48 protein-coding genes, 9 tRNA genes, 1 other RNA gene and 3 pseudogenes (1 of these 61 running past the window's edge) are annotated in these 56,656 nt (G+C 69.4%); 34 read left to right on the top strand and 27 right to left on the bottom strand.

Features of this window, described 5'->3' with window-relative positions:
* The 4 genes from ACIA8E_RS15075 to ACIA8E_RS15060 form a co-directional block, all read left to right on the top strand.
* On the top strand, positions 1-358 hold the 3' portion of the coding sequence (locus ACIA8E_RS15075; RefSeq protein ID WP_399298074.1) for a metallophosphoesterase. Its footprint begins 1,223 nt before the window's first position; the window shows 358 of its 1,581 coding nt (coding positions 1,224-1,581); its start codon lies off the left edge, out of view; it ends in the stop codon at positions 356-358.
* Positions 359-528: 170 nt separating this feature from the next.
* A tRNA-Glu gene (locus tag ACIA8E_RS15070) sits at positions 529-601 on the top strand.
* A gap of 38 nt (positions 602-639) precedes the next feature.
* Positions 640-714 (top strand) — tRNA-Asp (locus tag ACIA8E_RS15065).
* 22 nt (positions 715-736) lie between these two features.
* Positions 737-810 (top strand) — tRNA-Phe (locus ACIA8E_RS15060).
* A gap of 41 nt (positions 811-851) precedes the next feature.
* Here the strand turns inward: ACIA8E_RS15060 and ACIA8E_RS15055 are convergent.
* From ACIA8E_RS15055 to ACIA8E_RS15045, 3 genes are read right to left on the bottom strand one after another with little or no spacing between them, the layout of a single operon-like run.
* Positions 852-1,700 carry a cytochrome c biogenesis CcdA family protein gene (locus ACIA8E_RS15055; RefSeq protein ID WP_399298072.1) on the bottom strand — a complete coding sequence of 283 codons (849 nt, stop codon included), beginning with the start codon at positions 1,698-1,700 and terminating at the stop codon, positions 852-854.
* The gene (locus tag ACIA8E_RS15050; RefSeq protein ID WP_399298070.1) at positions 1,697-2,467 is read right to left on the bottom strand and encodes a DsbA family protein; all 771 of its coding nucleotides are present in this window, start codon (positions 2,465-2,467) and stop codon (positions 1,697-1,699) included. The genes ACIA8E_RS15055 and ACIA8E_RS15050 overlap by 4 nt, the downstream gene beginning before the upstream one ends.
* 60 nt (positions 2,468-2,527) lie before the next feature.
* Positions 2,528-2,878 (bottom strand): hypothetical protein, encoded by a 351-nt coding sequence (locus tag ACIA8E_RS15045; RefSeq protein WP_399298068.1) that lies wholly within the window; start codon positions 2,876-2,878, stop codon positions 2,528-2,530.
* Positions 2,879-3,030: 152 nt separating this feature from the next.
* On the opposite strand from ACIA8E_RS15045, the gene hrpA reads away from it, so the two are divergent.
* The 3 genes from hrpA (at position 3,031) to ACIA8E_RS15030 (ending at position 7,598) form a co-directional block, all read left to right on the top strand.
* Entirely contained in the window at positions 3,031-6,966 is a 3,936-nt protein-coding gene (hrpA, locus tag ACIA8E_RS15040; protein ID WP_399298066.1) for an ATP-dependent RNA helicase HrpA, read from the top strand.
* 115 nt (positions 6,967-7,081) lie between these two features.
* Positions 7,082-7,156 (top strand) — tRNA-Asp (locus ACIA8E_RS15035).
* Between the two features lie 139 nt (positions 7,157-7,295).
* The gene (locus ACIA8E_RS15030; protein ID WP_399298064.1) at positions 7,296-7,598 is read left to right on the top strand and encodes a DUF6274 family protein; all 303 of its coding nucleotides are present in this window, start codon (positions 7,296-7,298) and stop codon (positions 7,596-7,598) included.
* Positions 7,599-8,096: 498 nt separating this feature from the next.
* Here the strand turns inward: ACIA8E_RS15030 and bldC are convergent, their stop codons facing one another.
* The gene (bldC, locus tag ACIA8E_RS15025) at positions 8,097-8,303 is read right to left on the bottom strand and encodes a developmental transcriptional regulator BldC (RefSeq protein ID WP_003949541.1); all 207 of its coding nucleotides are present in this window, start codon (positions 8,301-8,303) and stop codon (positions 8,097-8,099) included.
* A 537-nt stretch (positions 8,304-8,840) separates the two neighbouring features.
* The gene (locus ACIA8E_RS15020; protein WP_399298062.1) at positions 8,841-9,686 is read right to left on the bottom strand and encodes a hypothetical protein; all 846 of its coding nucleotides are present in this window, start codon (positions 9,684-9,686) and stop codon (positions 8,841-8,843) included.
* Positions 9,687-9,861: 175 nt separating this feature from the next.
* Here ACIA8E_RS15020 and ACIA8E_RS15015 point away from each other — a divergent pair, with 175 nt between their 5' ends.
* A complete protein-coding gene (locus ACIA8E_RS15015) occupies positions 9,862-10,944 on the top strand; it encodes a Leu/Phe/Val dehydrogenase (RefSeq protein WP_399298060.1) in 1,083 nt (360 codons plus the stop codon).
* A gap of 336 nt (positions 10,945-11,280) precedes the next feature.
* Positions 11,281-11,538 (top strand): DUF3073 domain-containing protein, encoded by a 258-nt coding sequence (locus ACIA8E_RS15010; RefSeq protein WP_030929682.1) that lies wholly within the window; start codon positions 11,281-11,283, stop codon positions 11,536-11,538.
* A gap of 155 nt (positions 11,539-11,693) precedes the next feature.
* On the opposite strand, the gene purM is transcribed toward ACIA8E_RS15010, so the two are convergent.
* Positions 11,694-12,767 (bottom strand): phosphoribosylformylglycinamidine cyclo-ligase, encoded by a 1,074-nt coding sequence (gene purM / locus ACIA8E_RS15005; RefSeq protein ID WP_030979950.1) that lies wholly within the window; start codon positions 12,765-12,767, stop codon positions 11,694-11,696.
* Between the two features lie 60 nt (positions 12,768-12,827).
* Entirely contained in the window at positions 12,828-14,354 is a 1,527-nt protein-coding gene (purF, locus tag ACIA8E_RS15000) for an amidophosphoribosyltransferase (RefSeq protein WP_399298058.1), read from the bottom strand.
* Between the two features lie 484 nt (positions 14,355-14,838).
* On the opposite strand from purF, the gene ACIA8E_RS14995 reads away from it, so the two are divergent.
* Both ACIA8E_RS14995 and ACIA8E_RS14990 read left to right on the top strand, forming a co-directional pair.
* Positions 14,839-14,931 (top strand): putative leader peptide, encoded by a 93-nt coding sequence (locus tag ACIA8E_RS14995; protein WP_352303411.1) that lies wholly within the window; start codon positions 14,839-14,841, stop codon positions 14,929-14,931.
* Between the two features lie 170 nt (positions 14,932-15,101).
* A complete protein-coding gene (locus ACIA8E_RS14990; protein WP_399298056.1) occupies positions 15,102-16,586 on the top strand; it encodes a sulfatase in 1,485 nt (494 codons plus the stop codon).
* A gap of 1 nt (position 16,587) precedes the next feature.
* On the opposite strand, the gene ACIA8E_RS14985 is transcribed toward ACIA8E_RS14990, so the two are convergent.
* The 5 genes from ACIA8E_RS14985 to purS form a co-directional block, all read right to left on the bottom strand.
* Entirely contained in the window at positions 16,588-17,400 is an 813-nt protein-coding gene (locus ACIA8E_RS14985) for an META domain-containing protein (RefSeq protein ID WP_399298054.1), read from the bottom strand.
* A gap of 61 nt (positions 17,401-17,461) precedes the next feature.
* The gene (locus tag ACIA8E_RS14980) at positions 17,462-18,262 is read right to left on the bottom strand and encodes a sterol carrier family protein (protein ID WP_399298052.1); all 801 of its coding nucleotides are present in this window, start codon (positions 18,260-18,262) and stop codon (positions 17,462-17,464) included.
* Positions 18,263-18,612: 350 nt separating this feature from the next.
* Entirely contained in the window at positions 18,613-20,862 is a 2,250-nt protein-coding gene (gene purL / locus ACIA8E_RS14975) for a phosphoribosylformylglycinamidine synthase subunit PurL (protein WP_399298050.1), read from the bottom strand.
* A complete protein-coding gene (gene purQ / locus ACIA8E_RS14970) occupies positions 20,859-21,539 on the bottom strand; it encodes a phosphoribosylformylglycinamidine synthase subunit PurQ (protein WP_399298048.1) in 681 nt (226 codons plus the stop codon). Before purQ ends, purL begins: the two co-directional genes overlap by 4 nt.
* Positions 21,536-21,796, bottom strand: a complete 261-nt coding sequence (gene purS / locus ACIA8E_RS14965; protein ID WP_030929711.1) for a phosphoribosylformylglycinamidine synthase subunit PurS — start codon at positions 21,794-21,796, stop codon at positions 21,536-21,538. The genes purQ and purS overlap by 4 nt, the downstream gene beginning before the upstream one ends.
* 382 nt (positions 21,797-22,178) lie before the next feature.
* Between purS and ACIA8E_RS14960 the strand changes: the two genes are divergently transcribed.
* From ACIA8E_RS14960 to ACIA8E_RS14925, 8 genes are all read left to right on the top strand, one after another.
* A complete protein-coding gene (locus ACIA8E_RS14960) occupies positions 22,179-22,514 on the top strand; it encodes an Lsr2 family protein (protein ID WP_355767329.1) in 336 nt (111 codons plus the stop codon).
* Between the two features lie 126 nt (positions 22,515-22,640).
* Positions 22,641-22,712: transfer RNA gene (locus ACIA8E_RS14955), tRNA-Gly, on the top strand.
* An 81-nt stretch (positions 22,713-22,793) separates the two neighbouring features.
* Positions 22,794-22,866: transfer RNA gene (locus ACIA8E_RS14950), tRNA-Gly, on the top strand.
* Between the two features lie 152 nt (positions 22,867-23,018).
* The gene (locus ACIA8E_RS14945; RefSeq protein ID WP_399298045.1) at positions 23,019-23,975 is read left to right on the top strand and encodes an ABC transporter ATP-binding protein; all 957 of its coding nucleotides are present in this window, start codon (positions 23,019-23,021) and stop codon (positions 23,973-23,975) included.
* Positions 23,972-24,742: an ABC transporter permease gene (locus tag ACIA8E_RS14940; protein WP_399298043.1), complete on the top strand. Its 771-nt coding sequence runs from the start codon at positions 23,972-23,974 to the stop codon at positions 24,740-24,742. The genes ACIA8E_RS14945 and ACIA8E_RS14940 overlap by 4 nt, the downstream gene beginning before the upstream one ends.
* A gap of 24 nt (positions 24,743-24,766) precedes the next feature.
* Positions 24,767-26,014 carry a sensor histidine kinase gene (locus tag ACIA8E_RS14935; RefSeq protein WP_399298157.1) on the top strand — a complete coding sequence of 416 codons (1,248 nt, stop codon included), beginning with the start codon at positions 24,767-24,769 and terminating at the stop codon, positions 26,012-26,014.
* Positions 26,011-26,622 (top strand): response regulator, encoded by a 612-nt coding sequence (locus tag ACIA8E_RS14930; RefSeq protein ID WP_399298042.1) that lies wholly within the window; start codon positions 26,011-26,013, stop codon positions 26,620-26,622. The genes ACIA8E_RS14935 and ACIA8E_RS14930 overlap by 4 nt, the downstream gene beginning before the upstream one ends.
* A 22-nt stretch (positions 26,623-26,644) precedes the next feature.
* Positions 26,645-26,720, top strand: a tRNA-Gly gene (locus tag ACIA8E_RS14925).
* Positions 26,721-26,764: 44 nt separating this feature from the next.
* Here ACIA8E_RS14925 and ACIA8E_RS14920 read toward each other — a convergent pair.
* The 6 genes from ACIA8E_RS14920 to ffs all read right to left on the bottom strand — a co-directional run bounded on the left by ACIA8E_RS14920 (position 26,765) and on the right by ffs (position 35,251).
* Positions 26,765-27,664 carry a phosphoribosylaminoimidazolesuccinocarboxamide synthase gene (locus ACIA8E_RS14920; RefSeq protein ID WP_399298040.1) on the bottom strand — a complete coding sequence of 300 codons (900 nt, stop codon included), beginning with the start codon at positions 27,662-27,664 and terminating at the stop codon, positions 26,765-26,767.
* Between the two features lie 110 nt (positions 27,665-27,774).
* Entirely contained in the window at positions 27,775-29,235 is a 1,461-nt protein-coding gene (locus tag ACIA8E_RS14915) for a N,N-dimethylformamidase beta subunit family domain-containing protein (protein ID WP_399298038.1), read from the bottom strand.
* A gap of 213 nt (positions 29,236-29,448) precedes the next feature.
* On the bottom strand, positions 29,449-31,212 hold the full coding sequence (locus tag ACIA8E_RS14910; RefSeq protein WP_399298036.1) for a hypothetical protein: 1,764 nt from the start codon (positions 31,210-31,212) through the stop codon (positions 29,449-29,451).
* A 317-nt stretch (positions 31,213-31,529) separates the two neighbouring features.
* On the bottom strand, positions 31,530-32,780 hold the full coding sequence (gene purD / locus ACIA8E_RS14905; protein WP_399298034.1) for a phosphoribosylamine--glycine ligase: 1,251 nt from the start codon (positions 32,778-32,780) through the stop codon (positions 31,530-31,532).
* Between the two features lie 93 nt (positions 32,781-32,873).
* Positions 32,874-35,042 carry a DNA polymerase III subunit gamma and tau gene (locus ACIA8E_RS14900; RefSeq protein WP_399298032.1) on the bottom strand — a complete coding sequence of 723 codons (2,169 nt, stop codon included), beginning with the start codon at positions 35,040-35,042 and terminating at the stop codon, positions 32,874-32,876.
* Between the two features lie 112 nt (positions 35,043-35,154).
* An RNA gene (gene ffs, locus ACIA8E_RS14895) (signal recognition particle sRNA small type) lies at positions 35,155-35,251 on the bottom strand.
* A 109-nt stretch (positions 35,252-35,360) separates the two neighbouring features.
* Here ffs and ACIA8E_RS14890 point away from each other — a divergent pair.
* Positions 35,361-35,448: transfer RNA gene (locus tag ACIA8E_RS14890), tRNA-Ser, on the top strand.
* Between the two features lie 64 nt (positions 35,449-35,512).
* Here the strand turns inward: ACIA8E_RS14890 and ACIA8E_RS14885 are convergent.
* Together ACIA8E_RS14885 and ACIA8E_RS14880 are read right to left on the bottom strand one after the other, a co-directional pair.
* A pseudogene (locus tag ACIA8E_RS14885) lies at positions 35,513-35,650 on the bottom strand (site-specific integrase); the annotation flags it as partial.
* 519 nt (positions 35,651-36,169) lie between these two features.
* A complete protein-coding gene (locus ACIA8E_RS14880) occupies positions 36,170-36,400 on the bottom strand; it encodes a hypothetical protein (RefSeq protein ID WP_399298030.1) in 231 nt (76 codons plus the stop codon).
* Positions 36,401-36,776: 376 nt separating this feature from the next.
* Here ACIA8E_RS14880 and ACIA8E_RS14875 point away from each other — a divergent pair, with 376 nt between their 5' ends.
* From ACIA8E_RS14875 to ACIA8E_RS14865, 3 genes and pseudogenes are all read left to right on the top strand, one after another.
* Complete coding sequence (locus ACIA8E_RS14875) at positions 36,777-36,974, top strand: hypothetical protein (protein WP_399298028.1); 198 nt, start codon at positions 36,777-36,779, stop codon at positions 36,972-36,974.
* Positions 36,975-36,986: 12 nt separating this feature from the next.
* Positions 36,987-37,109: pseudogene (locus ACIA8E_RS14870) on the top strand (DUF6233 domain-containing protein); the annotation flags it as partial.
* Positions 37,110-37,457: 348 nt separating this feature from the next.
* Complete coding sequence (locus tag ACIA8E_RS14865; RefSeq protein WP_399298026.1) at positions 37,458-38,915, top strand: beta-propeller fold lactonase family protein; 1,458 nt, start codon at positions 37,458-37,460, stop codon at positions 38,913-38,915.
* Between the two features lie 391 nt (positions 38,916-39,306).
* On the opposite strand, the gene ACIA8E_RS14860 is transcribed toward ACIA8E_RS14865, so the two are convergent.
* From ACIA8E_RS14860 to ACIA8E_RS14850, 3 genes are all read right to left on the bottom strand, one after another.
* Entirely contained in the window at positions 39,307-39,690 is a 384-nt protein-coding gene (locus tag ACIA8E_RS14860; RefSeq protein ID WP_399298024.1) for a hypothetical protein, read from the bottom strand.
* Positions 39,691-39,755: 65 nt separating this feature from the next.
* On the bottom strand, positions 39,756-40,478 hold the full coding sequence (locus ACIA8E_RS14855) for a TNT domain-containing protein (RefSeq protein WP_399298022.1): 723 nt from the start codon (positions 40,476-40,478) through the stop codon (positions 39,756-39,758).
* A gap of 628 nt (positions 40,479-41,106) precedes the next feature.
* Positions 41,107-41,790 (bottom strand): hypothetical protein, encoded by a 684-nt coding sequence (locus ACIA8E_RS14850; RefSeq protein WP_399298020.1) that lies wholly within the window; start codon positions 41,788-41,790, stop codon positions 41,107-41,109.
* Between the two features lie 172 nt (positions 41,791-41,962).
* Here ACIA8E_RS14850 and ACIA8E_RS14845 point away from each other — a divergent pair, with 172 nt between their 5' ends.
* From ACIA8E_RS14845 to ACIA8E_RS14825, 5 genes are all read left to right on the top strand, one after another.
* Positions 41,963-43,171 (top strand): HupE/UreJ family protein, encoded by a 1,209-nt coding sequence (locus ACIA8E_RS14845; protein WP_399298018.1) that lies wholly within the window; start codon positions 41,963-41,965, stop codon positions 43,169-43,171.
* Positions 43,172-43,297: 126 nt separating this feature from the next.
* Positions 43,298-45,274: a fibronectin type III domain-containing protein gene (locus ACIA8E_RS14840; RefSeq protein WP_399298016.1), complete on the top strand. Its 1,977-nt coding sequence runs from the start codon at positions 43,298-43,300 to the stop codon at positions 45,272-45,274.
* 76 nt (positions 45,275-45,350) lie between these two features.
* Entirely contained in the window at positions 45,351-46,415 is a 1,065-nt protein-coding gene (locus tag ACIA8E_RS14835; protein WP_399298014.1) for a WxL protein peptidoglycan domain-containing protein, read from the top strand.
* A 219-nt stretch (positions 46,416-46,634) separates the two neighbouring features.
* The gene (locus ACIA8E_RS14830; protein WP_399298012.1) at positions 46,635-47,651 is read left to right on the top strand and encodes an LLM class flavin-dependent oxidoreductase; all 1,017 of its coding nucleotides are present in this window, start codon (positions 46,635-46,637) and stop codon (positions 47,649-47,651) included.
* A 205-nt stretch (positions 47,652-47,856) separates the two neighbouring features.
* The gene (locus ACIA8E_RS14825) at positions 47,857-48,474 is read left to right on the top strand and encodes an HhH-GPD-type base excision DNA repair protein (protein WP_399298010.1); all 618 of its coding nucleotides are present in this window, start codon (positions 47,857-47,859) and stop codon (positions 48,472-48,474) included.
* 78 nt (positions 48,475-48,552) lie between these two features.
* Here ACIA8E_RS14825 and ACIA8E_RS14820 read toward each other — a convergent pair whose 3' ends face one another.
* Entirely contained in the window at positions 48,553-50,184 is a 1,632-nt protein-coding gene (locus ACIA8E_RS14820) for a helicase HerA-like domain-containing protein (RefSeq protein ID WP_399298008.1), read from the bottom strand.
* Between the two features lie 103 nt (positions 50,185-50,287).
* On the opposite strand from ACIA8E_RS14820, the gene ACIA8E_RS14815 reads away from it, so the two are divergent.
* Positions 50,288-50,584, top strand: coding sequence for a type II toxin-antitoxin system VapB family antitoxin (locus ACIA8E_RS14815; RefSeq protein ID WP_003955420.1), 297 nt, complete (start codon positions 50,288-50,290; stop codon positions 50,582-50,584).
* Between the two features lie 104 nt (positions 50,585-50,688).
* Positions 50,689-51,306: a LytR C-terminal domain-containing protein gene (locus ACIA8E_RS14810; protein ID WP_399298006.1), complete on the top strand. Its 618-nt coding sequence runs from the start codon at positions 50,689-50,691 to the stop codon at positions 51,304-51,306.
* A 61-nt stretch (positions 51,307-51,367) separates the two neighbouring features.
* Here ACIA8E_RS14810 and upp read toward each other — a convergent pair whose 3' ends face one another.
* Entirely contained in the window at positions 51,368-52,003 is a 636-nt protein-coding gene (gene upp, locus ACIA8E_RS14805; RefSeq protein ID WP_399298005.1) for a uracil phosphoribosyltransferase, read from the bottom strand.
* Positions 52,004-52,106: 103 nt separating this feature from the next.
* On the opposite strand from upp, the gene ACIA8E_RS14800 reads away from it, so the two are divergent.
* The 4 genes from ACIA8E_RS14800 to ACIA8E_RS14785 all read left to right on the top strand — a co-directional run bounded on the left by ACIA8E_RS14800 (position 52,107) and on the right by ACIA8E_RS14785 (position 53,785).
* Positions 52,107-52,334: a hypothetical protein gene (locus tag ACIA8E_RS14800; RefSeq protein ID WP_399298003.1), complete on the top strand. Its 228-nt coding sequence runs from the start codon at positions 52,107-52,109 to the stop codon at positions 52,332-52,334.
* Between the two features lie 187 nt (positions 52,335-52,521).
* The gene (locus ACIA8E_RS14795; protein ID WP_399298155.1) at positions 52,522-53,100 is read left to right on the top strand and encodes a hypothetical protein; all 579 of its coding nucleotides are present in this window, start codon (positions 52,522-52,524) and stop codon (positions 53,098-53,100) included.
* Positions 53,101-53,181: 81 nt separating this feature from the next.
* Complete coding sequence (tadA, locus tag ACIA8E_RS14790; protein WP_399298153.1) at positions 53,182-53,610, top strand: tRNA adenosine(34) deaminase TadA; 429 nt, start codon at positions 53,182-53,184, stop codon at positions 53,608-53,610.
* Positions 53,611-53,700: 90 nt separating this feature from the next.
* Positions 53,701-53,785: transfer RNA gene (locus ACIA8E_RS14785), tRNA-Ser, on the top strand.
* 832 nt (positions 53,786-54,617) lie between these two features.
* Here the strand turns inward: ACIA8E_RS14785 and ACIA8E_RS14780 are convergent.
* A pseudogene (locus tag ACIA8E_RS14780) lies at positions 54,618-55,903 on the bottom strand (tyrosine-type recombinase/integrase).
* A gap of 9 nt (positions 55,904-55,912) precedes the next feature.
* Positions 55,913-56,152 (bottom strand): excisionase family DNA-binding protein, encoded by a 240-nt coding sequence (locus ACIA8E_RS14775; RefSeq protein WP_399298001.1) that lies wholly within the window; start codon positions 56,150-56,152, stop codon positions 55,913-55,915.
* Between the last annotated feature and the right edge of the window lie 504 nt (positions 56,153-56,656).

Here is a 56,656-nt window from a genome sequence, read left to right as displayed (position 1 = left end):
CGGCACACCGGTCGACATCGCCGTCACCCACGAGCCGGACGCGGCCCGCGAGACGGACGGCACGGTTCCGCTGGTCCTCGCCGGCCATGTGCACCACCGGCAGAACGAGCTGATGAGATTCGGCACCCGGCTCAAGGTCGAAGGCTCCACGGGCGGCGGCGGGCTGCGCGCCCTGCAGAACAGGAAGCCGGAAAAGGTGCGCGCCTCGGTGCTCTATCTGGACCGCACGACCCGCCGTCTGCAGGCCTGGGACGAGATCACACTCGGCGGGCTCGGCCTGACAACGGCCGAGGTCAGCCGCCATCTGCCGGAGGGGAACCAACCCGGAGCGACCCCTTCGCCTATTCGGTTTGGCTGACACCGAAACGCCGTAGTACAGTCTCCGACGTGCCCAAGGGCGCCGGTCAGGGCCTGACCGTTCTGAGACCCCAGAGGTTGAAGAAGAAGCGGAACCTCTTGAGGGGAAGCGGAGTCAGATGCTTCTCACGTCCCTCTTCGGGGGGCGATAGACGCAGAAGTAGCAGTTCTGCCCTCATCGTCTAGTGGCCCAGGACGCCGCCCTTTCAAGGCGGTAGCACGGGTTCGAATCCCGTTGGGGGCACGCACCACCTTGTGCGACACTTAGTCGCACAACAGCTTGGTCCTGTGGAGCAGTTTGGAGTGCTCGCCACCCTGTCAAGGTGGAGGCCGCGGGTTCAAATCCCGTCAGGACCGCTGCAGCTCGTAAGCGCTGCGTGGCTGGGTAGCTCAGTTGGTACGAGCGATCGCCTGAAAAGCGATAGGTCGCCGGTTCGATCCCGGCCCCAGCCACCTCTCGAAGGCCCCGTCCACCGGATGGGGCCTTCGTCGTGTCAGACCTCTTCCCGCTGCGCGGAGTTCACCTCCCGGCGGCGCCACGCCCGTACCCCGAGAACCAGCAGCACCACCGCGACCGCGGTGACCAGCGCGATCGCGTCCGGCACCTGCTCGCCGATGCGCCGGGCCCACTGTTCGACGGCGAACGAATCGTCCACATCCAGCAGTCCGGGCAGCGCGGTCGTCCCGTCGTAGGCCAGGAACAGCGCGCCGAGCCCGATGAAGAACAGCCCCGACAGCAGGGTCGTGGTGTGCAGTTCGAAGCGGCCGAGCCGGAAGGTCCGACCGCGCAGCCACGCCCGGCGACCGAGGTCGAAGCGTTCCCAGAGCAGCGCGAGCAGAAACAGCGGAACGGCCATGCCAAGGGCGTAGACGGCGAGCAGCAGTCCGCCGTAGACGGGGCTGCCGCTGACCGCCGCCACCGTCAGGACGCTGCCGAGGATCGGCCCGGCGCAGAAGCCGGCCAGGCCGTAGACGGCGCCGAGGGCGTAGACCGATACGGCGGTCGTCGGCCTGATCCGGCCGCTGAGCGCGGCGATCCGGCGCGAGGCGAAGCCGAGGCCCACGATCTGCGCCACGCCGAGGACGATGATCAGCCGGCCGGCGCCGAGGACGAGCTGGTCCCGGTGGCTGTAGAAGAGCCGTCCGGCATACGAACCGGCGGCGCCGAGGGGCACAAGGGTGGTGGCCAGACCGGCGTAGAAGATGCCGGTACGGGCCAGCAGCCTGGCGGCGGAGTCGATGGAGTAGGCGAAGAAGGCGGGCAGCAACAGGGCGCTGCACGGGCTGACCAGAGCCAGCAGCCCGCCGAGCAGGGCGGCGAAGTAGCCGATGTCCGAGGTCACTTGTCGGCGCCCTTGGCATCCTTGGTGTTCCTGGCCCGGTCTGCCGCCGCGTCGATTGCCTGGGTGAAGACCTCCATCGACTGGGCGCCGGCGATCGGGCGGCCGTTGATCAGGAACGACGGGGTGGAGGTGGCACCGATCCCGTATCCCTGCTCCTGGTCCTTGCTCACCGCGGCGGACGCGGCGGAACTGTCGGCGTCGCGGGCGAACCGGTCGAGGTCCGCCACCCCCGCCTGCCGGGCGAGGGCCTTCAGCCGGGCCTTGCCGAAGCCCTTCTCCTTGACCCCTTCGGCGTACGCGGCGGCGTGGAACTGCCAGAAGCGGCCCTGCTGTCCGGCGGCCCAGGCGGCGCGCGCGGCTGCCTCGGACTCGGCGCCGAAGATCGGGAAGTTGCGCCATTCGATGCGCAGGGTGCCGTTGCCGACGTACTTCTTCACCAGAGCGGATTCGGTGTCGCGGGCGAACTTGCCGCAGTAGCCGCACTTGAAGTCGGCGTACTCGATGAGGACGACGGGCGCGTCCGCCCGGCCCTGCGCCAGCTTGTCGCCGGGGTCGCGGCGGGCGAGCTTCGCCAGCTCGGGGTAGACGCCGGCATCCGGGTCGGCGGTGACCTCGGCGACGTACGAGGAATCGGAAGCCGAGTGGTCGGGGGCGGTGGCCCGGTAGGAGGCGTAGCCGAGCAACGCCGCGGCGAGGACGACGCCGGTGCCGTAGAGCAGCGGCTTCCTGAGGGACGGCTTCGGCGAGGGCATTTTAGGCGTGGGCATGGCAAGCTCCGTGCTCGTGATGCGGGGTGGTGAGGGGACGGCCGGGTGACGCAGGGACGCCTAGACCCGCAGTACGGAGAGTTCCACCGGGGTGGGCGCGGCAGGCTCGGGGCCCCGCAACCCGACGCGTGCGGGCGGCTCGGCCGGCCCCTGTCCACCGGCGGCCGGCAGCCCCCACCCGGCGAGCCCGGGCACCTGCCCGTACGCCGCGCGGGCCCGGACCGGGGCGCCGGGCTCGATGCCGTCGCGCGTCCTGCCGCACCCGGGCACCTGCTGACCGTCGGCGGCCGAGGCGACCACCGCGGCGGATTCCTGCGGCGCCCCGCCGTCCGCCGCGGTCGCGGGCCTGCAGAACAGCCCCAGTACGACCGCGAGCACTGCCGCCAGGCAGCACCACTGCGCACGGGACACGGAGACCAGCTTTCGACTGAGGCACGAAGATCGGTTGTCCGAAATGGTACGTGCTGTGATCCCGGGCTTCCCCACGGTCACCACGGTCGTGACGCAGACCGCGCAAAATATGTTCGCCGTTCCTCGGGCCCGGGTGCGATCCTGGGACCCGTATGTCTACTTCCTTCGCCGATCTCCAGTCCCAGCTCGGACAGCTCTCGCTCCGCGACGCGCACCGGCTCGGCCGCCGCCTCGAAGGGGCGCGCCGGATCCGTAAGCCCGAGGCGCAGCAGGCCGTACTGGACGAGATCGCCACCCAGGCCGGGAAGGCAGCCGAGCGGCTCGCAGGGCGCGCCGCTCGGCTGCCTGCTCTCTCGTACCCGGAAGAGCTTCCGGTCAGTCAGAAGAAGGACGAGATCCTGGAGGCGATACGCGACCACCAGGTCGTGATCGTCGCCGGTGAGACCGGGTCCGGCAAGACCACGCAGATCCCCAAGATCTGCATGGAGCTGGGACGCGGCGTCCGGGGCATGATCGGGCACACCCAGCCGCGCCGGATCGCGGCCCGCACGGTCGCCGAGCGCGTCGCCGACGAGCTCAAGACTGCGCTCGGTGAGGCGGTCGGCTGGAAGGTCCGCTTCACCGACCAGGTGAACCCGGACGCCACGTATCTGAAGCTGATGACGGACGGCATCCTGCTGGCCGAGATCCAGACGGACCGCGAGCTGCTCGCGTACGACACGATCATCATCGACGAAGCCCACGAGCGGTCGCTGAACATCGACTTCCTGCTCGGCTATCTGGCCCGGCTGCTGCCCAAGCGCCCCGATCTGAAGGTCGTCATCACCTCGGCGACCATCGACCCGGAGCGCTTCGCACGGCACTTCGGCGACGCGCCGATCGTCGAGGTCAGCGGGCGTACGTACCCGGTCGAGGTGCGCTACCGGCCGCTGCTCGAGGAAGAGGGCGACGACTCCGACCGCGACCAGATCACCGCGATCTGCGATGCCGTCGACGAGCTCCAGTCGGAGGGCCCCGGCGATGTCCTGGTCTTCCTCTCCGGCGAGCGCGAGATCCGCGACACCGCGGACGCCCTGAACAAGAAGAACCTCCGCCACACCGAGGTGCTCCCCCTCTACGCACGTCTCTCGCACGCCGAGCAGCACCGGGTGTTCCAGCGCCACACCGGCCGCAGGATCGTTCTGGCGACAAACGTCGCCGAGACCTCGCTGACCGTCCCCGGCATCAAGTACGTGATCGACCCGGGCAACGCCCGGATCTCCCGCTACAGCCACCGCACCAAGGTCCAGCGGCTGCCGATCGAGCGGATCTCGCAGGCCAGCGCCAACCAGCGCAAGGGCCGCTGCGGCCGTACGTCGGACGGCATCTGCATCCGGCTGTACTCCGAGGACGACTTCCTGACCCGCCCGGAGTTCACCGACGCGGAGATCCTCCGTACGAACCTGGCCTCCGTCATCCTCCAGATGACCGCGGCCGGCCTCGGCGACATCGAGAAGTTCCCCTTCATCGACCCGCCGGACCACCGCAACATCCGCGACGGTGTGCAGCTCCTCCAGGAGCTCGGCGCACTCGACCTGGAGGAGAAGTCCCCCCAGGAGGGGAAGAAGGGGCAACGGCTGACGCAGCTGGGGCGGAAGCTCTCGCAGCTGCCCGTCGACCCGCGCCTCGCCCGCATGGTCATCGAGGCCGACCGCAACGGCTGCGCGCGCGAGGTCATGGTGATCGCCGCCGCGCTCTCCATCCAGGACCCGCGCGAGCGGCCTTCGGACAAGCAGACGCAGGCCGATCAGCAGCACGCCCGCTTCAAGGACGAGACGTCGGACTTCCTGGCGTACCTGAATCTGTGGCGGTACATCCGCGAGCAGCAGAAGGAGCGCGGCTCGTCCAGCTTCCGCCGGATGTGCAAGCAGGAGTATCTGAACTTCCTGCGCATCCGCGAATGGCAGGACATCTATGCGCAGCTGCGTACGGTCGCCAAGCAGATGGACATCCACCTCAACGAGGAGGATGCGCCCGAGCAGGCGGTGCACACCTCGCTGCTGGCCGGCCTGCTGTCGCACATCGGGCTGAAGGACACCGAGAAGAACGAGTACCTCGGTGCGCGCAGCGCCAAGTTCGCGATCTTCCCCGGTTCGGCGCTCTTCAAGAAGCAGCCGCGGTTCGTGATGTCGGCCGAGCTGGTCGAGACGTCCCGGCTGTGGGCGCGGGTCAATGCCAAGGTCGAGCCGGAGTGGATCGAACCGCTGGCCCAGCATCTGCTGAAGCGCACGTACAGCGAACCGCACTGGGAGAAGGACCAGGCGGCGGTGATGGCGTACGAGCGGGTCACGCTGTACGGCGTACCGATCGTGGCCCAGCGCAAGATCAATTTCGGCCGGATCGACGCGGAGACGTCCCGCGATCTCTTCATCCGGAACGCGCTGGTCGAGGGCGACTGGCGGACGCACCACCAGTTCTTCCACGACAACCGCAAACTCCTCGGTGAAGTCGAGGAGTTGGAGCACCGGGCGCGCCGCCGCGACATCCTCGTGGACGACGAGACGCTCTTCGACTTCTACGACCAGCGGATTCCCGAGCATGTCGTCTCCGGCGCGCACTTCGACTCCTGGTGGAAGCACAAGCGCCGAGACGAGCCGGACACGCTCGACTTCGAGCGCTCGATGCTCATCAACGAGAAAGCCGGGGCCGTCACCAAGGACGACTATCCGGACTCCTGGCGGCAGGGGAAGCTCAAGTTCAAGGTGACCTACCAGTTCGAGCCCGGCGCGGATGCGGACGGTGTGACCGTCCATGTCCCGCTCCAGGTGCTCAACCAGGTCACCTCTGAGGGCTTCGACTGGCAGATCCCGGGTCTGCGCGAAGAGGTGATCACCGAGCTGATCCGGTCGCTGCCCAAGCCGATCCGCCGGCATTACGTGCCCGCGCCGAACTACGCGGGCAAGTTCCTGGACCGGGCGGTGCCGCTGCAGGAGCCGCTGCCGGCCACACTCGCGCGTGAGCTCCAGCGGATGGTCGGCGTCCCGGTCTCCGCCGACGACTTCGACCTGTCCCGGATCCAGGACCACCTGAAGATCACGTTCAGGATCGTCGACGAGCGGCGCCGCAAGGTGGCCGAGGACAAGGACCTGGAGGCGCTGAAGCTCCAGCTGCGCCCCAAGGCCCGTCAGGCCCTCTCCAAGGCCGCTGCGGCCACCGCGGGCCCGTCGGGCGAGTCCATCGAGCGGTCGGGCCTCACGGGCTGGACGATCGGCACCCTGAACCGGGTCTTCGAGACCCGTCGGGCCGGCCAGCCGGTCAAGGCGTACCCGGCGCTGGTCGACCAGGGCGAGACCGTGGCCGTACGACTCTTCGACACCGAGGCCGAGCAGCTGCAGTCCATGTGGCGCGGCACCCGGAAGCTGATCCTGCTGAACATCCCGGTGAACCCTGCCAAGTTCGCCTCGGACAAGCTGACGAACCAGCAGAAGCTGGCCCTGTCCCGCAACCCGCACGGCTCCATCCAGGCACTGTTCGAGGACTGCGCGACGGCGGCCGCGGACCGGCTGATCGGCGCCCACGGCGGTCCGGCCTGGGACGAGGAGTCGTTCCGGAAGCTGTACGACAAGGTCCGCGCCGATCTCGTCGCACTGACCGAACACACCGTCGCCCAGGTGCAGCAGGTGCTGGCCGCCTGGCAGGCCTGCGAGCGGCGCCTGAAGGCCACCAGCAGCCTCGTCCTGGTCAACAACGTCACCGATGTGCGGGACCAGCTCGCGGCCCTCGTACCGCCGGGTTTCGTCACGAAGACCGGGCTGCGCAGGCTGCCCGATCTGATGCGCTATCTGGTCGCCGCGGACCGCCGGCTGCAGCAGATGCCGACGGCCGTCCAGCGCGACACCACGCGCATGGAGAAGGTCCACGAGATGCAGGACGAGTACGCCTGGCTGCTCGAACAGCTGCCGCAGGGCAGGCCCGTTCCGCAGGAGGTCCTGGACATCCGCTGGATGATCGAGGAGCTCCGGGTCAGCTATTTCGCGCACGCCCTGGGCACCGCGTACCCCGTCTCCGACAAGCGGATCGTGAAGGCGATCGACGCCGCGGCGCCGTGACCCGGGCGGCCTCGGTGCCGTAACCGAGCCGCCACCAGGAGTGAGGTCGACCAGAGCCTCCAACCTCCTGTACAGTCTGTTTTCGCAGCCAGCCGCAAGGCGGCAGCGAAAACCTGGTCCTGTGGAGCAGTTTGGAGTGCTCGCCACCCTGTCAAGGTGGAGGCCGCGGGTTCAAATCCCGTCAGGACCGCAGTAACGAAAGCCCGGATCCTCAAGGATCCGGGCTTTCGCGTGTCTTGACTCCGGCAACTGCCAACGAGTACTCAGACAACAGGGACTGCCCCTGTTCCACAGCGCGGGGCAGCGCGTTCCACCGGGGGGTGGCGCGGATGACGGCATCCACGGCGAGGCACGAGACCCGCGCACTGCTGCGCGCCCATCTGGCGGCTGCTTCCGGCTATCGACATCTCACCCGGCACTGCCCGATCTGCCATCGGCTCCTGCGGCTCGCCATGGAGCCCGCCGCCGACTCCATGGAACCCGTCACGGGCTTCCTCGGGTACGTGACGGCCTCCGGGCCCACGCGCCCCCTGAACCCCCCGACCTGCCGAGCGGGGCGTCAGTGGCCGTCCCGGACACCGCCGCGGCCGCCGCGCCCGCTCACGCCTCCGACGCGTCGGCCGACGAGGTGACGGCCGAGGAGGAAAGCCTGTCGCCCCATGACCGAGGGCGCGGAATTCCCTTTCTCTGCAGTGGCAGGCTCGATCCTGGCAAGACCCGGACCGTGTGACGGGAGTCACTGCATGAGTTTTGAGAAAGGGTGACTTTACACCCTTCCTACAACTGGCGAATTTAATATGTGCAATTGCACCCCTCGGACGGGGTCATCAGGGGGTCGCCGAAAGTGCCCCCGGGGGACCGTCCGGCAGGGCCGGCAGACACCCCCGGCAGCCGGCACCGAAGCCGCCACGCAGTCGATCCCGGGTCGCCCCGCAGGGCCGACCACCCGCCGTGCGGGCACAAAAAAGATCGCGCTGGACCCGGCGGAGTCCAGCGCGATCGAACGACGCACCCGTATGACATAGGTATGGCGCCCGTTGGGGCGGACGCCCGTCGTGTGGAGCTATGGGTGGGCAAACACGGGTTGGGGGACCCGGGCAGCCCGGTTGTGGCGCGGCGACAGGGGTGTGTCAGGCCTCGCTGCGCTGCTGCGGAATACCCGCAAGCAGTGCGCGGACCTCTGCCTCGCGGTACCGGCGATGTCCACCGAGCGTGCGGATGGACGTGAGCTTGCCTGCCTTGGCCCAACGGGTGACCGTCTTCGGGTCCACGCGGAACATCGTGGCAACCTCAGCCGGGGTCAGCAGCGGCTCGGCATCAGGGGTGCGAGCGGTCATGAGCGGCCTCCTCGGGAGAACCGAACCATCTCGGTTCTTTCCTCTAAATTCTGCACCTTGACCCACGTTGCCCGAAATGGCGGACGCGGGCCGAGTCGGTTATAGGACGAACGGCTTGTCCTCGGCACTACAACTACACCATCCGTCCAGCCACGTCGGCCAAACCGATGGAATTGCCCTCCCAGGTGTTCATCAGCGACGGAAGCCGATGGACCATGCCATAGCGGACAGTCACACCACCGTGACGATCAGTCACAGGGCGATCAGGAGTCACCAGACCCCCCATAGAGTGCAATGCCGAGTATTCCGCCCATACTTGGACGGAAGGAGTCCTCCCCGGACTCCTTGTCCTATTTTGGCACGAGGGGTAGGGAAGGGCGCAAGGGCCCAGTTAGTGCTATCCGTCACCCTTGAGGCAAAGGCCCGGTTCGGGACGTAGGTCCTGGAGCCACTGGAGTACGTTCCCGCCCCTTCGCTCTCACCGTTCTCACGAGTCACACGGGACAACGGTTCAAGGCCTGCTCGGAGCGGCCGGAATCAGTTGGCGAACTGACGGTCCCTCACGGCCCGCCAGCGCTCGGCCAGCCGCCCGTACGCCTCGCCCGCGCCGTCGGAGTCACCGGCCTGCAGCGCCGCGATGCCCTCGGCGACATCCAGGGCCGACCGGTCCTCGGCGAGCTGCTTCGCCGACAGCGCGTGCACCAGGCCGCCGTAGTCCAGCTCGACCAGCGCACGCGGATGGAACTCCTCCAGCCAGCGCCCGACGTCCACCAGCCCCTCGGTCAGCGGACCCTCGTCGACACTCTCACGCAGCGTCTTCAGCGCCCGGGCCAGCCGGCGCCGCGCCTGCACCATCGGAGTCCGGTAGCGCAGCACCGGCGCTCCCCCGTCCGCATCCGCTCCGGTGTGCTCGCGCTCCTCGTCGGCGAAGAGGACGAACCACCGCACCGGGACCTGCCATACCGCGGTCCGGATCCACGGCCTGGCGTCCGGATTGCGCTCCGCCCACCGCTCGTGGTCCGCGACCGCCTGCCCGCGCACCACCGGCGGCAGCACCGCGTCGAGCACCGGAGCCGGGAACATCTCCGCCAGCTCCCCCAGTGCCAGCCAGCCGCGCAGCCGGGTCCGCCACGGACAGACGCAGACCACGCCGTTCACCTCGGCGACGAACGCGTCCCCGCTCTCGTGCACCGGCACCCCGACCGGTGGAGTGGCCACCAAGTTGGCCAGCGAACGGCGCAGTTCGTCCTGGGCCGTGGGGATACGGGTGCGCCCCGCATACCGGGCCCAGTGGGTGCGTTCCGGCTCCGGGAAGGCGGCCAGCGGTTCGTACACCCGGAGGTAGGACGCGTAAGGGACGAGCACCGAAGACACCACCGACATGCAGCAAATCGTGTCACGCCCGTACTCCGCCGGGGGGTGATCCTCGGCACTGGAACAGATCTACGTCCGCGTAGGACTTACGCTCTTGCCCAGTCGGACCGGCCGTGCCGGTCGGTCCGGGACCCTCCCCACCTTCAGGAGGGTCTCCGCCGCTTCGTACTTGGGAGTCACCACAGTGACCGATGTGACCGACGGCGTCCTGCACACCCTGTTCCAGTCGGATCAGGGGGGCCACGAGCAAGTCGTGCTCTGCCAGGACCGTGCCAGCGGCCTCAAGGCCGTCATCGCCATCCACTCCACCGTCCTGGGCCCGGCCCTCGGCGGCACCCGCTTCTATCCGTACGCCTCCGAGGAGGAGGCCGTCGCGGATGCGCTGAACCTTGCGCGCGGCATGTCGTACAAGAACGCCATGGCCGGTCTCGACCACGGCGGCGGCAAGGCCGTCATCATCGGCGACCCCGAGAAGATCAAGACCGAGGAACTGCTGCTGGCCTACGGCCGGTTCGTGGCCTCTCTCGGCGGGCGTTACGTGACCGCCTGCGACGTCGGCACCTACGTCGCCGACATGGACGTCGTCGCCCGCGAGTGCCGGTGGACCACCGGCCGCTCCCCGGAGAACGGTGGCGCCGGCGACTCCTCCGTGCTCACCGCGTTCGGTGTCTTCCAGGGCATGCGGGCCTCGGCCCAGCACCTCTGGGGCGACCCGACGCTGCGTGGCCGGAAAGTGGGGGTCGCGGGCGTCGGCAAGGTCGGCCACCACCTCGTCGAGCATCTGCTGAAGGACGGCGCCGAGGTCGTCATCACGGACGTACGCGACGAGTCGGTACGCCGGATCACCGAGCTCCACCCCGAGGTCGCCGTCGCCGCGGACACCGCCGCGCTGATCCGCACCGAGGGCCTCGACATCTACGCCCCTTGCGCGCTCGGCGGCGCACTGGACGACGACACCGTTCCGGTACTCACGGCCAAGGTGGTGTGCGGTGCGGCCAACAACCAGCTGGCGCACCCGGGTGTCGAGAAGGACCTCGCGGACCGTTCGATCCTCTATGCCCCCGACTACGTGGTGAACGCGGGCGGTGTCATCCAGGTCGCCGACGAACTGCACGGCTTCGACTTCGACCGGTGCAAGGCGAAGGCCTCGAAGATCTTCGACACCACGCTCGCCATATTTGCACGTGCGAAGGATGACGGCATTCCGCCGGCCGCGGCGGCCGACCGGATCGCCGAGCAGCGGATGTTCGAGGCGCGCCGCCGCTGACATCCGTCACCGACGGTCGCGGGTGCCTCACCAGGCGTCTTCCTCGCACCTCGGCGCCTCACGGCCCACCGATCCGCCGACCGGCGAGACAAGACTCACGCCGGTCGGCGGGTCGCATGCCAAGAAGAGGTTAAAATCGCAGTTGACCAGTGAGGACAGGGCTTCTTGCTGGTCCTGTTCCGGGGTGTGTGATGCGGGCGGCGTACCGTATGGCCACGGAAGCAGGTACCGTTAAAGCCCTACGGGCACGGTCTCTCTGCCGAGAGTCCGTCCTGAAACATGAACGCGTGTCAAGACTCTGGGGCCGTCGAGCCCCGTCACCGAGGGGGTCGAGCCATGGGGCGCGGCCGGGCAAAGGCCAAGCAGACAAAGGTCGCCCGCCAGCTGAAGTACAGCAGCGGCGGGACTGACCTGTCGCGTCTGGCCAATGAGCTGGGCGCATCGCCTTCGAGTCAACCACCGAACGCAGAGCCGTTCGAGGACGACGACGAGGAAGATGACCCGTACGCACAGTACGCGGATCTGTACAACGACGACGAGGACGAGGACGAGGACGATCAGTCCGGTCCGTCGTCACAGCGCCGCGGCGCTTGACCTCGCGCTGACACAACAACCCGGTTCGGGCTCGCCCGGACCGGGTTTTGTGCTGCCCGGATCCGGCTGACCGTGCATGGCCGGGATGTGGGGACGTCCGGCGATGGAGGGCAGAACGGCACCGGACGGCTCCGGCGCGTCCTGCCCCACCCCGCCTACCGCGCGTACGAACCAGTGAGCTCGGCACCTGTCGCATGCGTGCCGCGATCCGTGATCTCACCGGCGACCCAGGAGTCGACTCCGCGGTCGGCCAGCGTCGTCAGCGCGACGTCCACCGATTCCGCGGGGACGATCGCGATCATGCCGACACCCATGTTGAGCGTCTTCTCCAGCTCCAGCTGCTCGACCTGACCGGCCTTGCCGACCAGGTCGAAGACCGCGCCGGGCGTCCAGGTGGAGCGGTCCACCGTGGCGTGCAGCCCGTCCGGGATGACCCGGGCGAGGTTGTTGGCGAGGCCGCCGCCGGTGACGTGGCTGAAGCCGTGCACCTCGGTCGTACGGGTCAGCGCCAGGCAGTCCAGCGAGTAGATCTTGGTGGGCTCCAGGAGCTCCTCGCCGAGCGTGCGGCCGAACTCCTCGACGTCGCGGTCCAGCGCCCAGCCGGCCCGGTCGAAGACGACGTGGCGGACGAGCGAGTACCCGTTGGAGTGAAGTCCGGACGACGCCATCGCGATGACCGCGTCACCCTTACGGATACGGTCCGGGCCGAGCAGCCGGTCGGCCTCGACCACGCCCGTACCGGCGCCGGCGACATCGAAGTCATCGGGGCCGAGCAGGCCCGGGTGTTCGGCGGTCTCGCCGCCGACCAGGGCGCAGCCCGCCAGGACACAGCCCTCGGCGATGCCCTTCACGATGGACGCGACACGCTCGGGGTGCACCTTGCCGACGCAGATGTAGTCGGTCATGAAGAGCGGCTCGGCGCCGCAGACGACCAAGTCGTCGACGACCATGCCGACGAGGTCGTGGCCGATGGTGTCGTACACACCCATCTGGCGGGCGAGGTCGACCTTCGTGCCGACGCCGTCGGTGGCGGAGGCGAGGAGCGGACGCTCGTAGCGCTTGAGCGCCGAGGCGTCGAAGAGGCCGGCGAAACCGCCCAGGCCGCCAAGGCCCGCGACTTCAGCGCGCTGCGTCTTCTTCACCCACTCCTTCATCAGCTCGACGGCACGGTCGCCGGCCTCGATGTCGACGCCCGCTGCCGCGTAGGAAGCACCTGTTGTCTCAGACATTGCCTGGGATCTTTCGTGTGGAAATACGGGGCTGATGGCAGGGCTGGTGTGCCTGACCGGTCACGGACGACGCAGCGCGTCGGCCGCGGCGGTGGCCGCGGGGCCTGCCGCCAGCTCGGTCTCCAGCAGCTGCTTGCCGAGCAGCTCCGGGTCCGGGAGCTCCATCGGGTACTCGCCGTCGAAGCAGGCGCGGCACAGGTTCGGCTTGGCGATCGTCGTCGCCTCGATCATCGCGTCGAGCGAGATGTACGCGAGCGAGTCGGCACCCATCGACGTGCAGATCTCGTCGACCGTCATGCCGTTGGCGATCAGCTCCGCACGGGTCGCGAAGTCGATACCGAAGAAGCAGGGCCACTTCACCGGCGGGGAGGAGATCCGGATGTGGATCTCGGCGGCGCCGGCCTCGCGGAGCATCCGGACCAGTGCGCGCTGGGTGTTGCCGCGGACGATCGAGTCGTCGACGACCACCAGGCGCTTGCCCTTGATGACTTCCTTGAGCGGATTCAGCTTCAGGCGGATACCCAGCTGGCGAATGGTCTGGGACGGCTGGATGAAGGTCCGGCCGACGTACGCGTTCTTGACCAGACCGGCACCGAACGGGATGCCGCTGGCCTCCGCGTAACCGATGGCGGCGGGGGTGCCGGACTCCGGAGTCGCTATGACCAGATCGGCCTCGACCGGGGCCTCGGCGGCCAGCTTGCGGCCCATCTCCACGCGGGAGAGGTACACATTCCGCCCGGCGATGTCGGTGTCGGGGCGGGCCAGGTACACGTACTCGAAGACACAGCCCTTGGGCTTCGCTTCCGCGAACCGCGAAGTGCGCAGGCCGTTCTCGTCGATGGCGACGAGCTCACCCGGCTCGATCTCGCGGACGAAGCTGGCGCCGCAGATGTCGAGGGCAGCGGATTCCGATGCCACCACCCAGCCGCGCTCCAGCCGGCCGAGGACCAGCGGGCGGATGCCCTGCGGGTCGCGGGCGGCGTAGAGGGTGTGCTCGTCCATGAAGACGAGCGAGAAAGCGCCCTTCACGTCGGGAAGCACCTTGGTGGCGGCCTCCTCGATGGTGAGCGGCTTGCCGTCGTCATCGGTCTGGCCGGCGAGCAGAGCGGTCACCAGGTCGGTGTCGTTCGTCGCGGCGACCTGGGTGGCGCGGCCGTCCTTGCGGGGAAGGTCGGCGACCATCTCGGCGAGCTGGGCCGTATTGACCAGGTTGCCGTTGTGACCCAGGGCGATCGAGCCGTGCGCGGTCGCACGGAACGTCGGCTGCGCGTTCTCCCACACCGAGGCACCGGTGGTGGAGTAGCGGGCATGACCGACCGCGATATGGCCCTGGAGAGATCCCAGAGACGTTTCGTCGAAGACCTGCGAGACCAGTCCCATGTCCTTGAAGACCAGGATCTGGGACCCGTTGCTCACTGCAATGCCCGCGGACTCCTGTCCACGGTGCTGCAGGGCATACAGTCCGAAATAGGTGAGCTTGGCGACCTCTTCACCCGGAGCCCAGACACCGAAGACGCCGCAAGCGTCCTGGGGGCCTTTCTCTCCGGGGAGCAGGTCGTGGTTGAGTCGTCCATCACCACGGGGCACGCCACCGAGTGTAGGCGAGATCGACCACTGGTCCGAATTGGGGACACCTCGCCGGAGCACCGGGGAAGGGCGCCGGAACACCGTTCCCGGGGTTGATCGAGAGATCACGGACAGTGAGGGCTTTCGGCTGCGGGCGGGCTGCGGGGCGGTTGAGGCCCGGTCTGGCGGCGGGTTACCGACCAGTTCCGGCCATGCGGGTGTCACGGGGCCGCAGGGCCGGGCGCGCGCTCGGCGAGTCGGTCGACGGACCGCGGAAGGCGCTGGCCGAACGCTCGTTTCGTGGTGAGCCTCACACCGGACGAGGGGCCGACGGGGCGGTATGCGGCTTTCCCCGCCACCACGCCTCGGTTTGCGGATCGCACCGGTCCAGGTTTCGGATCACGCCGCCTCAGGGTTTCGGATCTCACCGCCCGGCGGTTCGTCGGCGTCCGGAGTGCGAGACCGGCGTTGACAGGCGCATGCCCCCTTGGCAGGCTCCTGCCCCATGCAGCCTCTCGGTGACCGTTCGGTCACGCTCGTGGAGCGCCGCCACGTCGATCTGGGACGTGTCGCGAGCGCCATCTGTCGCTGCGCCTGATTCCCGCGACGCGCACCGCGTCGATGCGCGCCTGCTGACGGTGCCGAGCCCGCCCTCGCGTCGGCGCCCTCCGTTTCCGCTCCCGCTTTCCCTCACTCGTACCCGCGTGCGCGTCCGCATGTCCGCATGTGACGCCTGACGGGTCCGCCGAGCCCTGCCCTGGAGCAGTCATGCCTTCTCGCGACTCAAGCAGTTCGAACGAAAGTACGGATTCGATGCCACTGACCCGGCGTACCTTCGGGACCGTCGTCGGCGCGACCGCCGCGACCGCCGCAGTCGGAATCCCGGCCCTCGCCACGCCCGCCTCCGCCGCCACGCCTGCCTCAGCGGCTGGGGCGGCTCCTGCCGAGGCCGCCCGTGAGCGCCCCTTCCGGGCAGCCCGCGGCAAGCACTCCCGGCGGCCCAACATCCTCTTCATCCTCGGCGACGACCTCGGCTGGGCCGACCTCTCCTCCTACGGCTCCCCGCACATCCACACCCCGAACCTGGACCGTCTCGGCCGCCAGGGCGTGCGATTCACGGACGCCTACTCCGGCTCCGCGACCTGCTCCCCCACCCGGTTCAGCCTCTACACCGGGCGCTATCCGGGCCGTACGAAGGGCGGACTCGCCGAGCCCATCGCGGACCGGTCTGTGGGCCTCGAACCCACGCACCCGACGCTCGCCTCACTGCTGCGCGGCGTCGGGTACACCACCGCGCTGATCGGCAAGTGGCACTGCGGCTATCTGCCGGACTACAGCCCCACCAAGTCCGGCTGGGACGAGTTCTTCGGGAACTTCGGCGGGGCGCTGGAGTACTACTCCAAGCTCGGCCTCGCGGGCGAGTACGACCTGTACGAGGGCGACGCCGAGTACAAGGACCTGCGCTACTACACGCGGATCCTGACCGAGCGCGCGAGCGAGTACGTACAGCGCGACCACGACGAGCCGTGGCTGCTCAATCTCAACTTCACCACCCCGCACTGGCCCTGGATCGCGGAAGGCGACACGGCCGAGAGCGCCGAGATCGTCCGCAAGATCAGGGCCGGGGGCCTGGCTGGGCTGTTCCACGCGGACGGCGGCTCGGTCGCGAAGTACAAGCAGATGGTGGAGGACCTGGACCGCTCGGTCGGCGAGGTGCTGAAGGCACTGGAGCGGTCCGGCCAGGAGGAGGACACCCTGGTCTTCTTCGCCAGCGACAACGGCGGCGAGCGGTTCTCGTACCAGTGGCCGCTCTCCGGCAACAAGTCCTCGCTGCAGGAGGGCGGGATCCGGGTCCCGGCAGTGCTGCGCTGGCCGGCCAGGATCGACCCGCACCAGGTGAGCGGTCTGCCGGTGTTCTCGCCGGACTGGACCGCGACGCTGCTGGAGCTCGGCGGCGCGCGGCCGGACCCCGCGTACCCGCTGGACGGCATCAGCCTCGCCGGATACCTGCTGAGGGGCGAGGAGCCGAAGGAGCGGGATCTGTTCTGGCGGGTACGCGGGGAGCGGGCGCTGCGACGCGGCGACTGGAAGTACTACCGGGGCAAGGGCGGGACCGACCAGCTGTTCCAGCTCGCCCATGACCAGCGGGAACAGGCGGACCGGGCGCAGGCCGAGCCGAAGCTGCTGGCCGAGCTGCGGGCGTCCTGGGAGAGGACGGACGCCGGCCTGCTGCCGTACTCGACGGGGTCCTGACTCACTTCCCGGGTGCGGGTGCCGTGGCGCTGAAACCCTCACCGTTCGCCGCGGTGAGGGTCAGCGTGCGGTGATCGATCCTGTACGTCGTCCTCCCGTCCAGGATCGCGAGGAGCGCGCGTTCCACCTTCATCTGCGGATCCGGGCACATCATCTTGGTGCCGTTGATCCGGCCGAACGTGATGGCGGAGCCGGAGACCGTCGCGGTGCCGCGGATCTGGTTGCAGCCCGGGCTGCCCTGTACGGAGTCGTCCTTGCCGAAGCTCAGTCGCGCCTTCTTCCCCGCACCGGCGGGCAGCGACGAGGCGGCCGAGCCGGAGACCAGAGCGGTGACGGTCCAGGTGGTGCCGGTGAGCGGGGCGGCAGGCTCCGAGGTGAAGGCGATGGAGTCGCCCTTCGCCGTGGTCAAGGTCAGGCTCTTCTCCGCCACAGCCGCGGTGAGTCTGCCGCTGAACGTGCTGGACAGGGCCCGCTCGAACTGCTGAAGATCCTTCTCGCAACCCATCTCGGTGGTCGTGGCCGGCTTCACGGTGACCGTGTCGCCGTCCACGCGGACCGGGGCAGTGAAGTGGTTGCAGCCGAAGTTCCCGGTGGCCCTGCCGTCGGGCGTGATCGTGACTTCGGCGCCGTCCGGGGCCACGGTCCTCTTCCCTCCGACCGTCACCGAATCGACGTTCCAGTGGACGCCGGTGACGGGCAGGCCGGTCCGTACGGTGCCGCTGCCGTCGCCGGACCCCGAGCCGGAACCGGCTCCGGAACCCGACTCCGTACCGCACGCGGCGAGGGTGAGGAGAGCCAGGACGCTGACAGTCATTCGTTGTCCGAACATGGCCATGTGACGGTACGAGGGTCCGATCCGGTTCCCCCGCCCTCCGTCAGCCGAGCAGTGGCAGCAGGTCGTTCAGGTCGGCCCGCTCACCGCTCGCGCTGACTTTCGCCTCGTCGAGCGCCCGGGACCACTGCGTACGCCCGGTGGCGAGCCGTATCCAGGTCAGCGGATCGGTCTCGACGACATTGGGCGGCGTACCGCGGGTGTGCTTCGGACCCTGGACGCACTGGACGACCGAGAACGGCGGGACGCGCACCTCGACCGAACCGCCGGGCGCCTTCTCCGCGAGGGCGTCCGTGAGCAGCCGGGTGCAGGCGGCGAGGGCCTGCCGGTCGTACGGGATGTCCAGCCCGGCCGCCGCGTTCAGGTCGTCCGTGTGCACGACGAGTTCGACCGTGCGGGTGACGAGGAAGTCGCCCAGCCGCATCACGCCCACCCGGGTGGGCAGCAACCGGTCCTCGCCGACGCCCGGCACCACCGCCTCGAACCGGTCGGCGACCTCTGCGTACAGCGCGTCGAGATCGGGGCGGTCCGCGGCGAGCGCCTTGGTGTCATCCGTGATCCGGCCGGCCCGCTCGGCGGTCGAGAACGGCCACTCCAGCAGCGTGAGCTCGGGCTTCTCGCCGGACGGCTCCGGCAGCTCCAGGTTCCGGCAGACGTTCGAGACAGCCAATGTCAGATGGGCGGCGAGCTCACGCACCGTCCACTCCCCGAGCCGGGTCGGCAGAGCCAGCTGATTCGGCGTCAGAGTGCCGACCGCATCCCGGACATGGGCGAACTGCGCCTGCACGGCGGTGCGGGTCCGGACGAGGTCGTAGCGGCGGGCGCGCTTCTGGGACGGCGGCATGGCAGCGAGCCTACGGGCAGTCGGCAGGCGCCGTGCCCCGGTCGGCCTCGGTCGCGAAGGAGCCCAGGCGGTGGAGCCCAGACGGTGGAGCCCAGACGGTGGAGGCCAGACGGTGGAGGCCAGACGGTGGAGGCCTTCATCTCCTCGACGAAGGGGTGTCCGGGTCGGCGGGAGCAGCCGGTCACGACGTGATCCGGACAGGCAGCAGGCGGAGGCAGCGGGCTCCGAGCCGCGGTGACGTGCCGCTCGCCACCGCCGGACCGATCCGGCACCGGTACGCGCGCGATGACGAAGCCCCCGCCCGGTGGACCGGACGAGGGCTTCGCTCAAAGCGCTGACACGATTCCGGCTCAGGCGAGCAGACCCGGAATCGTCGCCTCGTGTGCCGTACGGAGCTCGCTCAGCGGAATGCTGAACTCGCCCTGGACCTCGATCTCCTCGCCGTCCACGACACCGATCCGGGTGACGGGCAGACCCCGCGCCCCGCACATGTCGTTGAAGCGGAGCTCCTCGCTGCGCGGAATCGAGACGACCGCGCGGCCCGCCGACTCCGAGAAGAGGAAGGTGAACGCGTCCAGACCGTCCGGCACGACCAGTCGGGCACCCCTCCCGCCACGGAGGCAGGACTCGGTGACCGCCTGGATCAGACCGCCGTCGGAGAGGTCGTGCGCCGCGTCGACCATGCCGTCGCGGGACGCCGAGATCAGGATCTCGCCGAGCAGCTTCTCGCGGCCCAGGTCGACCTTGGGCGGCAGACCGCCGAGGTGGTTGTGGACGACCTCGGACCAGGCCGAGCCGCCGAACTCCTCACGCGTGTCGCCGAGCAGGTAGAGGAGCTGGCCCTCTTCCTTGAAGGCGACCGGCGTACGCCGTGTCACGTCGTCGATCACACCGAGCACGGCCACGACCGGCGTCGGGTGGATCGCCGTCTCACCGGTCTGGTTGTACAGCGACACGTTGCCGCCGGTGACCGGGGTTCCGAGCTCCAGGCAGCCGTCCGCGAGACCACGGGTGGCCTCGGCGAACTGCCACATGACGTCCGGGTCCTCGGGCGAACCGAAGTTCAGGCAGTCCGAGATGGCGAGCGGCTTGGCGCCGGAGGTGGCGACATTGCGGTACGCCTCCGCCAGTGCGAGCTGCGCCCCCGTGTACGGGTCGAGCTTCGCGTACCGGCCGTTGCCGTCGGTCGCCATGGCCACGCCCAGGTTCGACTTCTCGTCGATCCGGACCATGCCGGCGTCCTCGGGCATCGCGAGCACGGTGTTGCCCTGCACGAACCGGTCGTACTGGTCCGTGATCCACGCCTTGGAGGCCTGGTTCGGCGAGGCGACCAGCTTGAGGACCTGCTCGCGCAACTCGGCGGCGTTCGCCGGGCGGGCCAGCTTGTTCGCGTCGTCGGCCTGCAGCGCGTCCTGCCAGGACGGGCGGGCGAACGGGCGGTGGTACGTCGGGCCCTCGTGGGCGACGGACCGCGGCGGCACGTCGACGATCTGCTCGCCGTGCCAGAAGATCTCCAACTGCGAGCCCTCGGTCACCTCACCGATGACGGTGGCGATGACGTCCCACTTCTCGCAGATCTCCATGAAGCGGTCGACCTTGCCCGGCTCGACGATCGCGCACATGCGCTCCTGCGACTCGCTCATGAGGATTTCCTCGGGCGAGAGGGAGGAGTCGCGCAGCGGAACGGTGTCCAGCTCGACGCGCATACCGCCGGAGCCCGCGGAGGCCAGCTCCGAGGTGGCGCAGGAAAGGCCCGCACCGCCGAGGTCCTGGATACCGGCGACGAGCTTCTCGCCGAAGATCTCCAGGGTGCACTCGATCAGGAGCTTCTCCTGGAACGGGTCGCCGACCTGGACGGCCGGACGCTTCGCCGGGCCGGTCGACTCGAAGGTCTCCGAGGCCAGGACCGAGACGCCGCCGATGCCGTCGCCGCCGGTGCGGGCGCCGTACAGGATCACCTTGTTGCCGGGGCCGGAGGCCTTGGCGAGGTGGATGTCCTCGTGCTTCATCACGCCGATGCAGCCGGCGTTGACGAGCGGGTTGCCCTGGTAGCAGGCGTCGAAGACGACCTCGCCGCCGATGTTCGGCAGACCGAGGCAGTTGCCGTACCCGCCGATGCCCGCGACGACGCCGGGCAGGACCCGCTTGGTGTCGGGGTGGTCGGCCGCGCCGAACCGCAGCGGGTCGACGACCGCGACGGGGCGGGCACCCATGGCGAGGATGTCGCGGACGATGCCGCCGACGCCGGTGGCCGCGCCCTGATAGGGCTCGATGTACGAGGGGTGGTTGTGCGACTCGACCTTGAAGGTGACCGCGTAACCCTGACCGACGTCGACCACACCGGCGTTCTCGCCGATGCCGACGAGCATCGCGTCGTTGGCGGGGACCTTCTCGCCGAACTGCTTGAGGTGGACCTTGCTGCTCTTGTACGAGCAGTGCTCGGACCACATCACGGAGTACATGGCGAGCTCGGCGCCGGTGGGACGACGGCCCAGGATCTCGCGGATCCGGGCGTACTCGTCCTCCTTGAGGCCGAGCTCCTTCCAGGGCTGCGCGACGTCCGGGGTCTCGGCCGCGTGCTTGACCGTATCCAGGCTCATGCGTTGACCAGCTTCTTGATGATCGAGGTGAAGAAACCGAGGCCGTCGGTGCGACCGGTTCCGATCAGCGGCTCGACGGCGTGCTCCGGGTGCGGCATCAGACCGACGACATTGCCCGCGGCGTTGGTGATGCCGGCGATGTCGCGCAGCGAACCGTTGGGGTTCGCGTCCAGGTAGCGAAAGGCGACGCGGCCCTCCGCCTCCAGCTCGTCGAGCACGCGCTCGTCGGCGACGTAACGCCCGTCCATGTTCTTGAGCGGTACGGAGATTTCCTGGCCCGCGGAGTAGTCCGAGGTCCAGGCGGTCTCCGCGTTCTCGACGCGCAGCTTCTGATCGCGGCAGATGAAGTGCAGGTGGTTGTTGCGCAGCATCGCGCCGGGCAGCAGATGTGCCTCGGTCAGAACCTGGAAACCGTTGCAGATACCGAGGACCGGCATTCCGGCCTTCGCCTGCTCGATGACGGTCTCCATGACCGGCGAGAACCGGGAGATGGCTCCGGCCCGCAGATAGTCGCCGTAGGAGAAACCGCCCGCCAGGATGACCGCGTCGACCTGGTGCAGGTCCTTGTCGCGGTGCCACAGCGATACGGGTTCGGCGCCCGCGAGCCGTACGGCCCTCAGGCCGTCCTGGTCGTCGAGCGTGCCGGGAAAGGTGACGACTCCGATACGAGCAGTCACTTCGACTCCTCGGCCTTCTCCACCTTCACGGTGAAGTCCTCGATGACGGTGTTGGCGAGGAACGTCTCGGCCATCTCATGAATGCGGGTGAGGGCGGCGTCGTCGACCGGCCCCTCGACCTCGAGCTCGAAACGCTTTCCCTGACGTACGTCCGCGATTCCCTCGAAGCCGAGACGGGGCAGTGCACGCTGCACCGCCTGTCCCTGCGGGTCGAGGATCTCGGGCTTGAGCATGACGTCGACTACGACGCGTGCCACTGGCACTCCCGGTGGTGGTGTGGTGCGGCTGTTTCTCCGGGGGGCTCCCCAGACCCCCGCAGGTGACCTCAGCCTACCTGGCCAGAAATTCTACGCGGGTAGATATCGCCAAGCCCTGATCACGCGGAGATATCGGCCGTGACAACGCGCGGGAAAAGTCCCGCGAAAAAAACCCTCACAGGATCGCGCATAGAAGGCGGACACGCGCAGGTAATTGGCTGGGCTTCACAATGCGGTGCCTACCGCTGTACAAATGATTAGCAGGGAAAGCAGTATTGCCTCTAAACAGTCGACACATGTCGGCCCCCATCCGCCCAGCAGCCGGAAGGCCGGCATCAGCGCATGTCAGACGCGCCGATGCCGCAGGAAAGGACCAATATCCGTGGCTCAGCGCGTAGTGGTCACGCTCTCCGACGACATCGACGGGGGAGAAGCGGCGGAAACGGTTGCCTTCGCCCTGGACGGGAAGTCGTACGAGATCGACCTGAATCCGTCCAATGCAAAGAAACTGCGCAAGGCCCTGGCCCCGTACGTGGCAGCCGGCCGTAAGCAGACAAATGCCAGCAAGCACGGCAAGACCCCCGTGTCGTACCGGCACACCTCGCTCGCACCCGACCCGGCGGCCGTGCGCGCCTGGGCCCGGTCCCACCGAATGGACGTACCGGCCCGCGGCCGGATCCCCAAGAAGGTCTACGAGGCCTTCCGCGAGGCGAGTTGAGGGACACCGGAACGCAACTTGCGACGACACCCCGCAGGCACCGACTTGCGCGACACCCCATCAGGTCGGCTAGAGTCTGGAGCACGCCGAGGGGCAAGGCCGAAAAGGCCGAACCTCACGCAGCGTGCGGGTGTAGTTCAGTAGCAGAACATCCCCCTTCCAGGGGGAAGGCGCAGTGTGCAATTCCTGTCACCCGCTCTGCATCACTCTTATGGACCACTACGGTGGATCAGGTAGAGTGGTGTTCGCACCGCCCAGTGAAAGCTGAGCGGCAGCAATGCGGACGTGGCTCAGTTGGTAGAGCATCACCTTGCCAAGGTGAGGGTCGCGAGTTCGAATCTCGTCGTCCGCTCTTGATCGTATTGTTCGAAGGCCCTGGTCGATATCGACCAGGGCCTTCGTCGTATTCCGACGTCCTGCCCCGAGACCGCCCATGACGTTTGTCATGGGCAGTGATGACAGCTCGCACTGCTCGCGGCCGCCGTCCGGCGGAAACCTGAAGGCATGACCAGCGATGAATGCGTGATCGAGGCGGACGGAGTGCGGCGACGTTACGTCGGCGGCTTCGAGGCCGTGACCGGGATCTCCTTCTCCGTGGCGCGCGGCGAGATCTTCGCGCTGCTCGGGACGAACGGCGCGGGCAAGACATCCACCGTCGAACTACTGGAAGGGCTGGCCCGGCCCGACGACGGCACGGTCCGGGTGCTGGGCCACGACCCGTACCGCGAGCGCGCCGCCGTCCGCCCCCGGATCGGGGTGATGCTCCAGGAAGGCGGCTTCCCATCCGATCTCACGGTCGCCGAGACCCTGCGGATGTGGTCGGGATGCACCAGTGCGCCGCGGCCCACCGGTGAGGCGCTGGAACTGGTCGGGATCGGCGACCGGGCGCGCGTGCGGGTCAAGCAGCTCTCCGGCGGCGAGAAGCGGCGCCTCGATCTGGCGCTGGCGCTGCTCGGCGGGCCGGACGTGCTCTTCCTGGACGAGCCGACCACCGGGCTCGATGCCGAGGGGCGGCGGGACACCTGGGAGCTGGTACGGACGCTGCGGGACAGCGGCACGACGGTCCTGCTCACCACGCACTACCTGGAGGAGGCGGAATCACTCGCCGACCGGCTGGCGATCATGCACCGGGGCCGGATCGTGGTGACGGGCACGCCCGCCGAGGTGACGGCGTCCCGTCCGGCCCGCATCCGGTTCGAGCTGCCTGCCGGGGTCGGCGCACGGCGGCTCCCGCTGGGGCTGCGGGCCGCGGCCGACGGCCGGCGGATCGAGATCCGCACCCACCGGCTGCAGGAGTCGCTGGGCGAACTGCTGCGCTGGGCACAGGAGTCGGACGTGGAACTTCTGCGGCTCGATGCCCGTTCGGCCTCGCTCGAAGAGGCATTTCTCGATATCGCTCAGACGGCACAGGACACGACGGCGCGTGAGACCTCAGGGCAGGAAGCGGCGGTGGCGGCATGACGAGCACAACGGTCCAGGGACGGCTGCGTGCTCTCGGGCGGGCCGAGCTGACACTGCTCCTGAGGAACAGGACGGCGGTCTTCGTCGCGCTGCTCGTCCCGGTCGTGATGGTCGCGGCGATGAAGTCGTCGCTCGAATCGGTCGACCTCGCCGGGACCGGCGTGAGCGTCGCCGGAGCGGCACTGAGCGGCGGCGTCGGCATGGTGCTGATCCAGGTCGTCTACATGAACCTGGTCGCCGCCTATGTCGCACGGCGCGAGGATCTGGTGCTGAAGCGGCTGCGCACCGGGGAGGTGCCCGACCGGGAGATCCTCACCGGGACCGCTCTGCCGTCCGTGGCGCTGGCCCTCGCGCAGACCGCACTGATGATCTCGGTCGGCTCCGCCGCCTTCGGGCTCGGCGGGCCGCGGCGGCCCGAGCTGCTCGCCGCCGGGCTGCTGCTGGGTGCGGTGATGCTGACCGCACTGGCGGCCGCAACGTCCGTGGTGACCCGCACCGTCCAGACCGCGCAGCTCACCACCCTGCCGCTGTTCCTCGTCTCGATGGTGGGCTCCGGGCTCTTCGTCCCCCTGCAGGTGCTGCCGGACGGACTGGCGTCGGTGTGCGAACTGCTGCCGATGACCGGGGTGATGACCCTCGTACGGACCGGCTGGCTCGGCGGAGGGGAGGGCGCCGAGCTGCTCCGGGCAGGGCTCAACGCGCTGGTCTGGACGGCGCTTGCGGTGTTTGCTGTGCAGCGGTGGTTCCGCTGGGAACCCCGGCGCTGAGGGGGCTGTGCTGTGTGGGGACGGATGCTGGGCTTGCGGCGCGGCTGGCAGGAGCGCGGCAAGCTCGAGCGAATTTCTCTCTATTCGCGGTTCACCGTGGCGGTGATGCCCTGGCTCTTCACGCTGGCGTGGGGACTGGCGCCCTTCTCCTCGGACATCTCGCACGCTCCGCTGCCCTTGGCACTGGGCGGGACACTCCTGCTGGTGAGCCTCGCGCAGTGCGTGCTGAGCAACCGGAACGTGAAGCCGTCGTACGAGCACTACCTCGGCACGTCCGTCTTCCCCCGGCGCCGGCTGGTGGCGCCGTCGGCGCTGATGGCACTGGCCCTGGGGCTGCTGGCGGCGCTGAGCGGCGTGGGCGGCATCGATGACGACGGGCTGCTTCTGCTGGTCATGAACACCCCGATGGCGTTGACGATCACCCAGGTGCTGCTCGTCCCGGCCCGTACCTTCCTGGTCCAGTCCGTGGTCCTGACGGCCCTGACCGTCGGGCTCTTCGCCGCCGTCGGGGTGCGCGGCGGCATCCTGGCCGGGGTGATCCCGACGACGATGTTCGGGTGCCTCCTGGTCCTGGTGTCCATACGGCCCAGCGTCTGGAGCCTCGGCGTGATGTGGCAGGCGGAGGGCGCCCGGGATCTGCAGGCGCGGCTGGCCGTCGCCGAGGAGCGGCTGCGGTTCGGCCGGGACATGCACGACGTCCTGGGCCGGAATCTGGCCGTCGTCGCGTTGAAGAGCGAACTGGCGGTGGAGCTGGCGCAGCGCGGCAGGGCGGAGGCCGTGGACCAGATGGTCGAGGTGCAACGGATCGCGCGCGCCTCCCAGCAGGAGGTACGCGATGTCGTCCGCGGATACCGGGAGGCCGATCTGAGTACGGAACTCGTCGGCGCGCAGAGCGTGCTGAAGGCGGCCGGCATCGAGTGCGAGGTGACCGGCGACGACGGCGGGCAGCTGCCCGTGGCCGTGCAGTCGGCGCTCGGCTGGGCCGTGCGGGAGGCGGCGACCAATGTGCTGCGGCACGGTGACCCACGGCTCTGCACGATCCGGCTCAGCGCCTCGGCGGACAGGGTGGTGCTGAACGTGGAGAACGACGGGGCACCGTGCACGACGGCCGGGGAGAGCGGTTCCGGGCTGGCCGGGCTGCGGGAGCGGCTCGGCGTCCTCGGCGGCTCGCTGGACGCAGGTCCGGCGGGCGACGGGCTGTTCAGGCTGACGGCGAAGGTCTCGCTGACCAGCGGGGAAGCCCGCCCGGCGGTTCTGGAGGGGCGGCGATGACCGCGATACGCGTACTGCTCGCCGATGACGAGCATCTGATCCGCGGTGCGCTCGCCGCGCTGATCGCGCTGGAGGACGACCTCGCGGTGGTGGCGGAGGCGGCGACCGGTCCGGAGGCGCTCGCCATGGCGCGGGCACACCGCCCCGATGTGGCGGTTCTCGATCTGGAGATGCCGGGGGCGGACGGTGTGAGTGTGGCCACATCACTGCGGGCCGAGCTGCCCGGCTGCCGGACCATGATCGTGACCGGTCACGGCCGCCCCGGACATCTGAAGCGGGCGCTCGCGGCGGGTGTGCGTGCCTTCGTGCCGAAGACGGTCAGCGCCCGGCAGCTGGCCGGCATCATCCGTACCGTGCACGCCGGAAACCGCTATGTGGACCCGGAGTTGGCGGCCGACGCGATCTCCGCCGGAGACTCGCCACTGACCGTACGCGAGGCCGAAGTACTGGAACTGGCGGCGGACGGAGCGCCGGTGGCGGAGATCGCGGAGCGGGCGTCCCTGTCGCAGGGGACCGTACGGAACTACCTCTCCGCGGCCGCCTCGAAGCTCGGCGCGGAAAACCGTCATGCGGCAGTGCGTCTCGCGCGGGAGCGAGGATGGGTATAGTGGTCTTCGCGCTTCGGCGCATGCGAACGTAGCTCAGCTGGTAGAGCGCAACCTTGCCAAGGTTGAGGTCGCGAGTTCGAACCTCGTCGTTCGCTCCACGCAAGAAGGCCCCGGTCCTCGTGACCGGGGCCTTCTTCGTGTCCTACTGCCAGGTGCTGCCGGTGAGGAGCTCGTACGCCTCCAGGTACTTCGACCGGGTCGCGTCGACGATCTCCTGCGACAGCGCCGGGGGCGGCTGTTCGCTCTTGCGGTCCCAGCCGGAGGCCGGCGAGGTCAGCCAGTCCCGTACGAACTGCTTGTCGTACGAGGGCTGGGCCTTGCCCGGCTCCCAGGCGGCGGCCGGCCAGAAGCGGGACGAGTCCGGCGTCAGCACCTCGTCCGCGATGATCAGCTCGTCACCGTCGAAGCCGAACTCGAACTTCGTGTCCGCGAGGATGATGCCGCGCTCCCGGGCGATGTCCCGGGCCCGGGCGTAGACGTCGAGGGTGGTGCGGCGCAGCTGGGCGGCGGTCTCCGCGCCGACCTCACGGGCCACTTCCTCGTACGAAACGTTCTCGTCGTGGTCACCGACGGCCGCCTTGGTGGCGGGGGTGAAGATCGGCGCCGGGAGTTCGGAGCCGTCGACGAGGCCCTCGGGTAGGGCGAGGCCACAGACGGTACGGGACGCGTTGTACTCGACGAGGCCCGAGCCGGTCAGATAGCCGCGGGCGACGCACTCGACCGGGACCATCCGCAGCGACTTGCAGATCAGCGTCCGGCCGGCCCAGTCCGCGGGTGCCCCGGCGGGGAGCTCCGTGGACAGGACGTGGTTCGGGACGAGATCGGACAGCTGGTCGAACCACCACAGCGACAGCCGGGTGAGGACGCGCCCCTTGTCGGGGATCTCGGTGGGCAGGACCCAGTCGTACGCGGACATACGGTCGCTGGCGACCATGACGAGGTCGCCCGCCTCGTTCCGGTACAGATCCCGCACCTTGCCGGTGTGGAGGTGGGTGAGTCCGGAGACCACCACGGGCTCGGGCTTTTCTACGAATCCGGACACGCTGCCTCCGCGTAGGTTGATCCAGGAGTCGTTCCGATTGTCCCGTATCCGGATGGGGTGGGGTGGAGCGGGGTGGAGCAGGGGCAGCGCGTGGCGGCGGTGCGCGTCGTTCAGGCGTGCTTGCAGATGCGGTCGAGGAGATTGGCGGTGGCGCGCTGGATGCGCGGGTCCACATGTCCGGGGCGGTCCAGCGCCGGGGACCAGGCGAAGGTGCCGGAGGCGAAGACGAGGGCGCCTGAAGGGGCCCGGTACAGGGATGTCTCCTGGTGGCGCGTCGTGCCTTCGCTGTCCTGGTAAGGGGAGTGGGCAAGCAGGATGCGGTTCTCGTGCTGGGGGAGTGTGGTGCGCGGGAAGTAGCGGTCGGCCTCGCCCGCTACCAGGCCGTCGATCTCGTCGCCCTCGTCGGCCCCGGTCGCGTCCCAGAGCCAGTGCTCGGCGTTCCGTACGACCAGGGGGTGGGGGTCGGGGACCCGGCCCGCGTACTGGATGCCGAGGAGCTGCTGCTCGGCCCGGTCGACCTCGCGCCAGAGCGCGGGTTTCCCCGGGCCACGGCGCTTGCGGCAGGTGAGCAGCCGGTCCGGTACGCCGGACGGCGACGGGGAGAGGCTGACCTGCCAGTACATGGTGTTGGCGGAGAGGAAGACCAGCGAGGTGCCGCCGTCCCGGGCGGCCTCCACCGTGCGGCGCATCGGGACCGACCAGTACTCGTCGTGGCCCGGGAAGACCAGACCCCGGTAGCGGCCGACGTCGATCCGGCCGGCGTGCAGATCGCGGGTATCGGCGTACGCGATGTCGTAGCCGTACCGCTCGGCCCAGCGGATGAAGTCGTAGGCATGACCGACATGGAGCGGCAGACCGGCACCCGCGTACGGGCGGTCGAAGGAGACGGTGACCGCGGCGTCCTCCTCGCCGAGGAGCCGGCCCTGCTCGTCCCAGGCGTGGTAGAGGCTGGCGCCGGTGCGGCCGTCCTCGGGGTAGAGGTTGTACGCCTGCCAGGTGATGTCAGGCAGGACGAGCAGCAGATCCGCCGGGTGGTCGTCACGCACCGTGAAAGGGATGTGGGAGCGGTATCCGTCGGCCGTGGTGAGCACGGCGACATAGGCGCCGATCGACCAGTAGGTGGGGATCTGCAGCCGCCAGGACTGCCACCAGTGGTGGCAGGAGACGGTCCGGTCGGCGGTGAGCGGGGGCGGCTGGACGATGCCGGAGAGCCGCGGGCTGGTGGTGATCTTGGCGGCGCCGTCCCCCCCGTAATGGCCGATCCGATAGATGTCCACGGAGAACTGCTGGGGCGGGTCCACGGTGATGTGGAAGTCGATCGCCTCGCCGGGGGCCGCGGCGCCGGTCGAGATGAAGCCCTTGATCTGACGGTGTACGTCGTCGGCGGTACGGGTACCGCCTCCGGTACCGCGGGCCAGGGCGAGATCGGCGTACCAGGGGACGACCTGGCCGGTGTCGTCGAAGTAGTTCTCACTGCCGCGCAGCCAGGGGAGGGGGCCCTGGCCGAAGGGGTCGGAGACGGCATGCGCGAGGGCACCCGATTCCCACCGACGAATCTGCTCCGCCCCCATAGCGCTTACCTCCCTCGAATCCCCCGAGACAACGGTGATGTGCCGACTGCGGTGCGCCGAATGTCAGCCTGTGGTGCGACGGCTGTCAGCGCCGATCCCCAGCACATCACATAACGCATGCACCCCGTCACCGTTCGTCGCGAATTGACGTGAATGGAACACGCCCCTCCGGATTACTGCCCGATGCCGGGCGAGGACGGGGTTGGCCCTGGGTCACACGAGACGGACCGGCTTGTCCGTGCGGACACCGACCGAGGCGAGCCAGCAACGCAGCGGTCCGGCATCCCCGTCCTCGACCAGGCTGAGCACGGGACTGCCGAGATCCGCCCGGCGTTCGCCGTCGACCAGCAGGGCCGGCCCGTCGAGCCAGTCGAGGCCGGGCGCCGCGCCTGCCGTGTCCACGGCGGCGCAGCAGACCATCGCCGCGACATGGTCGGCGAGCAGCTCCGTGCCGGTACGGGGTGGCTGGAGCGGAAAGAGCGGCAGGGGGTCGGGGCCCCAGAAGTCCAGGGCGTCCCCGTCGGAAGTGGCGGGCGAGCCTGCCGGAGGCTGCTGCGGGGCCGCCGCCGCGTCGCGGGCCACCGCCGCGCTGATCCCGGCCGCGAGCTCCTCGCCCCGTCCGTCCGGGCCGGAGAGCTGCTCGACGACCCGGGCCAGTGTGGGCACGGCGACACCGACGGCATCGGCGCCGTGTGCCCCGAAAGCGCGGACAGTCCCGGCTCCCCCGACCGCCTCGTCGGGTCCTCCGGCCGGGGCGGGACGTACACCCATCGCGTCGAGGACCCGGAGCAGGCGGGCCGCTTCGGTACGCCACTTCCGGTCGACGACCTCTTCCGGATACTGCTGCCAGTCGACCGGGGACCAGTCGGGACCGGTCTCTGCGGGGCCGCCGTGGAAGAGGCGGGCGGCGAGCAGCGAGGCCGCCTCGTCGGCCGCGCCCGGCTCCTCCAGGAGGTCGCAGGCGGGGCGCTCGCCGAGTCGGGAGGTGAAGCCCTCGGCGAGGCGATCGCGCCGGGAGAGCTCGGTGAGGGCGGAGACGACGCCCGCGTCGAGCCGGGACGGCCAGCGGCCCATCCGCCAGGCCGGCAGCGCGACCCGGGTGAGCAGCCGGTCCCAGCCCGCGTAGGCAAGGCCGACCTGCTCCTGGGCCGCGATCCGCAGCCCGTAATCCACAGCCTGTGCACGCTCGGACCCGGCGGCGGCGACACCCCGCTCCATCGCGGCGGCATGGCCGCGACAGCTGCGCAGGAGCAGCCGGGCGATCCAGCCGACGAGGCCGCGCGGCAGCCTGCGCAGCCGCGCGAACCGTCCGGGGGCGGGGGCGGCCGCATCGGCGACCGCGCCGTCCAGCCCCCGTACGAAACGGCGGGCGGCGGCTATATCGGGGTGGGCGGCGGGGCCCGTACCCGCGACGACCGGGGCGAGCACCGCCCGTAGCTCAGCAACCCGCATCCACCACAGGAACGGCGACCCGATGACCAGCACGGGCGCCACCGGCGCCCGATGACGGCGGCCACCGGAGGCGGCGGGCCGGGTCGCCGAACTCTCCGCGGGCTGCGCGGAGCGGTGCGTGCGGTCCTCCAGCCAGCTGTCGCAGTCGGGCGTCAAGGCTATGGCCGACGGCGCGGGTACGCCGAGCCGGTCGGCGAGGTCCCGGACCAGCCGGTAGAGATCGGGGGCTGCCTGCTCGGTGAGCGGGACGGTCGGACTGACCGCCGGCCTCGCTCGTGCGATCGCGACCGAGACCGCTGCGGCGCCCAGCAGCACGACCGCCGCGCAGGCCGTCACGGCCCAGCGCACGGCGTCCCAACCGCCGCCGTCGATGCGGCCCTGCGCGGCCGCGACGAGCAGCACGACGGCGACCGCCGCCGGCAGCAGGGCCACGGCTGTCGCCCTGCTGCGGATGCGCAGCAGGGCGAGCGCTCTGGCGCGCGCAGCCTGCGCACCCAGCTCCTCACCAGTACCGGTACCGGACACGGCCGGACGTCACCCCCTCTGCCCCCGCGGCGGTAGTGCTCACTCCCCCACTGTGGCACCCGTCACTGACATCGCAATGCCGGTGGGCCAAGTGCCGGAACGCTTGCGCCGCACCCTAGTTGGGGCCTCGGCGGGCGTCATCCGGATGGCTCAGCCGTCACTCGATGGAATGGCTTTGGGCAAAGGTGCTGACGGACCGGTGTCCATAGGGCAAAGGCGCCCGGGCAGCGGGTCGGGACGTCCGGGGACATGCCGCGCCCCCTCGGGCCTCGGACCTGAGGGGGCGCGATGTACAGGGCCGGCCCGGGGCCGCCCGGTCAGACCCCGGCAGCCTTCCGGGCGATGTCCGTACGCAGCTGCGAGCCCTCGAGCCGGATCCGCGCGGCCGCCGTGTAGGCACGCTCACGGGCGCCGGCGAGATCCTTGCCGGTCGCGGTCACGGACAGCACGCGGCCGCCCGCGCTGACGATCTCGTCGCCGTCACGCCTGGTCCCTGCGTGCAGGACGTACGCATGCGGGGCGTCCTGCGCCGCCACCTCGTCGAGGCCGTGGATCGGGTCACCCGTCCGCGGCGTGTCCGGGTAGTTGTGCGAGGCGATGACCACGGTGACCGCGGCGTCGTCGCGCCACTTGAGCGGGGGCAGCTCGTCGAGGGTGCCGTTGGCGGAGCCCAGCAGGACACCGGCCAGTGGGGTCCTCAGACGGGCCAGGACCACCTGGGTCTCCGGGTCGCCGAAGCGGGCGTTGAACTCGATCACACGGACGCCGCGCGAGGTGATCGCGAGACCCGCGTACAGCAGCCCGGAGAAGGGGGTGCCGCGGCGGCGGAGCTCGTCGACGGTCGGCTGGAGGACCGTCTCCATGACCTCGTCGACGAGCTTGGGATCGGCCCACGGGAGAGGGGAGTACGCGCCCATGCCACCGGTGTTCGGTCCCTCGTCGTTGTCGAGGGCGCGCTTGAAGTCCTGGGCGGGCTGGAGCGGCAGCACGGTCGTGCCGTCCGTGATCGCGAAGAGGCTCACCTCGGGGCCGTCGAGGAACTCCTCGATGACCACGCGGTCGCAGGCCAGCGCGTGGGCGCGAGCCGCCTCGATGTCGTCCGTGACGACGACGCCCTTGCCTGCGGCGAGGCCGTCGTCCTTGACGACGTACGGGGCACCGAAGGCGTCGAGGGCGGTGTCGATCTCGGCGGGGGTGGTGCAGACGTAGCTGCGGGCGGTGGGGACACCCGCCCCGGCCATCACGTCCTTGGCGAACGCCTTGGAGCCCTCCAGCTGGGCCGCCTCACCGGAGGGGCCGAAGCAGGGGATGCCCACGGCGCGCACGGCGTCGGCGACCCCGGCGACAAGCGGCGCCTCCGGGCCGACGACCACCAGCTCGGCGCCCAGTTCGGTGGCGAGGCGCGCGACGGCGTCGCCGTCGAGCGCGTCGACCGGGTGCAGTTCGGCCACCTCTGCGATGCCGGCATTGCCGGGCGCGCAGTACAGAGCGGTGACGTCGGGGTCGAGGGAGAGAGAGCGGCACAGGGCGTGTTCGCGGGCGCCGCCGCCAATGACGAGGACCTTCACGGGGTGCAGCCTAACCGCCGGGGCGCGGCGGCCTTGACGGATGCCGCTCCGTGGACAGCCCGTGAGACGTACCGCGGCCCCGCCCGGCCCGCGCTACTCGTTGGTGAACTCCTCGACGACCGTGGCCCCCAGCTCCCGGACGATCAGGTCATGACCGGAGAGCGCCGAGTCGACCAGATCCGGGTCGTCCGCCTCCGGAGTGTCGTCCTCCGGGGCGACCGGACGCGGCGGCTCGGGAGCGGCCTGCTGCTGCGGGGCGGGGGCCGCGGCGGGGGCGGCACCCGGCTGCTGATGCTGGGCCGGCGCGGGCCGGGACTCGTACTGCTGCGCGGCGGGCGCGGCCGGGCGCTGCGGTGCGGGCTGGGCGGACGACCGGCCACCGCCGGTCTGCGGGGGCTGTCCCGCGCCGCCCGACGGGTCGACGATCGCCTCGATCTTCCACTGCATGTTGAACTGCTCGGCGAGCGCCTGCTTGAGCACCTCCTCGCTGCCGCTGCTCGCGAAGTTGTCGCGGGCACCGGCGTTGAGGAAGCCGATCTGCAGGGTGGCGCCGTCGAACCCGGTGACCTGCGCGTTCTGGCTGAGCAGGATCCAGGTGAACCGGCGCCGGTTCTTGACGGCCTCGAGGATGTCCGGCCACATGTTCCGCACCTGTGCGGCACCCTGCGTCATGCCCGGGCTCGGCTGGGGGGCACCGGGGGCGGGTGCCTGGGTCGTGGGGGCCGGGGCGGCGGCCGCAGGGGTGACGGGGGCCGGTGCCTGCCCCGGGGCGGAGGCGGTCGGCCAGCCACCGGGGCGGCGCCCGGACTCCGGCGCGGCCGCCGCGGGCCAGGCCCCGGGCCGCTGCCCACCCGCGGGAGCCTCGGAGGGCGGCTGCGGAGCGGGAGCGACAGGCGCGGGAGCAGCGGGCGCTGCCGGCGCCGCGTACTGGGCGGGTTGTACGGGGGCGGCGGGGGCCGCGGGCTCGGGTGCGTCCCCCCGCGCGGCTGCCCGTGCCGCCGCGACCCCGTCGCCCGGCGGAACCACGGTCACGGGCGCATGCGCCTGCGTCTGCGGTCCCGGTACGTACCCCATGGCGGGCCCGGCCCCGGCGGTCGCGAAGGAGGCGCCGCGCTCCAGCCGGTCCAGCCGGGTCTGCAGGGAACGCTCGTCGTCGAAGGCCGCGGGCAGCAGCACCCGGGCGCAGATCAGCTCGACCTGGAGACGCGGCGAGGTCGCCCCGCGCATCTCCGTGAGTCCCTGGTTGACCAGGTCGGCGGCGCGGCTCAGCTCGGCGGCGCCGAAGACGGACGCCTGGGCCTGCATCCGTTCGACCACATCGGCGGGGGCGTCGATGAGGCCCTTCTCCCCGGCGTCCGGCACAGCAGCCAGGATCACCAGGTCGCGCAGCCGCTCCAGCAGGTCGGCGACGAAGCGCCGCGGGTCGTTTCCGCCCTCGATCACCCGGTCCACGACCTCGAACGCCGCGGCCCCGTCGCCCGCCGCGAACGCGTCCACGACGGAGTCGAGCAGCGACCCGTCCGTATAGCCGAGCAGCGAGGTCGCCATGGCATATGTCACACCGTCGTCGCCCGCGCCCGCCAGCAGCTGGTCCATCACGGACATCGAGTCACGCACGGATCCGGCACCGGCCCGCACGACCAGCGGGAGCACGCCGTCCTCGACGTAGCTGTTCTCCTTGCCGCAGACCTCGGCGAGATATTCGCGCAGCGTCCCCGGCGGCACGAGGCGGAACGGGTAGTGGTGCGTACGCGACCGGATCGTGCCGATGACCTTCTCGGGCTCGGTGGTCGCGAAGATGAACTTGAGGTGCTCCGGCGGCTCCTCGACCACCTTCAGCAGGGCGTTGAACCCCGCCGATGTGACCATGTGCGCCTCGTCGATGATATAGATCTTGTAACGACTGGACGCGGGCCCGAAGAACGCCTTCTCCCGCAGATCACGGGCGTCGTCCACGCCACCGTGCGATGCGGCGTCGATCTCGATGACATCGATCGACCCCGGCCCGTTGCGCGCGAGGTCCCGGCAGGACTGGCACTCCCCGCACGGCGTCGGTGTCGGCCCCTGCTCGCAGTTCAGACAGCGGGCGAGGATGCGCGCACTGGTCGTCTTGCCGCAGCCGCGCGGCCCACTGAACAGGTACGCGTGATTGACCCGATTGTTCCGCAGGGCCTGCTGCAGCGGGTCAGTGACATGCTCCTGCCCAATGACCTCGGCGAACGACTCGGGGCGATAGCGGCGGTACAGCGCAAGGGACGACACACCTACGAGGTTATCGGGGCGGACTGACAACCGGCCCCGGCCCGGGCACACCACCGGGCCCGGATGGCCCCGCACCACCGCAAGACACCGGGAACTCCGCAGGCCCCGGGAATGCAAGGGCCCCCCACGCACCCGCCAGAGCCAACCTACCCTTGCTGCCTTCCGGCCCTGGGGGAGTTCAGTCAGATAGCGCCACGTGAGGGGCTGATGCCTACCTTAGCCGATCCCACACCGGCCAAGTCCACCGGCCGCCGTCCCGACCCCCGCCGTGGGGAACGTGTTCGCGAGCACTCCTCAACGTCTTGTATTGTTTGCCGCGGAGGATTCGCCTAGTGGCCTAGGGCGCACGCTTGGAAAGCGTGTTGGGGGCAACCCCTCACGAGTTCGAATCTCGTATCCTCCGCCATTGCTCTCACCGGGCAATACGTCGAAGGGCCCCACCGCTTGCGGTGGGGCCCTTCGGCGTTGTCTCAGCCCTCGTTGTCCTGGTCTTTGTCCACAAGGGCTGTTTGCGGGGCTCCCCAGATCGCCGTGCCGATCTTCCGGGCCACCTCCTTCAGCAGATGGTCGGGGACGTGGAGGTACCGCGCCCGCATCCATGCGGCCCCGGTCGACGGATGTGATTATGGAAGGGTTGCCTGACACCCCGGAGAATCGGCGTGCAGTAGCGCTCGCGGCATTGAGCTTCGCTCGTGCTCGTGGCTGGAAAGGCGGAGAGGGGCGGTGGGAGCGCCAGCACGCCCTGGTCACCTGCGGCCTGACATCAGTGCTTGACATCAACGTGGGCGTACAGCGGCGTACACCAGGCGAGGCCGGCAGCACTGCGGATGCGCGGGCAAGGCATGGGTGCTGCGAGGTCGCCACGCTCCAGGACCACGTGCACCCGCCTTGAAACAGGCGCTCGTCATGGGCGAGCGCGCCCTCGAAAGCGAGCGCCAGTCCGTCCCTTCGCTCATCATGACGAGCCGCGAGCTGGCAGCCGAGATGAGGAGTTCCCACCCGCCACGTGTTTTCGGGCCGACTCGGACCCAGCGTGCCCGACGGGTCGGCATGGTGCCTGCGACTCTCCCGGCTTCGCTCGCGCGGGAGCGCCCCGCAGCGCGTGGCTGCGGGGCGCCTAGTGGGGTTTAGTCGACCATCTGCCCGTCGAACGTACCGCCCCTGCAGGTGTTGGTCGCCCGATCGACCATTCCGCCGCCCTTCTCGCACTCACCTGGGGTGGGGCTTTCGGCGGGGCTGGTGGCGGTGGCGGTGGCGGCGGTGGCGGTGGCGGCGGTGGCGGTGGCGGCGCCTGTGAGGCCGAGTCCGGTGAGGGCTGCCGTGGCGATGACGGCGGCGAGGATTCGTCGAATGCGCATTTGGTTCCCCTTTCACGCATTGCCTCGGTTGGGACAGTACTCAGCTTGATCTTCACCCCTGTGGGTGGCACGTCATGTTGCGCCATTCGGGTGACATTGCTGTCGAGTGCGGGGTCGGTGACGCGACCCGTCGGACATCAGTAGCTGACATCAACAGGGGTGTACAACCGCGCACGGTGGCAACCTCCTTGGTGGCCGGCATGCCCACGAAACCCGAGCGGACGAAGGCCCATGACTGGGCTGCACCCGCCTACGGATCAGATGGCGCCCGCTGCCGCAAGAGCCGCCTCGATCGACCAAGGCAAGCGCACTGCGTCCCGAGCCCCCGCCCGAGCGGTGGGGGCCCGACCACACCCACGGCACTACAATCGAACACGTGTCCTATCTGCCGCCCGATCTGCCTCGCCTCCGCACCCCGCGGACCTGGCACGCCATGTGGGTGGCGCGCATCGACGAGGCGATCGCGACGGTCGAGCAGCGGGAGAAGGAGCGGCAGCAGGGCGAGGAGCGGCGGCCGCCCACACCGGACTGGATCATTGAGCTCAGCATCGGGGTCGGCGCCCGTCCCGTCTAGGTTCATGTCGGCGGGTGCTACGCCGCCGGGAAGCGCCACAGCGCCATCACCCGCGAGCAGGATCTCGCCGCTCTCGCCGACGGAATCCGGGCCTGCATCCACTGCCGGCCTGACACCGAGTTGGGGGTGCTGTGAACAACTCGCCCACAGCGGCTCACCATGGGTGCCAGCGAGCGCGGTAGAACTTTCTCTACTTCATCAAGGCGCCCGGCTGCGCTCCGCTTCGCCGCGCGTCGGCATCTGCCTCACGGCCGGCGATGACGCCATCGCCGCTCACGACTTGCCTGATCGCGAGTACGGGCCGAGACGGTTCGCCGGCGTGAATGAATCAGACAAGCCATGTCACATCGCCGGAATTGACATATAAGCACCTAAAGTGACGGGCGATCACAGTGGGTGATCCGCGGCTTGTTGTCGGCGCCAGTGGTGTGGTCGACGGAGGCCGTCCTTATTTGTGAGGCGGAGGTGCCGGTGACCAGGCGCATGAGCAAGCAGACAGGATCGCATCGCGGTCCGGGGCCCGAGAACATTCGACAGCGGCCGTGGTCATGGGCGTGGGTCCGGGTCTGTATGGCGGGGCTGGCCATCTTGGCGGGGCTGGCCTTGCCGGCCGTCGCCCCGTCCCCGGCCTGGGCCGCCTCAGGCCCGAACGCCTACGTCTCCAACCTGAATTCGAACAACGTGTCGGTGATCAACGTCGCCACCAACGTGGTCACCGCCACCGTCACCGTCGGCGCCGCCCCGGGCGATCTGGCCATCACCCCCGACGGCGCCCGCGCCTACGTCACCAATCGCAACTCGAACACGGTGTCGGTGATCAACACCGCCACGAACACGGTCACCGACACCATCCCCGTCGGCGCCCTCCCGACCGGTGTGGCCATCACCCCCGACGGCACCCACGTCTACGTCACCAATCAGTTGTCGGACACGGTGTCGGTGATCGGCACAGCCGCGAACACGGTCACCGACACCATCCCCGTCCCTGCCGGTAGCTGGCCGGCCGGTGTGGCCATCACCCCCAACGGCGCCCGCGCCTACGTCACCAATCGCAACTCGAACACGGTGTCGGTGATCGAAACGGCCACGAACACGGTCACCGACACCATCCCTGTCAGCATCGTCCCGACCCGTGTGGCCATCACCCCCGACGGCGCCCGCGCCTACGTCACCAATCAGTTCTCGAACAATGTGTCGGTGATCGCCGCGGCCACGAACACGGTCACCGACACCATCCCTGTCGGCGTCGTCCCGAGCAATGTGGCCATCACCCCCGACGGCGCCCGCGTCTACGTCACCAATCAGTCGTCGAACAACGTGTCGGTGATCGCCACGGCCACGAACACGGTCACCACCACCGTCCCTGTCGGCATCGCGCCGTTCGGTGTGGCCATCACCCCCGACGGCGCCCGCGTCTACGTCACCAATCAGCAGCCGAACAATGTGTCGGTGATCGCCACGGCCACGAACACGGTCACCACCACCGTCCCCGTCGGCAGCATTCCGTTCGGTGCGGCCATCGGCACGCCGCCATTCCCCTCCCTGACCGTCACCAAGACCCACCGCGGCGCGTTCGTTCAGGGCAAGAAGAACACCTACAGCATCACGGTCACCAACAACGGCACCGGCCCGACCGACGGCACCACCGCCACCGTGACCGACACCCTGCCCACGGGGCTGACCGCCGCCTCCCTCAGCGGCACCGGATGGACCTGCACCCTGGCCACCCTCACCTGCACCCGCAGCAACACCCTCGCCCCCGGCGGCAGCTACCCGACGATCACGCTCACGGTCAAGGCGTCCTGCACAACACCGAAGCACGTCACCAACACCGCCACGGTCACCGGCGGCGGCGACAGCACCACCCACACCGCCACCGACCGCACCACCATCAACCGCAACGATCGCTGCCACCGGCACGATCACCACCACCGCTGGTGACGACACCCCGGGGGCCGAGTTCGTCGGGGTAGTCGCTCGTACCTGATCTCGTTGTCCTGATCGTTGTCCAGTTCGCTGACGGACGTCGCTGTCCACTGTCGTACGCGCACCCCTTCTGACCTGCCGCGCGAACGTCCATGAACGGCCCCGTACGGTCGTACGCACAGTTGGAAAGCGTGTTGGGGGCAACCCCTCACGAGTTCGAATCTCGTATCCTCCGCCATTGCTCTCACCGGGCAATACGTCGAAGGGCCCCACCGCTTGCGATGGGGCCCTTCGACGTTCGTGGTCTCAGCTTGATGTTCAACCCGACGTTGTCGTTTGGGGAGGGGCGATGTCGATGCGGCCGGAAGGGCCGGGGAGACATGAGTGTCCCTTGGATCGGCACTGCTCAGTGGCCACCGGTCGGTGGGTCGTAGCGGGTCCCGCGCCGGCTCTCCGCGAGCGCCCGCTCGAGCTGCTCCTGCGCTCTCCGCTCGATGCCCTCGCTGGCGTGCAGCAGCTCGTCCATCTCCGTCGCTGTGAGCCGGGAAGGCGGCGGGCCCTCGTCGGTGAGGCGTTCGTAGAGCCATGCGCAGGCCAGGCTCTCGTCGGCGAAGCTCTTCAGTACCTCGCGCCTGCCGCGCTCGTGGACTCCCACGATCCACTCGCCCTCACGCCGAGCCAGGTAGTAGCCCTCGTGCGGAGGGCGACCGCCCGGGCAGCCGGGGATCTCGTAGTAGGCATCGGGGACCCCGGCTGCCCGCAGCGCCTCGCACAGCTGGTGACGGTCCATGGAGCCAGTCTCCCATCCGGGGCGATCCGTACGAGGCATGCGGCAGCCGTCGCAGCCGCGGGAACCTACGAGGTCACGAGCCGCACCAGGGTCCCGTTGCGCACCAGGTCCAGCACGGAGGTGCGCGGAATGTTCGGGCAGTACGAGCTGGACGTCACGTACTGGACACCCAGGCCGGGCTGCTCGAACGCCGGGGCGATCGGTCCCGCGCACACCGTGACGTCCCTGGTCACCCGGTACAGGTAGTAGTTGTACGGGTGACGCGGATCGGCGGTGTTGAGGCTGGACGGCGGGATGCTCCGCTTCCCGTATTTGGTGCCGGCGGGTGCCAGGTAGCGGCCCGCCTCGTTGCCGAAGCGGTCGACTTTCTGACCCGCGTGGAGCACGAGTTCGGCGGCGACCGGCTGCCCCTGGGGGTCCTTCGCGTAACCGTCGGCGTCCGGGTAGCGCCAGTCTCCCTGGCCGGTGTCGGCAGCCGGGTCCCACCACCGGTTCAGGAACCGGGTCGCGGTGAGGCGGCCGAGGCGCTGGTAGCGGTCGAGGGTGTTCGCCACCAGCCCACGGGTCGGCAGCTTCTTCGGGCCGAGCCGCCAGTCCTCGCAGAAGTACTCCGAGCGCAAGGCGTATGGAATGGGGTCCGGTACCAGGCCCCGGCATACGTACGGCCGGTGCGTGTCCTCGGCGACCGGTGCGACCGGTGCCGCCTGGGCGGCCGGAGCGCCGAAGAACAGCGAGCCCAGCAGGGCGGCCGCGGCGGCCAGCCCGGCGCACCGTCGTGGTGATGTCACTACAACTCCTGGGTGATCGTGTCTGGGGACGCCGTCACCGCGGGGGTGGCATGGGAAAGGGACCTGCGGACCAGCCCCGGAAGGACGAATGACGGCCTACGGAAGATCACTCAAACCACAGGGGAGAGTGAGAGGTGACGACGGCGCGGGTGATGCGCCCGAATGAGTGCGCGACGCCTCCCCAATGGGCGATGGCCGCCGCGCGTGCGCAGCCGTCGGTGGACCGGCGTCCGCCCGGCAAGCGTCGAGGACAGTCTCAGCCCTGGTCTCATTCACCCGCGTCCGACGCTGTACGGAGTTGCCACAACCAAGAACGCACGTGTCCCCCACCGGACCCGCAGACGGGCATTTGGAAAGCGGGTTGGGGGCGCCCCCTCACGAGTTCGAATCTCGTATCCTCCGCCATTGCTCTCACCGCGCATACGTCGAAGGGCCCACCGCTTGCGGTGGGGCCCTTCGACGTTCGTGGTCCCGTCTGGAGTCCCAACGAGACTTTTCGGATCCCTCCGGGCCGCTCCCGTCGGTGGCCACGCGCGCCGGCGAACCCGGCGTCCGATACGAGCGGCCGTGCTGATCGCTGCCATCAGCGAGTGGGGTCGACCGGCACTCTCGCGGCAGGCTTCGGCGCTCAGCCCCCGGCAGAGGGGTTGTCGAGCCAGATCACGATCCCGGTCAGGTCGTTGAGCACGGACGCGACGCCCGCCCTGATGGCGGCCGCGCAGCGCTCGGTGGTGAACGAGCCGGGGTCGTACGTCGAGGACATGCCGAGCCCTTCACCGCGGAAGGACGCACCGGACCAGTCGACCGCCGTGACGTTGTGGGTGGGCTCGGCCAGCTCCGCGCCCACGACGAGGAACTGCTGGGACAGGTGGTTCGGGGTGACCGTCGCGAGGGCGTCGACGAGGTCGTTGCCCGCGCTGACGATGAGGTCCGGGCCCATATCGAGAGCCTCGGTGATGCTGGGAACGAGGTCGGACGGGCCGTCGGCGGTCACCGTTCTGAGGTCGAGGTGTTCGTCCTCGGCCCAGTGCTGGACCGCCGTCACGAGAGTCTTGGTGGGGCGCTCGTCACCCGACGTGAGCAGGACCACGCGGTAGTCCTTCGGCGGGTGGACCCCGGTCCAGGAGCCGGGCCGCGGCGTGGCGGTCCCCTCCGGAGGGGGTGGGGAAGAGGGGTCGACGAACCCCGGACCGAGCGTGCCGACGGCAGTGGGCTCGGGGTGCGGCTGTGACCAGTCGTCGCCGGAGCTGCATCCGGTGACCAGCGCGGCGGCCGCGGCCAGCGCGGCAGCGGCCCGAAGCAGGGAATGCAAGGCGATCGTCCTCCGAGTGGTGGCGGATGGTGCGCCTACATCCTGCTATCCCGGTCCGTGCCGCCTTCATCCACAGGTGTCGTTATCGCGTTTGTTGTTCCACAGTTCGTCGGCCGCCCGTGTCGTGTTCACCCGTGACGCGCACCGTGCACTGGCAACCTGAAGGAGCAACATGTCACAACGGGTCCGTCTCATCATCGTCGGGATCACCGCGGCCGTGATCGCTTTCCTGAGCGCAGGTCAACCGGCGTCCGCCCACGGGTTCACGTCGACCGCGTACGTCGACGTCGCCGAGGGCGACGACGGCCACATACGGACGAAGCTGGGGCTCGAATACGACCTCTTCGTCGTATCCGCCGCCGACTACGAGGACGACGACCCCCTCTTCGAGACGGGTAACGCCGCGTTCGAGACCGGTGGCCCCGAGGAACAGGCCGCGGCGCTCAACGCCCATGCGGAGTCGGCCGTCAGGTATGTGGCCGAGCGATTCTCGGTCACCTCGGACGGCAGGGCGTGCACGCCGACACGGGTCGGCGACTTCACGATCGACCGGCGGGAGGACGTGCCGTACGCCGGTCTGCTGCTCGACTGGGCATGTTCCGAGCGGGGCGACGACCTCGAGGTGCGCAGCGGGCTGTTCCCCGATGCCGAGACGTACGTCAAGGACACCAAGACGATCGTCACCTACGAGCTCGACGGCCGCTCGGGCAGTGCCGCACTCGACGCCGGTCACCCTTCCTTCTCGATCGGTCAGGCCTGGTACGAACGGTTTTGGGAGTTCTTTCGCCTGGGTGGCGAGCACCTGCTGAGCGGGGTCGACCACATCCTGTTCCTGCTGGCACTCATCGCCGGGTCAAGGCGTCTGCGCGAGATCGTGCTCGTGGCAACGAGTTTCACCCTGGCGCACTCGGTGACGTTCATGCTCGCCGCCCTCGGTCTGGTCCACGTGCCTGCGAGCATCGTGGAGCCCATCATCGCGCTGTCGATCGCCGTGGTGGCCGGCTGGCACCTGTGGCGGCTCTGGCGGCGCCGCGGCCACGCGTCCGACCTCGAGACGGTGGGGCGCGGTCACTTCAGCCTGGACCGTGCGGGCTGGACCCGCCTCGGGGTCGTGTTCTGTTTCGGCCTCGTGCACGGCCTGGGCTTCGCGGGCGCGCTGGGCATCGACGAGGCGTGGTCGTGGACCCTGCTTTGGTCCTTGCTGGTGTTCAACGTCGGTATCGAGACTGTGCAGTTGACCATCATCGCCGTCGTCTTCCCGCTGTTGATCGTGCTGCGTCACCGGGCGCCGACGGCCGGCCTCTGGGCGACCGGCGTGATCTCGGCCGGCGTGTCAGCCGTGGGGCTGGTGTGGTTCGTGCAGCGGGCCTTCGAGATCTGAGACCGAATCAGGTCCCGCAAGATGTTCAGCCAACTCCGATACGGCATTTGTCGCGGGTTAACCATGTGAAGGAATCGTAATGATCTCCATTCCGTGCACTCATGTGCGTAAAAGGAACATAAAACAATGACATCGAGCACCAAGAGACAGGCTCCCGGGTCTGTACGGCGTCGCGTGGCCACTGGGGCCACAGCGGCATTCCTGGGCTTGGCCGTAGCCCTCGGCAGCGGCACGGCGTCCCCCGCCGCCGCCGCCGAATCCGCCACGCTCACCGGCGTCATACTCGGCGTGGGCGCCAACGAGGCCCAGCGCACCGTGACCTGGTATTCCTCGGCGGACACCGCGCAGAAGCTCCAGGTCGCCCCGACCACCGCGCTCGTCAACGGCGAGTTCCCGGCGGACGCTGCCAACTTCGACGCCACCGGCGCGGCGAACATCGCGACCAGCGGCGGCTTCAACCGCCACGCGACGATCACGGGCCTGAAGGAGCACACGGCGTACTCCTACCGTGTGGGCACCGAGGGCAACTGGTCCTCCACGTACTCCTTCAAGACGCAGGACTTCGAGGGCGACTACGACTTCCTGTTCTTCGGCGACCCGCAGATCGGCTCGTCCGGCAACCTGGCGCAGGACCAGGCCGGTTGGCAGGACACCGTGAACGTCTCGCTGGCGGCCAACCCCAACGCCGAACTGCTGCTGTCGGGCGGTGACCAGGTCGAGTCCGCGAACACCGAGTCCCAGTGGAACTCCTTCCTGGCCCCCGACAAGCTCCGCCAGTACCCGTGGGCTCCCACCATCGGTAACCACGACGTCGGCGGCAAGGCGTACGAGCAGCACTTCACCACCCCGAACACGGACCGCTCGGCCCCGCTGTACTCCAACGGCAACCCGGCGTCCAACACGTCCGGCGGTGACTACTGGTACATCTACAAGGATGTGCTGTTCATCAACCTCAACAGCAACAGCTACGCCACCTCCCAGGGCGGCGGCGGTGACGCGGCGCACATCAAGTACGTGACCGACGTGATCAACCAGCACGGCGCCGAGGCCAAGTGGAAGGTGCTCAGCTACCACCACGCGATCTACTCGCCGGCCTCCCACGCCAAGGACAACGACAACAAGGTCCGCCGCGTCGACTTCTCGGACGCGTTCTCCAAGCTCGGTGTCGACCTGGTCCTCCAGGGCCACGACCACAGCTACTCGCGCAGCTACGAGATCAAGAACGGCCAGAAGGCGAACCCGGACGAGAAGCCCGGCGCCGCTGACCTGTACCCCGGTCCCGGTGGCGTCATCTACGTGACCGCCAACTCCGCTTCGGGCTCGAAGTACTACGACATCACGAAGCCGGACAGCAGCGGCGCCAGCGGTGCCGGCAACGGTGCCGACCCGCAGAACCCGAACAACTACTGGTACAACTCGGTCCAGAACCAGGAGCACGTCCGCACCTACGTCAAGGTCCAGGTGCGCAGCGACAAACTCGTGGTCGAGGACATTCGCAGCGGCACCTGCGCGGCCCCGAACTCCGAGGTCGAGCAGGGCATGTCCTGCAACAACACCGACGCGGACCAGCCTGTCGGCTCAACCGTCGACAAGTTCCAGGTGCACCCGAACCACGGCACCGGCCAGGACCTCCAGGTCAACGTGCCGAACCCGGCCCCGGGCGAGTTCGGTTGGACGATCGACGGCTACAACGGCCTGGTGGACCTCGGCACCGCGCAGGAGCGCAACGGTGACCACTTCGAGGCCTCCGGCAAGATCAACCCGATCACCGTGTCGGACAGCCGCCGTTCGCTCGCCCCGTGGTCGATCTCGGCCAACGTGAGCGACTTCAAGGACGCCGACAAGAAGTTCTCCGGCTCGTACCTCGGCTGGAGCCCGTACGTCCTCGACCAGGGCGCCGGCGCAACCAGCGGCGAATCGGTGACCTCCGGCTACGACGACAACGGCAAGGGCCTGTCCGTCTCGCGCGGTCTTGCCTACGCCGACCAGGGCCACGCCCGTGGTGGGGCCAAGCTCGGCGCCGACCTGGGTCTGAAGATCCCGGACAGCGTCGCCAAGGGTGGCTACCGCGCCACTCTGACGATCACCGCACTGAGCAGCTGATCGACCCGTCCCAACCTGGCGGGGCGGGGCACCTCCCGGTGCCCCGCCCCGCCTGAAGTTCCAGGAGAAACCCGACATGCACCCGCCCGTCACGCGCCGGAAGACCACCGCCAGCGCGCTCGCTCGTACCGCCACTCTGGCCCTGCTCATGGCCCTCGCGATCGTCGGCCTGCGTGTCGACCCCGCTCTGGCAGACAACGGCGACGTCACCTGGACGGTCAGAACGGCCGCGAACGGGTACGGCGACGACCGCTCCAGCTTCAGTTACGGCGTGAACCCCGGCAGACAGATCAAGGACACCATGGTCGTCGCCAACCACAGCAAGTCCCCGCTCGAACTCGCCGTCTACGCCGCCGACGGCTTCACGACCGGCACCGGCCAGCTCGATCTGCTCACCAAGGACAAGAAGTCCGTCGGCATCGGCGCCTGGGTCCACGCCGGCCGCGACAGCGTCGTGATCAAGCCCGGCAAGTCCGCGAAGGTCCCCTTCACGGTCGCCGTGCCGGAGAACGCCACACCCGGCGACTACACAGGCGGCATCCTCACCTCCCTGCGGCAGTCCGACGACGCCGAGGGCATCAACGTGGACCGGCGCCTCGGCATCCGCGTCAAGCTGCGGGTCAGCGGCGAGCTCAAGCCGAAGCTCGCAGTCGAGGACCTCCACGTGGGCTACGCCGGGTCGTTCAACCCGTTCGCCAAAGGCGACGCCACCGTCACCTACACGATCCACAACACCGGCAACACCATCCTGTCGGCCAAGCAGACGGTGTCGGTCTCCGGCCCGTTCGGGTGGCTGCGGTCCGCGGCGGGCGACATCGCCGCCCCGCCGGAGCTGCTCCCCGGTGAGAGCTGGAAGGTGAAGGTGCCCGTTCACGGTGTGGCGCCCGGAGTCAGCCTGGCCGCCACCGCGACCCTGACACCTCTGCTCACCGACGCGTCGGGCTCCACCAGTGCGCTCAAGCCGGTCCAGGCCACGACACACGGCTGGGCCGTCCCGTGGACGCTGTTGATCCTGGTCGTCGTCGTGATCGCGGTGATCGCCGGGGCACTCGTTCTCCGGCGCCGCAACCGCGTACGGCGCAAGGCGCGTGAGGACGCCCGCGTGAGGGACGCCGTCGAGCAGGCGCTCCGCGACCAGTAGACACCGGCACGGTGACGGCCCGCCTGCGTCGTCGGTCCGACCTCGACGCGCCGCCGGCCAAGACAGTGGCGGCGAAGAACCGCGGCGACTCGGATCGGCTCGACGTCGTACTACTGGTTGAAGGGCCCCACCGCGAGCGGTGGGGCCCTTTCGTCATCGGCGACAATCGGGGCAACGCCGGTGTACGGCAGTGCCTGCCGAGAACGATGGAGGAATGCTGTGCCGACCTCGAAGCCACTGCGGAAGCTCGGCTTTCTGACCATCGGGCTGTTCGACGAGACCGATCCGAGCCGGGGCCACGAGTCGACCCTCTCGATCATCGAGCTGGGCGAGCGACTGGGCTTCGACAGCGCGTGGGTGCGGCACCGGCATCTGCAGTACGGCATCTCCTCCCCCGTCGTCGTTCTGGCGGCGGCCTCCCAGCGCACCAGCCGCATCCAGCTGGGTACCGCCGTCACCCCGCTGGGCTGGGAGAATCCGCTCCGGCTCGCCGAGGACCTGGCGACCGTCGACATCCTGTCGGGGGGCCGCCTCAACCCGGGGGTCAGCGTCGGTCCCCCCATGCACTACGAGCGGGTGAAGCACGCGCTCCACCCCGACACCGGCGACGCCGAGGACTTCGGCTACGAACGCGTGCGACGGCTCCTGGCGTTCGTGCGGGGGGAGCGGGCCACAGACTTCAGCGGTACGGAGGGCTTCGAGGCGTACTCCGACCGTGTCCAGCCGCACTCCCCCGGCCTGGCCGGCCGCATGTGGTACGGCGGCGGCAGCCTGCCGTCGGCCCGCTGGGCGGGTGAGCAGGGCATGAACTTCCTGACCAGCAGTGTCGTGAAGGCGGAGGAGTCGGAGGACTTCGCCGAGATCCAGCTTTCGCACATCCGGGCCTTCCGCGCCCATCACCCCGATGGCGACCGTGCCCGCGTCTCCCAAGGGCTGGTCGTCATCCCCACCGACACCGCCTCGGCGCAGCAGCGTGCCAAGTACGAGGCATACGCCCGCGAGCGGATGCCGCGCACCACCGCGCCGCAGGGGCCGGCCCGCATGATGTTCGCGCCCGACCTCGTCGGAAGTTCCGCCGAGATCGCCGAACGGCTCCATGCGCACGCCGCTTTCCGGGAGGTCGACGAGGTCGCGTTCGCACTGCCCTTCACCTTCGACCACGACGACTACGTCCAGATCCTCACCGACATCGCCACCGTGCTCGGTCCGGCTCTCGGCTGGCAACCGTCCGTCTGATCCGGGCCGCTGCGGGGCGTTCGGCGGCCGAGCCGGGCATCGGTGTGGCCGGCAGCCGCATCGCGCGTCCGGCACATCGGGGCTTCGGGTCGGGTCATGCCTGAGCCGTGGCGCCTTCGCCCGCGTCCCCCCTTCAGCGGCAGCAGACGGCCATCGGCAGCCCCTGGACTCGCCGTCGCCCGCCCCTGTCGCGATGATCGAAGACATGACACAGAGCAACAGGAACAAGGCCCTCACCTTGCGGATCGCGCAGCAGCCGGAAGCGGACGAGCTTCTCGGCCGCAGCCCGCTCGCGGCCATGATCGGCATGCTGCTGGACCAGCAGGTCCCGATGGAGTGGGCCTTCTCCGGCCCGTTCACCCTGGCGCAGCGGATGGGCTCCGACGACCTGGACGCCCATGAGATCGCTGCCTACGACCCCGAGGCGTTCACCGAGCTCTTCACCGCCAAACCCGCTCTGCACCGCTATCCCGGCTCCATGGCCAAACGGGTACAGCAGCTGTGCCAGTTCCTGGTCGCGGAGTACGACGGTGACGCGAGCGCGGTCTGGAGCGACGCCGGGACCGGCGCCGAGCTGCTGAAACGGCTGGAGGCGCTGCCCGGGTTCGGCGCCCAGAAGGCGCAGATCTTCCTGGCGCTGCTCGGCAAGCAACTGGACGTCCGGCCGACCGGCTGGCGGGCCGCTGCGGGTCCGTACGGGGAGGCGGGGTCGCACCGCTCGGTCGCCGACATCACCGGCCCCGACTCACTCGCCGAGGTCCGCGCGCACAAACAGGAGGCGAAGGCGGCGGCAAAGGCGGCTGCGGCGGCAAAGAAGAGGTGAAGCCGCAGCGGCGCACAGCCGCCGTGCCGGCTGTTCTCAGGTGGGAGCCGCTGTCCGCCTCCCACCGCACCGCCTCCGCTACCTCCTGCGGCGCGCCGTGCCGAAGAGCGAGCGCGAGATCTCCCGCCCCAGCTGCGTACCGACCGACCGCGCCAGCGACCGGAACACTCCGCTCCCCACCACCTGTTCCACCAGCGAAGCATCGTCCTCCCGCTGCCCGGACTTCTTCGCCGGCTCTTTCGCCGGCCGGCCCGCGGCCTCCGCCGCGGCCCGCTGCTCCGCCTCGTGCTCGGCGGTGAGCTTCTCGTACGCCGACTCCCGGTCCACCGGCTGTGCGTAACTCCCGTACAACGACGATCCCTTCACGGCCGCGTCCAGTTCCGCCGCGCCGAGCGGACCCATCAGCGACTGCGGCGACCGCAGCCGCGTCGCGGCGACCGGCGTCGGCGCGCCCGTCTCGCTCAGCACGGTGATCACCGCTTCGCCGATGCCCAGCCCGGTCAGCAACTCCTCCAGGTCGTACGACGAGTTCGGGAACGTCTTCACCGTCGCCCGTAGCGCCTTCGCGTCGTCCGGGGTGAACGCCCGCAGCGCGTGCTGCACCCGGTTGCCGAGCTGCGCCAGCACATCCCCCGGTACATCGCGCGGGGTCTGCGTGACAAAGAAGATGCCCACTCCCTTGGAACGGATCAGCCGCACGGTCTGCGTGATCGAGTCCAGGAACGCCTTCGACGCCCCGTTGAAGAGCAGATGCGCCTCGTCGAAGAAGAACACCAGCTTGGGCCGCTCGAGATCGCCGACCTCCGGCAGGTCGTGGAAGAGATCCGCGAGCAGCCACATCAGGAACGTCGAGAAGAGCTGCGGCTTGTCCTGTACGGCCGCCAGTTCCAGCACGGAGACCAGCCCCCGGCCGTCCGGCGCCTGCCGCAGGAACTCCGCCGTCTCGAACTCCGGCTCGCCGAAGAAGTCGCCCGCCCCCTGCTGTTCGAAGGCTGTGAGCGAACGCAGGATCACCCCGGCCGTGGCCGTGGAGAGCCCGCCGATCCCCTTGAGTTCGGGCTTGCCGGTGTCCGAGACGAGAAATGCGACGACGGCCCGCAGATCCTTCAGATCCACCAGCTCCAGGCCCTTGGCGTCGGCGTAGTGGAAGATCAGGCCGAGCGACTGCTCCTGCGTACGGTTCAGCTGGAGCACCTTGGAGAGCAGTACGGGACCGAAGTCGGTGACCGTCGCCCGCAGCGGAATGCCGGGGCCGATGCCGCCGAGCGCGTAGAACTCGCACGGGAAGCTCTTGGCCTCCCACTGCTGCCCGACCTGCCCGGCCCGATCGGTAACCTTGCCGCCCGGCGCGCCGGGAGCGGCGATGCCGGACACATCGCCCTTGATGTCGGCGAGAAAGACCGGCACGCCGTCGGCCGACAGCTGCTCGGCGATGAGCTGGAGGGTCTTGGTCTTGCCGGTGCCGGTGGCGCCGGCGACGAGTCCGTGCCGGTTGAGCATCGCCAGCGGGATGCGGATCTGCGCAGCAGGCAGGCATGCACCGTCCCAGAGCAGCGCCCCCAGGTCGAGGGCGGCGCCGTCGACGGCGTACCCGTCCGCGATCTCCCGGGCCTGCTGCGGCAGCACGCCGACGTCCTCCCCCAGGCCCTCGCCGACGCCGTCTTCGTTGCCCGATTCCGCGCTCCCGCCCGTGCTGTCGCTGCCACTCATCACGGCCTCTATTCCGGAATGTCTACATTTATGACGCTCTGGTCAGCATCGCAGTACCGTTCCATAGCTGCGCCCGGAGGCTCCAGGCCGGTAGGCTTTCCGTGTGATCTTCAAGCGCATCGGAAATGGGCGGCCTTATCCCGACCACGGCCGGGAAAGCACCCGGCAGTGGGCGGATGTCGCGCCGCGCCCGGTCCGCCTCGACCAGCTGGTGACGACCAAGGGTCAGCTGGACCTCGAAACCCTCCTCGCCGAGGACTCCACGTTCTACGGCGACCTGTTCGCCCATGTCGTGAAGTGGCAGGGCGACCTCTACCTGGAGGACGGGCTGCACCGCGCGGTTCGCGCAGCACTCCAGCAACGCCAGGTGCTGCACGCCCGGGTCCTCGAACTCGGCTGACGAACGGCACCCATCGGGTGCTTTCGGGTGCATTCGCACCCGGACGGGTGCCATCGGTTGATCATTTAGTACGCATCTTCACCGGGTCGCACTACGCTGCGCCCATGAGCATGCTCACTCCCCCCGGCCTGGGCGGAAAGTACCGCATCACGGGCGACAAATATCCGCGCATGCGGCGCCCCCGGCACCGCCGCAGACTGGTCCTCGTGTCCCTCGCCTCCGTGGTGACCCTCGGGCTGGCCGGATGGGGCACGCTGCAGCTCATCGACGTCTTCACCGGCGACAGGACGGCCAGCGCCGCCGACCGCAAGGCCGACTGCCCCTCCGTCAAGCCGTCCGCGCCCGCGAAGGCGCTCCCGCAGCCGGCGAGGATCACGGTCAACGTCTACAACGCGACACCGCGCGGCGGCCTCGCCAAGGCCGCGGCCGACGAGCTGAAGAAGCGCGGCTTCCGCATCGGCAAGGTAGGCAACGCCTCTGCCGCGTACGACAAGAAGGTCCCCGGTCCCGGGGTCCTGCTGGGCGCCCCGGCGGCCACGAACGGCACGTTCCCGGTCCTCGGTACGCAGCTGGCGGGCGCCACGCCGAAGACCGACACCCGCAAGACGGCGGATGTCGATCTGATCCTCGGTACGGCGTTCAAGAAGCTGAACACCCCGAAGGTCGCTGCTGCGGCCCTTACCGCACTGAACAAGCCGGCCCCCGCACCCTCCTGCGGGTGACACCGCAGTACAGGATGCGAGGGCCGAGAGCCTTCTTCGGAACCGTCGGGCCGGAGTGGCCCTAGCCGACGGTGCCGTACATCCGGTCGCCCGCGTCGCCGAGCCCCGGCACGATGTAGCCGTTCTCGTTGAGCCGCTCGTCGACCGAGGCGGTGACCACGGTGACCGGCGTGCCGGCCAGCTCGCGCTCCATCACCTCGACGCCCTCGGGCGCCGCGAGCAGCACAACGGCGGTGACGTCGTCCGCACCGCGCTTGATCAGCTCCTGGATGGCCGCGACCAGCGTGCCGCCGGTGGCGAGCATGGGGTCCAGGACGTACACCTGACGGCCCGAGAGGTCCTCCGGCATCCGCGTGGCGTACGTCTCCGCCTTGAGCGTCTCCTCATTGCGGATCATGCCCAGGAAGCCGACCTCGGCGGTCGGCAGCAGCCGCACCATGCCGTCGAGCATGCCCAGACCGGCCCGCAGGATCGGCACGACCAGGGGCCGCGGGTGCGACAGCTTCACGCCGGTGGTCGGCGTCACCGGGGTCTCGATGTCGACCTGCTCGGTGCGCACGTCCCGGGTGGCCTCGTAGGCGAGCAGGGTGACCAGCTCGTCGGCGAGCCGCCGGAAGGTCGGGGAGTCGGTGCGCTTGTCGCGCAGGGTGGTGAGTTTGTGCGCGACCAGCGGGTGGTCGACGACGTGGATCCGCATGGGCTCAACAGTAGCCGGGCCACCCGCACCCGTGCGCTGGCATCAATCGCCCGTTCGGAGGGAAGGTGAGGGCATACGGACCCAGCCTTGGGGTGATGCGCCGATGCCCGACGGGGAGCAGCAGGAGCGGGACCAGCCGGAACCGCAGGACACGCAGGGCCGCCGGGACACGCTGGACGCGCCCGAGACGGACGAGGAGCGCCGCAGGCGCCGCGCCCAGTTCCTGCGTGAGCTTCATGAGGCGAAGGCGCTGCGCGACCGGGTCCAGCCACGCCGGGCCAGGGCCGCCCGAATGCGCCAAGCCATGCGGATGCGGGCCTTCCGCTGGTAGCCGCCGGGACCGCCGGACGGCCCCCTGGAAGCGGTGTTGTCGACAACTCATGGACGACGCAACGGTCGAACTCCTCTCGCGAACGCTCGGTTTCTGCCACGATTCCGATGGGCGGGGCACAGGACAGCCGGATCACCGACTGTCCTCCCGCCGGACCGACACCCCTATGACCAGTGGGAGAGTCACGGTGTACTTCGCCGCACTGCTCGCGCGCACCGAAGACGGGTGGGAAGCGAGCGACACGGAACTCGACGATGTGGAGACCCTGTCCGATCTGACGGATCTGGCCCGTGAGGCCTCGGTGGACGAGGACACGGTGCTCGTCTTCATCGAGCAGGAGGACGCCTGGTTCGGCGTCATCCGGGTGGACGGTGAGGAGGACCCCCGTATCTACATCTCGGACGCGTCCGCCGCCGCCCGCTCCTCCTACGGGGAGATCCTGCTCACCGATGAACTGCTCGGCCGTGAACCCGAGGCCGAGGACTCGATTGCCGCCCTCGAAGAGCTCGTCGGCCTCGACGGTACGGAGGACGGCGAGCCGGACCACGCCACCGACAACAACAACAACGACACCGACCTCGACGACAACGACGACAACGACGACGGGCTCGACGCCGACGCCGTACCGACGGGTCCGCTCGGTGACACCGGGGTCCTGGCCGACCTCGGACTCCCCGAGAAGGAGCTGCTGATGCTGCGGACGGACGCACTGGTGGAGATCGCGGACGCGCTGGGAGCGGCCGAGGTCCTGGAAACCGTCCGTTAAGGTCCGCGGGTGACCGAACGACCGGGCCCGCACCGACTGCCAGAACCGCACGATCCTGTACGGGACCCGTGGCGGGCGCCCATGCGCCGCGCCCTGGACGAGGCCGCGCTCGCGGCGCGGGCCGGCGATGTGCCGGTCGGCGCCGTCGTCCTCGGCCCGGGTGGTGACCTGCTCGCCACGGGGCACAACGAACGCGAGGCGACCGGTGATCCGACCGCGCACGCCGAGATCCTCGCTGTGCGCCGGGCCGCCGCGGCGCTCGGCGAGTGGCGGCTCTCCGGGTGCACGCTGGTGGTCACCCTGGAGCCGTGCACGATGTGCGCGGGCGCGCTCGTGCAGTCCCGGGTGGCCCGTGTGGTCTACGGGGCACGGGACGAGAAGGCGGGCGCGGCGGGTTCGCTCTGGGACGTCGTACGGGACAGGCGGCTCAACCACCGCCCCGAAGTGATCCACGGGGTCCTGGAGGACGCCTGTTCCGCCCAGCTGACGGCCTTCTTCCGCGACCGCTGACGACGCGGCACCCCCACCTCCGGCCCGGCTTCCGCGCACGCCGGGGAATCGGATTTCGACCCACGGCCGAGATGGTCTAAGCTCTCTCTCGGTAGCGTGTCCGAGCGGCCGAAGGAGCTCGCCTCGAAAGCGAGTGTGGGGAAACTCACCGAGGGTTCAAATCCCTCCGCTACCGCAGGTAGACGAAGGGCCCGGTCCATTTGGACCGGGCCCTTCGTGCTGCTCCGTCTCAGTTTCCGTCTCAGTTGGGCCTTCGAGCGGCCCCGAGACGGGGGCCTTGATGAAGCGCCTCGCGCGCGCTCGACGTGAACGCAGTCAGGGCACGACCTGTTGCGGGGGCGAGTTCCTCAGCTTTCCGCCTCGCTTCCCGCACCCATCGCACGCGCTCCCGTACCCGCTCCAGGTCGGCGGCGGCGCGGTCCCTTGCCCCGCCTGTCCGAGCTTGCTCAGCCCCAACGACCAGGAATAGCCGGCGCCACTCGATCACGGCATCGGCGTGGCGCCGAACGGCATCGCGTAGATCCCCAGACGTCCCACGCACTTCCTCTGCCCCAAGCAGCCTGATCCGATAGTGAGCCCGCTCGACTGCATCGACTCCAGGGCCGATCTGATTCTCTCGAACCTGTTCGGCGGCAAGGTCCACTGAACCGCCATGACTGTCCAGCAGAGCTTTCATCGCGGTAACCGAGTCCACGTAGCGCGCGTATGCCACGTACATCTCGTTTACTGCGTCCAGTCGTCGTTCCTGGAGCCACTGCTCATGCGCTACGACAGCTTGATCACGCACTTGCTTCTGTGTGGCGTGAGCCGCCGTCTCCGCACCAGTCTTCGCTCCCCAAGCGGCCCAAAAGCCACCGATTCCAGCCCCCACCAGTCCAGCAACTCCGGCCAGTACCGCCGCTATCCCCTCGTCCATGACGGCAGCATGCAAGATCGGAGCGGAGGCTCGCATGGAGATTGGAGGCTTGGGCTGCCGTCCCTCCCGAGGGACGGCAGCCCTGCCCGGCTCAGCCGACCGGCACGAGCGCCCCACCAGCGCCATAGTCATCAGCGTCCGAACGATCGCTGGTCTGCTTCCAGATGAGTCCGTCGACCTGCCGCGCGACGTCGTTTCGGACCGTGTCGACCATGTGCTGATACCGGGCAGCCATGGCGGTGGAGGACCACCCCATGAGCCCCATGACCGCCCGCTCCGACACTCCCAGGATCAACAGCACCGTCGCGGCGGTATGGCGAGCGTCGTGCAATCGGCCGTCGCGTACCTTCGCGACTTGTAGCAGCTCCTTCCAGTCGTCGTAGTCCGTACGAGGAGACGTGCCCCGACCGGTTACCGTGGCGAACAACCATCCCTCTTCGGTCCACTGCTCTCCGGCAGCTGCCTTCTCCGCGTCCTGTCGCTTCAGGTGTGTACGGAGCAGGTCCACGAGCTGCTGCGGGAGTCCGACCGCCCGGCGGCCGGCGCGGGACTTGGTGTCTGCCGTCTCCGGATTGGTTCGCTGCCGCTGGGGGCAGTACCCGGCCTTACGCCCGCATGCCTTGGCGTCGGCGCAGCCGTGGGCGTACTGCGGTCGGCGTCGACTACGCCGGACCATGAGAACGCCACGCCCAAGGTCCACGTCGGTCCACTTGAGTCCCAGCGCCTCGCCCTGCCGCAGTCCGAGCGCCAGCGCAACGGCCCACCAGCCGAGTTCCGCCGATCGTCGGCAGCCCGCAGCAGCCTCTGTACCTCTTCGACGGTGAACGGCTCGATCTCCTCTTCCCGCACCCGGGGCGCCTTGGCCAGACGCACGGGGTTCTGTCCGAGGCGCCCCCGCCGCACCGCCTCATTGAGGGCGGTGCGGAAGGTGCGGTGAACCTGGTGGGCAGTGCCTGGCTTGCTGCCGGCCGCCATCATCCGGCCGTAAAGGTGCTCGATGTGCTCGGGCCTGAGCTTGTCCAGCTTGTGCGCTCCGAGGCCCGGGATCAGGTGCTTCCTGACCGCGACCCCGTAGCCAACCATCGTGTTCTCGTTGACTCCGAGCGGGGCGATGTCCTCCACCCAGTGCGTGAGCCACGTGGCCACGGTCCAGGCACGCCCCGGCTTGCGCAGCGTCTTGGCGTCGCGCCCATGTTCAAGTTCCTTGACGGCTTTGGTCACCTCGGCACGGGACTTGCGTTCGACGTGACGGCGGTCCGGCTTGCCATCATCCCTGATGCCGACGGTTACGCGGCCGTGCCACTTCCCATCCTTGCCCAGGTAAATCGAGGACCGGCCGTTGGGCTGTCGAGTGCGCTTGCTCTTCTCTTCTGCCATGAGTGCTCCTCAGGCCGTCGTGGCGATGGTGATAGTGGTGGTGGGCCGCCTCTTGCGGCAGCGGGTGACGAACTCGGGTACGGCATCGGCGGGCACCCTGCGGAGGCGGCCGACGGTGATGGATTCCAGCTCTCCCGAGCTGATGAGCCGGTAGCAGACGGTGCGGCCGATCCGGAGGCGGCGGGCAGCCTCCTCCACGGTGAGCAGTACGAGGGTGTTATCGAGTGTGTCGACGGGGGCCGTGTCCATGCGGAGATCTCCCTTGGAGCGAAGGAGTGGGCCTGGGGGCCTTGCAGGGGTAGCGGATGCGCCTGCCTGTCCGAGGTTCGGATTTCTGCGTCACCGCGTCATCAGCGTCACTTAAGCCTCTGACCTGCGGTTTTGGGTGACGCTGCGGATCGAGAGTGCGTCACCGGTGCGTCACCGGTGCGTCATCGGCTGCGTCACCGGGTGACGCAGGTGACGCAGGATGACGCAGAGCCCGCCGTCTGCGTCATCGCTATCGGCGCTGGTCAGGTGCCGTTTTCCGGTCCGGGTGACGCAGGTGACGCAGCGTCTTCCCTCTTAGGACAAAGAAGGGGCTGCCTGTAGTAGTTCGGCGCGCCTTACAGAGCGAAGAAGGAGCCGCTTTGCGGCGCGACCTTGGGGCGGGGGGGGGGGGGGGGGGGGGGGGGGGGGGGGGGGGGGGGGGGGGGGGGGGGGGGGGGGGGGGCGGGGGTGGTGGGAGACGGGGAGAGGGAGGGGGCGAGGGCG

It is taken from the genome of Streptomyces sp. NPDC051664 (genome assembly GCF_044453545.1).
Taxonomy (GTDB): domain Bacteria; phylum Actinomycetota; class Actinomycetes; order Streptomycetales; family Streptomycetaceae; genus Streptomyces.
This window is presented reverse-complemented; position numbering and strand designations above follow the sequence as displayed.

Excerpts from the sequence above, each read along its gene's own strand:
- ACIA8E_RS15050 (WP_399298070.1), bottom strand. The coding sequence starts at position 2,467 with ATGCCCACGCCTAAAATGCCCTCGCCGAAGCCGTCCCTCAGGAAGCCG.
- hrpA (WP_399298066.1), top strand. The coding sequence starts at position 3,031 with ATGTCTACTTCCTTCGCCGATCTCCAGTCCCAGCTCGGACAGCTCTCG.
- ACIA8E_RS15030 (WP_399298064.1), top strand. The coding sequence starts at position 7,296 with ATGACGGCATCCACGGCGAGGCACGAGACCCGCGCACTGCTGCGCGCC.
- bldC (WP_003949541.1), bottom strand. The coding sequence starts at position 8,303 with ATGACCGCTCGCACCCCTGATGCCGAGCCGCTGCTGACCCCGGCTGAG.
- ACIA8E_RS15020 (WP_399298062.1), bottom strand. The coding sequence starts at position 9,686 with ATGTCGGTGGTGTCTTCGGTGCTCGTCCCTTACGCGTCCTACCTCCGG.
- ACIA8E_RS15010 (WP_030929682.1), top strand. The coding sequence starts at position 11,281 with ATGGGGCGCGGCCGGGCAAAGGCCAAGCAGACAAAGGTCGCCCGCCAG.
- purM (WP_030979950.1), bottom strand. The coding sequence starts at position 12,767 with ATGTCTGAGACAACAGGTGCTTCCTACGCGGCAGCGGGCGTCGACATC.
- ACIA8E_RS14995 (WP_352303411.1), top strand. The coding sequence starts at position 14,839 with ATGCAGCCTCTCGGTGACCGTTCGGTCACGCTCGTGGAGCGCCGCCAC.
- ACIA8E_RS14990 (WP_399298056.1), top strand. The coding sequence starts at position 15,102 with ATGCCTTCTCGCGACTCAAGCAGTTCGAACGAAAGTACGGATTCGATG.
- ACIA8E_RS14985 (WP_399298054.1), bottom strand. The coding sequence starts at position 17,400 with ATGACTGTCAGCGTCCTGGCTCTCCTCACCCTCGCCGCGTGCGGTACG.
- ACIA8E_RS14980 (WP_399298052.1), bottom strand. The coding sequence starts at position 18,262 with ATGCCGCCGTCCCAGAAGCGCGCCCGCCGCTACGACCTCGTCCGGACC.
- purL (WP_399298050.1), bottom strand. The coding sequence starts at position 20,862 with ATGAGCCTGGATACGGTCAAGCACGCGGCCGAGACCCCGGACGTCGCG.
- ACIA8E_RS14945 (WP_399298045.1), top strand. The coding sequence starts at position 23,019 with ATGACCAGCGATGAATGCGTGATCGAGGCGGACGGAGTGCGGCGACGT.
- ACIA8E_RS14940 (WP_399298043.1), top strand. The coding sequence starts at position 23,972 with ATGACGAGCACAACGGTCCAGGGACGGCTGCGTGCTCTCGGGCGGGCC.
- ACIA8E_RS14935 (WP_399298157.1), top strand. The coding sequence starts at position 24,767 with ATGCTGGGCTTGCGGCGCGGCTGGCAGGAGCGCGGCAAGCTCGAGCGA.
- ACIA8E_RS14930 (WP_399298042.1), top strand. The coding sequence starts at position 26,011 with ATGACCGCGATACGCGTACTGCTCGCCGATGACGAGCATCTGATCCGC.
- ACIA8E_RS14915 (WP_399298038.1), bottom strand. The coding sequence starts at position 29,235 with ATGGGGGCGGAGCAGATTCGTCGGTGGGAATCGGGTGCCCTCGCGCAT.
- ACIA8E_RS14880 (WP_399298030.1), bottom strand. The coding sequence starts at position 36,400 with ATGCGCATTCGACGAATCCTCGCCGCCGTCATCGCCACGGCAGCCCTC.
- ACIA8E_RS14865 (WP_399298026.1), top strand. The coding sequence starts at position 37,458 with ATGAGCAAGCAGACAGGATCGCATCGCGGTCCGGGGCCCGAGAACATT.
- ACIA8E_RS14860 (WP_399298024.1), bottom strand. The coding sequence starts at position 39,690 with ATGGACCGTCACCAGCTGTGCGAGGCGCTGCGGGCAGCCGGGGTCCCC.
- ACIA8E_RS14845 (WP_399298018.1), top strand. The coding sequence starts at position 41,963 with ATGTCACAACGGGTCCGTCTCATCATCGTCGGGATCACCGCGGCCGTG.
- ACIA8E_RS14840 (WP_399298016.1), top strand. The coding sequence starts at position 43,298 with ATGACATCGAGCACCAAGAGACAGGCTCCCGGGTCTGTACGGCGTCGC.
- ACIA8E_RS14835 (WP_399298014.1), top strand. The coding sequence starts at position 45,351 with ATGCACCCGCCCGTCACGCGCCGGAAGACCACCGCCAGCGCGCTCGCT.
- ACIA8E_RS14825 (WP_399298010.1), top strand. The coding sequence starts at position 47,857 with ATGACACAGAGCAACAGGAACAAGGCCCTCACCTTGCGGATCGCGCAG.
- ACIA8E_RS14820 (WP_399298008.1), bottom strand. The coding sequence starts at position 50,184 with ATGAGTGGCAGCGACAGCACGGGCGGGAGCGCGGAATCGGGCAACGAA.
- ACIA8E_RS14810 (WP_399298006.1), top strand. The coding sequence starts at position 50,689 with ATGAGCATGCTCACTCCCCCCGGCCTGGGCGGAAAGTACCGCATCACG.
- upp (WP_399298005.1), bottom strand. The coding sequence starts at position 52,003 with ATGCGGATCCACGTCGTCGACCACCCGCTGGTCGCGCACAAACTCACC.
- ACIA8E_RS14800 (WP_399298003.1), top strand. The coding sequence starts at position 52,107 with ATGCCCGACGGGGAGCAGCAGGAGCGGGACCAGCCGGAACCGCAGGAC.
- tadA (WP_399298153.1), top strand. The coding sequence starts at position 53,182 with ATGCGCCGCGCCCTGGACGAGGCCGCGCTCGCGGCGCGGGCCGGCGAT.
- ACIA8E_RS14775 (WP_399298001.1), bottom strand. The coding sequence starts at position 56,152 with ATGGACACGGCCCCCGTCGACACACTCGATAACACCCTCGTACTGCTC.